Origin of the sequence: Neobacillus mesonae (assembly GCF_001636315.1) — a bacterium.
In the GTDB taxonomy this organism is placed as follows: domain Bacteria; phylum Bacillota; class Bacilli; order Bacillales; family Cytobacillaceae; genus Neobacillus; species Neobacillus mesonae.
On sequence record NZ_KV440949.1, the window covers coordinates 2,622,573 to 2,680,243 of the forward strand.

Annotated in this window: 43 protein-coding genes, 1 tRNA gene, 6 rRNA genes, 1 other RNA gene and 1 other annotated feature (2 of these 52 cut by a window edge); of the genes, 31 read left to right on the plus strand and 20 right to left on the minus strand. The window is 42.9% G+C overall.

The window, feature by feature from the left end:
• On the minus strand, positions 1-352 hold the beginning of the coding sequence (ychF, locus tag A6749_RS12355) for a redox-regulated ATPase YchF (protein ID WP_066389900.1). 749 nt of this gene lie to the left of the window's left edge; 352 of the gene's 1,101 nt are visible here — the first part of the coding sequence; its start codon is at positions 350-352; the stop codon falls past the left edge of the window.
• Positions 353-740: 388 nt separating this feature from the next.
• Between ychF and A6749_RS28930 the strand changes: the two genes are divergently transcribed.
• Positions 741-3,386 carry an SH3 domain-containing protein gene (locus A6749_RS28930; RefSeq protein ID WP_084797819.1) on the plus strand — a complete coding sequence of 882 codons (2,646 nt, stop codon included), beginning with the start codon at positions 741-743 and terminating at the stop codon, positions 3,384-3,386.
• Positions 3,387-3,519: 133 nt separating this feature from the next.
• The gene (locus tag A6749_RS12365; protein ID WP_066389901.1) at positions 3,520-5,526 is read left to right on the plus strand and encodes a molybdopterin-dependent oxidoreductase; all 2,007 of its coding nucleotides are present in this window, start codon (positions 3,520-3,522) and stop codon (positions 5,524-5,526) included.
• Positions 5,527-5,592: 66 nt separating this feature from the next.
• On the opposite strand, the gene A6749_RS12370 is transcribed toward A6749_RS12365, so the two are convergent.
• Together A6749_RS12370 and A6749_RS12375 are read right to left on the minus strand one after the other, a co-directional pair.
• Positions 5,593-5,790 (minus strand): DUF951 domain-containing protein, encoded by a 198-nt coding sequence (locus A6749_RS12370; RefSeq protein WP_066389902.1) that lies wholly within the window; start codon positions 5,788-5,790, stop codon positions 5,593-5,595.
• A gap of 15 nt (positions 5,791-5,805) precedes the next feature.
• The gene (locus A6749_RS12375; protein WP_066389903.1) at positions 5,806-6,678 is read right to left on the minus strand and encodes a mechanosensitive ion channel family protein; all 873 of its coding nucleotides are present in this window, start codon (positions 6,676-6,678) and stop codon (positions 5,806-5,808) included.
• A 168-nt stretch (positions 6,679-6,846) separates the two neighbouring features.
• Here A6749_RS12375 and yyaC point away from each other — a divergent pair, with 168 nt between their 5' ends.
• Positions 6,847-7,446 (plus strand): spore protease YyaC, encoded by a 600-nt coding sequence (gene yyaC, locus A6749_RS12380; RefSeq protein WP_066389904.1) that lies wholly within the window; start codon positions 6,847-6,849, stop codon positions 7,444-7,446.
• 42 nt (positions 7,447-7,488) lie between these two features.
• Here yyaC and A6749_RS12385 read toward each other — a convergent pair whose 3' ends face one another.
• The 11 genes from A6749_RS12385 to rpmH form a co-directional block, all read right to left on the minus strand.
• Entirely contained in the window at positions 7,489-8,196 is a 708-nt protein-coding gene (locus A6749_RS12385; protein ID WP_066389905.1) for a DUF554 domain-containing protein, read from the minus strand.
• 108 nt (positions 8,197-8,304) lie between these two features.
• Positions 8,305-9,162, minus strand: coding sequence for a ParB/RepB/Spo0J family partition protein (locus tag A6749_RS12390; protein ID WP_066400949.1), 858 nt, complete (start codon positions 9,160-9,162; stop codon positions 8,305-8,307).
• A gap of 4 nt (positions 9,163-9,166) precedes the next feature.
• The gene (locus tag A6749_RS12395; protein WP_066389906.1) at positions 9,167-9,928 is read right to left on the minus strand and encodes a ParA family protein; all 762 of its coding nucleotides are present in this window, start codon (positions 9,926-9,928) and stop codon (positions 9,167-9,169) included.
• 247 nt (positions 9,929-10,175) lie between these two features.
• Positions 10,176-11,033 carry a nucleoid occlusion protein gene (gene noc, locus A6749_RS12400; RefSeq protein ID WP_066389907.1) on the minus strand — a complete coding sequence of 286 codons (858 nt, stop codon included), beginning with the start codon at positions 11,031-11,033 and terminating at the stop codon, positions 10,176-10,178.
• Between the two features lie 157 nt (positions 11,034-11,190).
• Positions 11,191-11,907, minus strand: coding sequence for a 16S rRNA (guanine(527)-N(7))-methyltransferase RsmG (gene rsmG / locus A6749_RS12405; RefSeq protein WP_066389908.1), 717 nt, complete (start codon positions 11,905-11,907; stop codon positions 11,191-11,193).
• Positions 11,908-11,927: 20 nt separating this feature from the next.
• A complete protein-coding gene (mnmG, locus tag A6749_RS12410; RefSeq protein ID WP_066389909.1) occupies positions 11,928-13,823 on the minus strand; it encodes a tRNA uridine-5-carboxymethylaminomethyl(34) synthesis enzyme MnmG in 1,896 nt (631 codons plus the stop codon).
• A gap of 104 nt (positions 13,824-13,927) precedes the next feature.
• A complete protein-coding gene (mnmE, locus tag A6749_RS12415) occupies positions 13,928-15,313 on the minus strand; it encodes a tRNA uridine-5-carboxymethylaminomethyl(34) synthesis GTPase MnmE (protein ID WP_066389910.1) in 1,386 nt (461 codons plus the stop codon).
• A 283-nt stretch (positions 15,314-15,596) separates the two neighbouring features.
• Positions 15,597-16,220 (minus strand): RNA-binding cell elongation regulator Jag/EloR, encoded by a 624-nt coding sequence (gene jag, locus A6749_RS12420; RefSeq protein ID WP_066389911.1) that lies wholly within the window; start codon positions 16,218-16,220, stop codon positions 15,597-15,599.
• On the minus strand, positions 16,217-16,993 hold the full coding sequence (spoIIIJ, locus tag A6749_RS12425; RefSeq protein WP_066389912.1) for a YidC family membrane integrase SpoIIIJ: 777 nt from the start codon (positions 16,991-16,993) through the stop codon (positions 16,217-16,219). Before spoIIIJ ends, jag begins: the two co-directional genes overlap by 4 nt.
• Positions 16,994-17,121: 128 nt before the next feature.
• Positions 17,122-17,478: a ribonuclease P protein component gene (gene rnpA / locus A6749_RS12430; RefSeq protein WP_066389913.1), complete on the minus strand. Its 357-nt coding sequence runs from the start codon at positions 17,476-17,478 to the stop codon at positions 17,122-17,124.
• Positions 17,479-17,671: 193 nt separating this feature from the next.
• On the minus strand, positions 17,672-17,806 hold the full coding sequence (rpmH, locus tag A6749_RS27655) for a 50S ribosomal protein L34 (RefSeq protein WP_074033983.1): 135 nt from the start codon (positions 17,804-17,806) through the stop codon (positions 17,672-17,674).
• 690 nt (positions 17,807-18,496) lie between these two features.
• On the opposite strand from rpmH, the gene dnaA reads away from it, so the two are divergent.
• The 7 genes from dnaA (at position 18,497) to gyrA (ending at position 27,846) form a co-directional block, all read left to right on the plus strand.
• Complete coding sequence (gene dnaA / locus A6749_RS12435) at positions 18,497-19,843, plus strand: chromosomal replication initiator protein DnaA (protein ID WP_066389914.1); 1,347 nt, start codon at positions 18,497-18,499, stop codon at positions 19,841-19,843.
• Positions 19,844-20,097: 254 nt separating this feature from the next.
• Positions 20,098-21,234 carry a DNA polymerase III subunit beta gene (gene dnaN, locus A6749_RS12440; protein WP_066389915.1) on the plus strand — a complete coding sequence of 379 codons (1,137 nt, stop codon included), beginning with the start codon at positions 20,098-20,100 and terminating at the stop codon, positions 21,232-21,234.
• A 110-nt stretch (positions 21,235-21,344) separates the two neighbouring features.
• On the plus strand, positions 21,345-21,560 hold the full coding sequence (gene yaaA / locus A6749_RS12445) for a S4 domain-containing protein YaaA (RefSeq protein ID WP_066389916.1): 216 nt from the start codon (positions 21,345-21,347) through the stop codon (positions 21,558-21,560).
• 145 nt (positions 21,561-21,705) lie between these two features.
• The gene (gene recF / locus A6749_RS12450; RefSeq protein WP_066389917.1) at positions 21,706-22,821 is read left to right on the plus strand and encodes a DNA replication/repair protein RecF; all 1,116 of its coding nucleotides are present in this window, start codon (positions 21,706-21,708) and stop codon (positions 22,819-22,821) included.
• Positions 22,822-22,870: 49 nt separating this feature from the next.
• Positions 22,871-23,122 carry an extracellular matrix regulator RemB gene (remB, locus tag A6749_RS12455; RefSeq protein ID WP_066389918.1) on the plus strand — a complete coding sequence of 84 codons (252 nt, stop codon included), beginning with the start codon at positions 22,871-22,873 and terminating at the stop codon, positions 23,120-23,122.
• Positions 23,123-23,242: 120 nt separating this feature from the next.
• Positions 23,243-25,165, plus strand: a complete 1,923-nt coding sequence (gene gyrB, locus A6749_RS12460) for a DNA topoisomerase (ATP-hydrolyzing) subunit B (RefSeq protein WP_066389919.1) — start codon at positions 23,243-23,245, stop codon at positions 25,163-25,165.
• A 125-nt stretch (positions 25,166-25,290) separates the two neighbouring features.
• Positions 25,291-27,846 (plus strand): DNA gyrase subunit A, encoded by a 2,556-nt coding sequence (gene gyrA / locus A6749_RS12465; RefSeq protein WP_066389920.1) that lies wholly within the window; start codon positions 25,291-25,293, stop codon positions 27,844-27,846.
• A gap of 995 nt (positions 27,847-28,841) precedes the next feature.
• On the opposite strand, the gene A6749_RS12470 is transcribed toward gyrA, so the two are convergent.
• Positions 28,842-29,690 (minus strand): nuclease-related domain-containing protein, encoded by an 849-nt coding sequence (locus A6749_RS12470; RefSeq protein ID WP_236719664.1) that lies wholly within the window; start codon positions 29,688-29,690, stop codon positions 28,842-28,844.
• Between the two features lie 406 nt (positions 29,691-30,096).
• Between A6749_RS12470 and A6749_RS12475 the strand changes: the two genes are divergently transcribed.
• The 3 genes from A6749_RS12475 (at position 30,097) to rrf (A6749_RS12485) (ending at position 34,985) form a co-directional block, all read left to right on the plus strand.
• Positions 30,097-31,646, plus strand: a 16S ribosomal RNA gene (locus tag A6749_RS12475).
• Between the two features lie 206 nt (positions 31,647-31,852).
• A 23S ribosomal RNA gene (locus A6749_RS12480) occupies positions 31,853-34,788 on the plus strand.
• An 80-nt stretch (positions 34,789-34,868) separates the two neighbouring features.
• Positions 34,869-34,985 (plus strand): 5S ribosomal RNA (gene rrf, locus A6749_RS12485).
• Together the 16S, 23S and 5S rRNA genes form the textbook arrangement of a ribosomal RNA operon.
• Before the next feature lie 135 nt (positions 34,986-35,120).
• On the opposite strand, the gene A6749_RS12490 is transcribed toward rrf (A6749_RS12485), so the two are convergent.
• A complete protein-coding gene (locus tag A6749_RS12490) occupies positions 35,121-36,071 on the minus strand; it encodes a YaaC family protein (RefSeq protein WP_066389922.1) in 951 nt (316 codons plus the stop codon).
• 107 nt (positions 36,072-36,178) lie between these two features.
• On the opposite strand from A6749_RS12490, the gene guaB reads away from it, so the two are divergent.
• The 6 genes from guaB (at position 36,179) to A6749_RS12520 (ending at position 42,872) form a co-directional block, all read left to right on the plus strand.
• Positions 36,179-37,642 carry an IMP dehydrogenase gene (gene guaB / locus A6749_RS12495; RefSeq protein WP_066389923.1) on the plus strand — a complete coding sequence of 488 codons (1,464 nt, stop codon included), beginning with the start codon at positions 36,179-36,181 and terminating at the stop codon, positions 37,640-37,642.
• A gap of 177 nt (positions 37,643-37,819) precedes the next feature.
• Positions 37,820-39,178 (plus strand): serine hydrolase, encoded by a 1,359-nt coding sequence (locus A6749_RS12500; protein WP_066389924.1) that lies wholly within the window; start codon positions 37,820-37,822, stop codon positions 39,176-39,178.
• Between the two features lie 172 nt (positions 39,179-39,350).
• Positions 39,351-40,235 (plus strand): pyridoxal 5'-phosphate synthase lyase subunit PdxS, encoded by an 885-nt coding sequence (pdxS, locus tag A6749_RS12505; protein WP_066389925.1) that lies wholly within the window; start codon positions 39,351-39,353, stop codon positions 40,233-40,235.
• Positions 40,236-40,361: 126 nt separating this feature from the next.
• On the plus strand, positions 40,362-40,952 hold the full coding sequence (gene pdxT, locus A6749_RS12510) for a pyridoxal 5'-phosphate synthase glutaminase subunit PdxT (RefSeq protein ID WP_066389926.1): 591 nt from the start codon (positions 40,362-40,364) through the stop codon (positions 40,950-40,952).
• Positions 40,953-41,006: 54 nt separating this feature from the next.
• Positions 41,007-41,227, plus strand: a binding site (T-box leader).
• A gap of 172 nt (positions 41,228-41,399) precedes the next feature.
• On the plus strand, positions 41,400-42,680 hold the full coding sequence (gene serS, locus A6749_RS12515; RefSeq protein WP_066389927.1) for a serine--tRNA ligase: 1,281 nt from the start codon (positions 41,400-41,402) through the stop codon (positions 42,678-42,680).
• A gap of 99 nt (positions 42,681-42,779) precedes the next feature.
• Positions 42,780-42,872 (plus strand) — tRNA-Ser (locus A6749_RS12520).
• A gap of 118 nt (positions 42,873-42,990) precedes the next feature.
• On the opposite strand, the gene A6749_RS12525 is transcribed toward A6749_RS12520, so the two are convergent.
• The 4 genes from A6749_RS12525 to A6749_RS12540 all read right to left on the minus strand — a co-directional run bounded on the left by A6749_RS12525 (position 42,991) and on the right by A6749_RS12540 (position 46,652).
• On the minus strand, positions 42,991-43,692 hold the full coding sequence (locus A6749_RS12525; protein WP_201787876.1) for a deoxynucleoside kinase: 702 nt from the start codon (positions 43,690-43,692) through the stop codon (positions 42,991-42,993).
• On the minus strand, positions 43,683-44,348 hold the full coding sequence (locus A6749_RS12530) for a deoxynucleoside kinase (RefSeq protein WP_066389929.1): 666 nt from the start codon (positions 44,346-44,348) through the stop codon (positions 43,683-43,685). The genes A6749_RS12525 and A6749_RS12530 overlap by 10 nt, the downstream gene beginning before the upstream one ends.
• 400 nt (positions 44,349-44,748) lie before the next feature.
• Positions 44,749-46,038, minus strand: a complete 1,290-nt coding sequence (locus tag A6749_RS12535) for a LysM peptidoglycan-binding domain-containing protein (protein WP_066389930.1) — start codon at positions 46,036-46,038, stop codon at positions 44,749-44,751.
• A gap of 38 nt (positions 46,039-46,076) precedes the next feature.
• Positions 46,077-46,652, minus strand: a complete 576-nt coding sequence (locus A6749_RS12540) for a cysteine hydrolase family protein (protein ID WP_066389931.1) — start codon at positions 46,650-46,652, stop codon at positions 46,077-46,079.
• Between the two features lie 84 nt (positions 46,653-46,736).
• On the opposite strand from A6749_RS12540, the gene tadA reads away from it, so the two are divergent.
• From tadA to A6749_RS12600, 12 genes are all read left to right on the plus strand, one after another.
• Positions 46,737-47,252 (plus strand): tRNA adenosine(34) deaminase TadA, encoded by a 516-nt coding sequence (gene tadA / locus A6749_RS12545; protein WP_066389932.1) that lies wholly within the window; start codon positions 46,737-46,739, stop codon positions 47,250-47,252.
• A 78-nt stretch (positions 47,253-47,330) separates the two neighbouring features.
• Positions 47,331-47,595: signal recognition particle sRNA large type (gene ffs, locus A6749_RS12550), an RNA gene on the plus strand.
• 133 nt (positions 47,596-47,728) lie between these two features.
• Positions 47,729-49,420, plus strand: coding sequence for a DNA polymerase III subunit gamma/tau (gene dnaX, locus A6749_RS12555; protein ID WP_066389933.1), 1,692 nt, complete (start codon positions 47,729-47,731; stop codon positions 49,418-49,420).
• A gap of 66 nt (positions 49,421-49,486) precedes the next feature.
• Positions 49,487-49,807, plus strand: a complete 321-nt coding sequence (locus A6749_RS12560; RefSeq protein ID WP_174842901.1) for a YbaB/EbfC family nucleoid-associated protein — start codon at positions 49,487-49,489, stop codon at positions 49,805-49,807.
• Between the two features lie 96 nt (positions 49,808-49,903).
• The gene (gene recR / locus A6749_RS12565) at positions 49,904-50,500 is read left to right on the plus strand and encodes a recombination mediator RecR (RefSeq protein WP_066389934.1); all 597 of its coding nucleotides are present in this window, start codon (positions 49,904-49,906) and stop codon (positions 50,498-50,500) included.
• A gap of 36 nt (positions 50,501-50,536) precedes the next feature.
• Positions 50,537-50,755 (plus strand): YaaL family protein, encoded by a 219-nt coding sequence (locus A6749_RS12570; protein WP_066389935.1) that lies wholly within the window; start codon positions 50,537-50,539, stop codon positions 50,753-50,755.
• A gap of 160 nt (positions 50,756-50,915) precedes the next feature.
• Positions 50,916-51,179, plus strand: coding sequence for a pro-sigmaK processing inhibitor BofA family protein (locus A6749_RS12575; protein WP_066389936.1), 264 nt, complete (start codon positions 50,916-50,918; stop codon positions 51,177-51,179).
• A gap of 290 nt (positions 51,180-51,469) precedes the next feature.
• Positions 51,470-53,019 (plus strand): 16S ribosomal RNA (locus tag A6749_RS12580).
• Positions 53,020-53,225: 206 nt separating this feature from the next.
• Positions 53,226-56,161: ribosomal RNA gene (locus A6749_RS12585) — 23S ribosomal RNA — on the plus strand.
• Between the two features lie 82 nt (positions 56,162-56,243).
• Positions 56,244-56,360: ribosomal RNA gene (rrf, locus tag A6749_RS12590) — 5S ribosomal RNA — on the plus strand.
• A 168-nt stretch (positions 56,361-56,528) separates the two neighbouring features.
• Positions 56,529-56,747: a sigma factor G inhibitor Gin gene (locus tag A6749_RS12595; protein ID WP_084797820.1), complete on the plus strand. Its 219-nt coding sequence runs from the start codon at positions 56,529-56,531 to the stop codon at positions 56,745-56,747.
• Between the two features lie 102 nt (positions 56,748-56,849).
• Positions 56,850-57,671 carry the 5' portion of an aminotransferase class I/II-fold pyridoxal phosphate-dependent enzyme gene (locus tag A6749_RS12600; RefSeq protein ID WP_066389938.1) on the plus strand. 615 nt of this gene lie beyond the right edge of the window, so 822 of the gene's 1,437 nt are visible here — the first part of the coding sequence; the start codon lies at positions 56,850-56,852; the stop codon falls past the right edge of the window.

Sequence of the window (57,671 nt, forward strand, 5' to 3'; positions counted from 1 at the left end):
TACCGGACACATGGGTGATGTTCTCATCAGCAAAGCAGCGAACTACTTGGCAGATGGCATCTACTTCACGAATATGTGATAAGAATTTGTTTCCTAAGCCTTCACCCTTGCTGGCACCTTTTACAATCCCGGCAATATCAGTAAATTCGAATGCAGTCGGTACAGTCTTTTTAGGCTGTACAAGTTCGGTTAATTTTTGCAGACGATAGTCAGGCACCTCTACTATCCCGACATTCGGGTCAATCGTACAGAAAGGATAGTTTGCTGATTCAGCCCCAGCTTGGGTAATTGCGTTAAATAATGTGGACTTTCCAACGTTCGGCAGCCCAACAATTCCAGCGGTTAAAGCCATTCACGTTCACTCCTCAAGAAATTTCATCTATTTTTAATATCATTAATTTTATAAAGGTCGTGTGAGCAGAGCTAAACTTCACTTAATTCCCAACAAAAAACTTTCTGCCACATTTAAATAAAGGTTTCCGTTTTTTGCGGCGCTCCGCCCCTTTACAAATACCTTTCACAATTATAGGCATTTGTCAGCAAAAAAACAAGAAAGCTTACAGGAGAAAAGACTCTCATTCTACCAATTTTTCAAAAAAGTTAAAGTTAATTTCAGCAATTTTCAACAAAGTTCTCTATTTAATTAGTAAATATGGTAAAATTTATTACAAAATCCACTCTAGTATCGCCAAATACAAGGAGATTTATACATATCTATGTAAAAACTTGGAGGGGGAGTAATGAGAAAGACAAACGTACCACATACCAAACCCGAACAACCCCGAATGCCGGGAAAAGTTGTAAAAAAGGCAATGATTCCTACATTCTGCTTTGCGGTTCTATCAACCGGTGCATTTCATGAGGCAGTTTATGCTGAGCAGCCAAACTCGGTACAATCAAGTGTAAAAAGCAACGTAACAACAAAATATGTCAATATTTCCAGCGGGTCATTAAATTTGCGCAAAACCCCTTCCACCAAAGCAGCTATCGTTACCTCTCTTGCAAAAGGGACAGCGGTAACGGTTTATTCTGAAGCGAATGGCTGGGCCAAGGTGAAAGCAAATGGGAAAGACGGTTATGTCAGCACGAGCTTTTTATCTGCTGCAAATTCCGACAGCTTCACAAAGCAATCAACAACCCAAACGGTTACTAAATATGTAAATATAGCGAGCGGTTCGTTAAATCTACGCGAAAATGCTTCTACCGGTTCAAAAGTCATTGGGTCTCTAAAAAAAGGGTCCACAGTAACCGTTTATTCAGAAGCCAAAGGCTGGGCCAAAGTAAAGGCCGGGAGCAAGATTGGATATGTCAGCACAAGTTTCTTAACTTCCAAAGATTCCAACTCTAACTCTGGTTCCAGTGGTTTCACTAACCAATCCATAACGACACCGGTTACTAAATATGTCAATGTATCGAGCGGGTCATTAAACATGCGTAATAGCGCTTCCACCAGTGCATCGATCATAGTTAAGCTGGCAAAAGGAACTTCTGTCAAGGTTTACTCCATCTCTGGCGGATGGGCAAAAGTGGAGGCATATGGGAAAACAGGTTATGTCAGTTCCGCCTTTTTAGGTGATAAATCTCAAAGTACAAACAACGATTCGTCTTTGAGTACCCAAAAAATCACTACTAAATATGTCAATATAAAGGCGAGCTCGAAATTAAATGTTAGAAAAAGCACTTCAACCAGCTCTGCCATTATTACAAAACTGACAAACGGCACCGAAGTAAAGGTTATTTCAGAATCTAAGGGCTGGGCCAAAATTCAAGTTAATGGGCAGCAAGGTTTTGTTAGCTCAGAATTTCTAGTCTCAAAAATTTCAAGCCCGAAACCACCACCGCCTAAAACAGAGACGCCAAAAACAGTCACAAAATATATCAATGTCAAGCTTGGCTCGTCATTGAATATGCGGACAGCCGCCTCAACAAAAGCATCCGTATTACTAAAGCTTGCCAGGGGTGTAGAAGTCACTGTTTACTCTGAAGCAAACGGCTGGGCCAAAATTCAAGTTTACGGAAAAACGGGATACGTAAGTTCTGATTTCCTTACAGCCACTAAACCGGTGGCCGGATCTGACTCGAACACTATAAAAAATCCAGCACCTGGGTCAAACACCGGCAGCGGATCAAACACATCTCCGGGTTCTAACACCGGGTCTGGTTCCACTACCGCCCCTGGATCAAATACCGGATCAGGTTCAGGCTCTTCTGGCAATAATGGTTCAAATCAGAGCAAGCCGACAGCAGTTGAAAAATATGTCAATGTTATTTATGGATCCAGCTTAAATATGCGGGCCGCCGCATCCGCTAATGCAGATGTTATTACGAAACTGGCACGTGGTACGCTGGTCACCGTACTATCTGAAGCAAATGGCTGGTCACAAGTAACAGCAAATGGTAAAACGGGATATGTCAGCTCCCAATATTTATCAGATACTGCTCCGTTTAACCCAAATACAACGGGTCCAAGTATCGAAAAAGTGTATGAAAGCTACAACCTTAGCTTAGCGGACATGGTAAAAATAGAGATGGCTTCTAATCCGCAAACTGATAAAAAATATGATACATATATTAGGTCCGATGCCTTAACCCTAACGAGTCCTACAAATGGTATCGTAAATGGTCCGAGCTGGAACGTAAGAGGCGGCGCCGGGGCTGAATATTGGAATGTTGGGCAAGTGAAAGATAAAGATACCTTGCAAATTCTCGCAACCGTTAAAGGCAAAGATGGATTTGACTGGTACAAGGTAGCCTATAATAAAACATGGGTCAATGCCAGTCCTGATGATGTCAGTTATTATGTGAATCCGAAAAATTTCCTTGGCACCACAGCTAATTCGCTGCAATTTCTGAAACTATCTGTCACAACAGAGCTTGATGCCAAAGAAGTAAATGATAGAGTGCTATCCGGTAAAGGTATTTTACAAGGTTTGGCGGCAACCTTTATTACAGCCGGAGAAAAATATGGGATCAATGAGATGTATTTAATTGCCCATGCCCTTTTAGAAACTAGTAACGGGCGCTCTGAACTGGCCAATGGTGTGCAGGTTAACGGAAAAAAAGTATACAATATGTACGGAATCGGGGCCTATGACGCTGATGCCATTAACAGCGGGGCACAGTTTGCCTATAATTCCGGCTGGTTTACGCCTGAAGATGCCATTATTGGCGGAGCACAATTTATTGCCAACGGCTACATCAATGCCGGCCAGGATACCCTTTATAAAATGCGGTGGAATCCACGTGCTGCGGCAGCGAACGGAAGAGCAACACACCAGTACGCCACAGATATCGGATGGGCAGCAAAACAAGTCAAGCAAATGTATAATTTATATAGTTTAATAGATTCCTATAAACTTGTATTAGAAATTCCGCAGTATAAATAAATTACTCTTAAACGTCCCATAGAGAGCTGATCTGTGGGATGTTTTTTATAATAATACCAAAAGAAATATAATAGTATTTTTCAAAAAATTGTATTATCCTTATTTAAAAAGTCTGCATTTGGGGGTGAATCTATTGGCAAAGGTAGTAAAAGCAGCATGTCCGTTAAATTGCTGGGATAGCTGCGGTTTTCATGTAACAGTGGACAACGGTCGGGTGACTAAGGTCGAAGGAGACCCCGATCACCCGATTACGAAAGGGAAAATCTGCGGCCGCGGCAGGATGCTTGAAACAAGAACAAACTCACCTGATCGCTTACTGTACCCTTTAAAAAAGGTGAACGGTCAATTTCAACAAATTTCCTGGGAGCAGGCACTTGATGAAATCGCAGCTAAATTCATGGATATTAAAGAAAAGTACGGAACAACAGCTGTCCTGCACAGCCATGATTATGCAAATAATGGGATATTAAAAAACCTCGATCAACGCTTTTTTAACTGTTATGGAGGCGTCACCGAGCTATACGGTTCCCTTTGCTGGGGTGCAGGAATTGAAGCGCAGAAATGGGATTTTGGCAACGCCTTAAGCCACGAACCAAATGATATTTACAACAGCAAAAACATTATCATTTGGGGCCGAAATGCGGCGCGTACCAATATGCATTTTTACGAGAAGCTGCTGGAAGTCAAGAAGCACGGTGCCAAACTCATTGTGATTGACCCGCTGTTTAACGCAACGGCTAAAATTGCTGATGAGTATATTACAATAAAGCCTGGTATGGACGGTATTTTAGCTGCGGGGATTATCAAGGAAATGCTCCGTTTGAAACTTGAAGACAAGGCATTTATCGAAAAGTCTACCCAAGGATTTGCCGACTTAGAAAAGTTAATAAATAGTTTTTCCCTTGAAAAAATAAGTGAAATGACGGAGGTTCCCGCCAAGGTTATCACAAACTTAGCGTATGTTTATGCCGATAAGCCGACAGCGACCTTTATGGGGCTGGGCTTACAGCGTTATCAAAACGGTGGTAACACCATTCGCCTGATTGATGCCCTTGTCGCAGTCAGCGGCAACATCGGCATTCCCGGCGGCGGCGCAAATTATGCCAATATCCAGGTCGGACAAAGCTTTGCATTTGAGGAATTAACCCTTCCGAGCCGCAGAAAAAACCACCGTTTATTTTCGATCATGAAACAGGCAGAGGATGTATTAACGGCAAAGAATCCGGAAATTAAGATGATTGTTGTAACCTGTGGCAACCCGCTCACCCAGGTTCCTGATTCAACAATGGTTGAAAAGGCATTTTCTTCGGTTGAAACAGTAGTTGTTATTGAGCAATTCATGACCGACACGGCAAAGCTTGCTGATTATGTGCTGCCGACTACCACAGCATTTGAGGAAGAGGACTTTTATTATTCTTCCATGTATCATCATTACGTTAATTACGGTCCTAAACTTGTTCAAGAGACCCCTGGGAAAGTGCAATCCGATTTGTGGATATGGACAGAGTTAGCCCAGCGGCTTGGATTTGGTGAGGATTTTAACTTCACAAGAGATGAATGGCTCAACATGACATTAAAGCCATTAAAGGATAAAGGCTTATCCCTTGAAAAATTAAAAGAAAAAAGCACATTAGAGCTGCCGGTAACAAAAATTCCTTGGCAGGAAAGGAATTTTGCAACACCGTCAGGTAAATTTGAATTTACCTCCCAATTGGGGCAGCAAAAAGGGTTTCCTGGGGAATTAACTTTTGCCCTTCCAGATGAATCTAAGTGGTCTAATCCAGAGCTTGCAGCAAAATATCCATACAGTTTGCTGACTATTCACCCTTTGCGTTCCAACCACTCGCAAAACTATCATTTGTTAGGCGAGAAGGTAAAGCTTAAAGTTGAGATTGCCCCAAATATTGCCGATAATCTAGGATTGCAAAATGGCGACCAAGTCAGAGTCTGGAACGACCGCGGAGAAGTGAAAGGATTTATCTCTATTCTATCAGCAGCCCACCCTAATACGATGAATATCGATGAAGGTATCTGGCGAAGATTTGGCGGACCAGTAAACAACCTAACCTCAAGCCGCGAATCAGACAATGGCTTAGGCAGCACCGTCTACGACTGCCTTGTTAATCTTGAAAAAATATAAGCAGGTGTCAGGCACCATGTGAATTTTTCACATGGTGCCTGACACCAAAAAAAGAAGCATGAAATGTTATCCTTCATGCTTCACCAAAATCTTTTTCATTTTCCGGGAAAACTCTCTTCTGGGGATCATTACACTATGGCCGCAGCCTTCGCATTTGATCCGGATGTCCATGCCCATGCGAATGACCTTCCAGCGATTTGTCCCACATGGATGCTGTTTCTTCATTTCTACCACATCATTTAGTCCAAATTCCTTTTCCTCCATCATGCTCACCCCTTATTATTTTTGCCCATCTGGATACATTATATATTTCGGCGATGGAACCTTAATTCCATGATTGTCTAGAATAACCTTGATATCCTTTCGAATCATTCTGGCAATACCCGCATGCTGCATTGGTAAAGTTTCCGCAGTAACCCGCAAGACAACTTCTGTCGGCCCCATTGTTTGAATCCCAAGCAGTGTTGGGGTAGCAACTAACGCTTCGTATTGACTCGGCATTTTTATCAATGCATCTTCAATAATCTTTTGAGCCTTTTCGATATCTTCACCATAAGAAATGGCAATATCAATAATCGCAATACTATTGTTCAGAGAAAAATTTGTAACCTGAGTGATGCTGCCGTTCGGCAATATATGCACTTCCCCAGTCCAGCTTTTGATTCTTGTTGTTCTTAACCCAATAGCTTCAACGTTTCCTTCATATTCTGCTACCCGGATATGGTCGCCAACGGAAAATTGATCCTCAAAAATGATAAAAAACCCTGAAATGACATCCTTCACCAAGCTTTGTGCCCCAAATCCGACAGCTAAGCCAACAACCCCAGCCCCGGCAATCAGCGCCTTAACGTCTATTCCCAAAACGGATAGAACCATCATAATGGCAATAAAATACACGACATATGTGAGCGTATTATCCAAAAGCTTTGCTAATGTTTCTTCCCGCCGTTCTGATTTATTAAGCGGCGATAGATTTCTTAGTTTAAAAACGTTATGAATGGCTACTTTCCCGATTCGAATAATGATATTGGCAATGGCCATAATAATGAAAATTTTTAAAAGCCCTTCACCCAAGTTAATCCATGTATCTTCATTTTGAAATTTATCAATGATATTTTTTTTAAAACCTTTTTCAGTTGTAAGATCTTCCATTTATCCCCCTGCTTTCGAAACTTTTATACCTAATCTATTTTAACAATTTTTATGAATAGATAATAGTGAAGTGTTTTTAGCATTTTTAGCTGGACCATGTATAGATATTCTAAATTTTCCGTATAATGTTAAAGCACATGATTGAACGTGGGTAAGGGGTGGACCGTAATGAATCTAAAAGCGCACTTTTTCGATAAAAAGGTAAAAACACAAATCTTCCATGATGATGCTCATGCCGCCCAAAATCTGGCCGCCGAGCTGCTTGGCTATATTCCTGAAGTAACCAGCCGCCCCATTGTCTTTGTCTGTATTGGCACTGATCGCTCCACAGGCGACTCTTTAGGGCCGTTAATTGGCACATTATTGAATGAAAAAAAGCTGCAGTCCTTTTATGTGTACGGAACGCTTGATGAACCGATTCACGCGGTAAATCTTGAAGATAAACTAAAAGAGATTCAAATGAAACACTCAAATCCATACATTATTGGAATTGATGCCTGCCTGGGCCGCACGAAAAATGTTGGTGTGATTCAAGTTGGAAACGGTCCGGTGAAGCCTGGAGCCGGGGTAAATAAAGAGCTCCCTGCGGTCGGTGATATGCACATTACAGGAATTGTCAATGTCAGCGGCTTTATGGAATTTTTCGTGTTACAAAATACTCGCTTGAATTTAGTAATGAAAATGGCCAAAGCCATCTCTGAGGGTATTTATTTGGCAGGACTGCTATATGATAAAACAGCCGTTAAAGAAGAGGAAAAGACTAATTAAAGAAGGGACCTAAGCCTAGAGCACAGGAGGTCCCTTTCTTTTTTACGTAAAAAAGTAATATTTAATCGTTACAATAATCCCGACAACGACAATACCAGGAAGGAGGTTGGCAACCTTCACCTTCGTTAAACCAACTAAATTTAATCCAATGGCAAAAATCATAATACCGCCTGTTGCCGTCATCTCGATAATAAACTGGTCCATTAACAGCTTTGGAACAAATTGATTGATTTGTGTGGCGAACAAGGCGATTAATCCTTGATACAATAAAACTGGAATAGCGGAAAAAATAACGCCGATTCCAAGGGTGGAAGAGAGAATTAAAGCTGTAAATCCGTCAATGATTGATTTAGTGTATAATATATCGTGATCGCCGCGGATGCCGCTGTCTAAGGCACCAATTATCGCCATCGCCCCAATGACAAAAATTAATGTCGCGGTCACAAAGCCTTCCGATATGCTGCCTTTTCCATTTGACCCGACCTTACCTTCCAGCCATTTGCCCACATCGTTTAATTTATCCTCCAGTTTCATCCATTCGCCAATTACCGCACCCAGGACAAGGCTGATAATGACAATCAAGAAGTTTTCACTTTTTAAACCCATTTGCATGCCCAAGACCATAACTGCAAGGCCAATTGCATACATGACTGTCGTCTTCATTCCCTCAGGGATTCTGTTTAATAACCTCCCAAGGAGCGTGCCGATAATAATTAATAATCCATTAACAAGTGTCCCCAATAAAAACATCGTACTTCTCCTTATTTTCGCCTCTCGAAATAGTATTAAATTTAACCTATCATGTTTTCAATCTATTGAAAAGAATTTTATAAAAAAATAAACCATCCTATAGATGGCTTACAATGATTCTTGATTTTGGCCGAGAATCTCCAAAATTCTCTCTAAATCATCTTGGGAGAAAAATTCAATTTCAATTTTCCCCTTGTTTTTATTTTGCTTAATCGAAACCGACGTACCAAACCGTTCACGAAGGGAATGTTCACGCTCTAGAATAAAGACATCCTTTTTCTTCTCCGGCTTCTTTGTTTCACGTGGAACATTTTCATTTAATTGCTGAATCCACTTTTCCAATTGACGGACATTCATCGATTCGTTGATGACCTTTTCTACTACCATTGGCAGATTGGCCTTTTTTCTAAGTCCCAGCAATGCCCGGCCATGCCCCATTGAGATCTTTCCATCCAAAATAAACTCTTGGATTTTTGGCGGCAGGGATAGCAGCCGGATATGGTTAGCGACATGCGGCCGGCTCTTTCCTAACCGTTTTGCCACTTCTTCCTGTGTCAGCTTAAGCCTTTCCATTAAGGTTTGATAGGCTTGTCCCTCTTCAATCGGATTTAAATCCTCCCGCTGCAGGTTTTCAAGGACAGCCAACTCCATCATTTGTTGTTCAGTAAATTCTCTCACTACGGCAGGTACGACAGAAAGCTTAGCTTCCTTTGCTGCCCGATAGCGGCGTTCCCCGACAACAATCTCGTAGCCTTTTATACTTTTTCTGACGATTAACGGCTGAAGGATTCCATGTTCGATAATAGAAGCCTTTAACTCCTCGATTGCTTCCTGCTGGAAGAATTTCCGCGGCTGATAAGGGTTTGGTCTTAGTTCCTTAATATTAATTTCTTGAACCGTTTCTTCTTTCCCGGCCTCCATATTGGAAAAAATAGCGTCTAAACCTTTCCCTAAGCCTTTTCCCAAGCCTTTAGCCATTTGCGACCACTTCCTTTGCCAAATCTACATACACTTCTGCCCCGCGGGATTTTGCATCATACGTAATAATTGGTTCACCGTGGCTCGGTGCCTCACTTAGACGTACATTTCGTGGAATAATTGTTTTATAAACCTTATCCTGAAAATACTTTTTAACCTCTTCAATGACCTGAATCCCGAGATTAGTCCGTGCATCCAGCATCGTCAATAAGACTCCTTCAATTTTTAAATCCTTATTTAGATGCTTTTGCACGAGTCTAACAGTATTTAATAATTGACTTAATCCTTCTAGGGCATAATACTCGCACTGTACTGGAATAATAACGGAATCTGATGCGGTTAAAGCATTGAGCGTCAACAGCCCTAATGATGGCGGACAATCAATAATAATATAATCAAATTGATCCTTTACTTCCTCGAGGGCCCTTTTTAGGCGAACTTCTCTGGAAATCGTCGGTACCAATTCAATTTCCGCCCCTGCCAGCTGAATTGTGGCCGGTATCGCATACAAATTTTCTACAGCTGTTGGCAGGATGACTTCTTTTGCCTCAACATCATCTACCAAAACATCATATACACACTGTTCAACAACAGCTTTTTCAACTCCAATACCACTTGTTGCATTTCCTTGCGGATCTATGTCTACTAATAAAACTCGCTTGCCAATATATGCTAAACAGGCGCCTAGGTTGACAGAGGTAGTTGTTTTACCAACTCCACCTTTTTGATTCGCGATTGAAAGGATTTTACCCACTTTGTCACCCATCCTTTACTTCTAAAAAAATATTTTTCTCGCATTCTCGCATTTAGCAATTTTAATGCGTGAAAATTAAAATTCCATTTCTCTATTTTATCATGAATCGACCAGGTTGTTGATTTTTTTCAAAAAATATTCCAAATAGGAGGGGGTACTTTGTGGTCCGCTCCAAGCAAAATTGTAAATTTGTAAAAATAAAAGAACCAAACAAGGCAGATGTCTGGTTCTTTTATAATGAAATCTATTATTTTTTCTTTGGAATACGAATGGTAAATTGGTAAAAATCTTCAAACTCTTCTTCCTCAGAGTTGAGATTAATGCCGCTGTCTGTGACCATGGACAGCGATTGACGAATCGTATTCACAGCAATTCGCATGTCTTTGCTGAATGCCTTACGTTTTGGTTTCGGTTTGGCTGTCTTCTCTTCTAAAAGCTTGGCAACTCGGTCTTCCGTCTGCTTGACATTGAAATTCTTCTCAATGATTTCAGCAAGCAAGGCTACCTGATTTTCCGGATCTTTTAACGGAATCAATGCACGGGCATGGCGCTCTGTGATGATTTTATTTAATAACGCATCTTGAACCGGCTGTGGTAATTTGAGAAGCCGAAGCTTGTTGGCAACAGTCGACTGCCCCTTTCCTAAGCGCTGCGCCAGCGCCTCCTGGGTTAAGTTATGCAGTTCTAACAGCCGGCCATAAGCAATCGCCTCTTCAATCGGAGATAACTCTTCCCGCTGCAGATTCTCAATCAACGCAACAGAAGCTGTTTCCGTATCGGTCATATCTTTGACAATGGCCGGTGCTTCGGACCATCCTAGCTTTTTCATTGCTCTCCAGCGCCGTTCACCGGCTATAATCTCAAATTGGTCAACAGCAAATTCCCTTACGACGATTGGTTGGATAATCCCATGTATATGAATGGTTCGCGATAATTCTTCAATTTTTTCCTCATCGAAAACGGTTCGCGGCTGAAAACGGTTAGGAACTATTTGATCGATGGGTATTTTTTTGATTTCTTCATTTCTTTCAATAGTTAATTCTTCCTCAACCGTTTGTTCTCCTTTGTCACCGAGGCCAAAAAAGCGTGTAAACGAACTCTTCATCCCCAACACCACCTTTCGAAACTCCCTATTACATATTCTCTATTCTAATTTATTCTTCCTGCCTAGGATAACATTTTTACAAAAATTTTGTTAGTTCCCCTAAGCAGATTTTATCTTACAATAATTTGCAAATTATGAGCTGGTTTTTCAGTTTTAACTACTCAATTGGTGTTTTTCCCGGAGTCCCAGGCTTTCTAGGATATTTTTTTGGCGTTTGCTTTTCTTTTTTAATAATTAAGATATTCCGTTCTGATTCTTCAATTGGCAATGTAAAGGTGGACATGCTTTCAAGCCTGCCGCCAAAAGTTGTGATGGCTTTTTTGCCTGCGTTCAATTCCTCTTCCGCATTTGCCGCCTTCAAAGCTAGAAAATGTCCCCCAACTTTTACAAGCGGTAAACATAGCTCACTTAAAACTGACATTCTCGCTACAGCACGTGCGGTGACAACATCAAAACTTTCCCGGTATTTCGGATTAACGCCAAATGTTTCAGCCCGGTCATGAACAAATTGAACCTTTTCCAGCCCTAACACATTGGCCAAATGGTTTAAGAAAGAAATTCGCTTATTTAAGGAATCGACTATCGTTACCTCAATTTCCGGGAAAATTATTTTTAATGGAATACTTGGGAAACCAGCACCAGCCCCGACATCAGAGAGACGTAAGGGCTTGGTAAAATCAAAATAAAACCCAGCGGTGATGGAATCATAGAAATGTTTTAAATATACATCTTCTTTATCCGTGATCGCTGTTAAATTCATTTTTTCATTCCACTCAACAAGGGTTTCATAATACTTTTCAAACTGATCGAGCTGTTTTTCTGTCAGGGTTATTCCTTTTTCCTTCAGACTTGCGATAAATTGTTCAATATTCATCCGCTAACTTCCTCACTCACTTATTCATTGACTATTTTGGCAATCCGCCCATGTTCCAAGTAGACAAGCAGGATGGAGATGTCAGCAGGGTTTACCCCGGAAATTCTCGATGCCTGTGCCAGCGATAACGGTCTGATCTTTTTCAGCTTTTGTTTCGCTTCCGTAGCAAGCCCAGAAATGGCATCATAATCAATATTTTCCGGAATCTTTTTATCTTCCATCTTTTTTAATCGTTCAACCTGCTGCAACGATTTGTCAATATAGCCCTCATACTTAATTTGAATTTCCACTTGCTCTTTTAAATCGGCATCTAAAGGAATTTCCGACGTTGTTAAAGTTTCCAGCAATTCATATGTCATTTCCGGACGTTTTAACAGGTCAGAAGCACGAATCCCATCCTTTAATTCGCTTCCGCCGATGCTTCGGATCAGCTCTTGAACATTTTTGTCAGATGGTTTTAAAATCGTTGAACGTAATCGTTCCTTTTCCGTTTCAATCTTATCTCTTTTAACTAAAAATGCCTGATAACGTTCTTCACGGATTAAGCCAATCTTGTGTCCTATTTCCGTTAAACGTAAATCGCAGTTATCATGTCTTAACAACAGACGATACTCCGCCCGGGATGTCAGCAGTCGATATGGTTCATTCGTTCCCTTTGTAATTAAATCATCAATCAAAACACCGATATATGCATCCGAACGGCTTAATACGAGTTCTTCACGCTCTTGGACATTTAGCCCTGCGTTAATCCCGGCCATGATGCCTTGAGCGGCTGCTTCTTCATATCCTGAAGTTCCGTTAATTTGCCCGGCAGTATATAGATTCTTTATTACTTTTGTTTCTAGCGTCGGCCAAAGCTGTGTCGGTACAATTGCATCATACTCGATAGCATAACCCGGCCTCATCATTTCCGCTTGTTCCAAACCAGGCACTGTTTTGATCAGCTTGTGCTGAACATCTTCAGGAAGGCTTGTCGAAAGGCCTTGAACATACACTTCTTTCGTATTGCGGCCTTCAGGCTCAAGGAAAATCTGATGACGCGGCTTATCATTGAAGCGGACAACCTTATCCTCAATTGACGGGCAGTAACGTGGACCCGTTCCCTTAATCATTCCGGAATACATTGGTGAACGGTGCAGGTTCTGGTCGATTAATTGATGCGTGTGTTCGTTCGTATATGTCAGCCAGCAAGGAAGCTGGTCGGTAATATATTTGGTTGTCTCATATGAAAATGCCCTTGGCTCTTCATCACCGGGCTGGATCTCTGTTTTGCTGTAATCAATGGTATTTCCATTGACCCTTGGCGGTGTCCCAGTCTTAAAGCGAACGAGTTCAAAGCCAAGCGATTCTAAGTGCTCGGACAGCTTAATCGATGGCTGTTGATTATTTGGGCCGCTTGAATATTTTAATTCTCCGATAATAATTTCCCCGCGCAGGAATGTCCCGGTCGTGATAACGACAGTCTTGGAACGGTAAATCGCTCCGGTTTTTGTGATCACACCTTTACAAACGCCGTCCTCAACAATTAGTTGTTCTACCATCCCCTGGATTAAGGTAAGGTTTGGTTCCTCTTCAAGCGTCTTTTTCATTTCATGCTGGTAGGCAAATTTATCTGCCTGAGCGCGTAAGGCGCGCACTGCGGGGCCCTTGCCGGTATTGAGCATTCGCATTTGAATATACGTTTTATCAATATTTTTAGCCATTTCCCCGCCGAGGGCATCAATTTCCCGGACAACAATCCCCTTTGCCGGACCGCCGACAGACGGGTTACATGGCATAAAGGCCACCATGTCTAAGTTGATCGTTATCATTAATGTATTGACGCCCATTCTTGCCGCCGCAAGGCCCGCCTCACAGCCGGCATGCCCGGCACCGACAACGATGACGTCATAACTGCCTGCTTCAAATTGCTGCATAATGTTTGTTCCTCCTTTTCCGCAACCCGCGGAAAAAATGCCTTACATAGTAATGTCGAGCTTACGGTTTACCTTGTCACCTTAGTGTAAACCGTAAACTGTCCTTATTTTCCTAAACAGAACTGTGAGAACAGCTGGTCAATTAAACTTTCGTGGACACTGTCGCCGATAATTTCCCCTAGCAGCTCCCAGGTTCTCGTTAAATCAATTTGTACGATATCTATTGGAGTACCCATTTCAACACCGCTAATCGCCTCATCGATAGCCCCCAAACTTTGGTTCAAAAGTGCAATATGGCGGCTATTTGATACATAGGTGGCATCCTTAGCTTCAATCGAACCCGCGAAGAATAATGAGGCAATCGCTTCCTCTAATTCATCCACACCACGGTCTTCCAATAGAGACGTCGTGACAATCCGATGATCCTTCGCCAGCTCATGAACCCTATCAAGGTCAATCTGCTGCGGCAGGTCTGTTTTATTGACAATAACGATGGTATCCATTCCTTTGACTGCTTCAAACAGATTTTCATCCTCTTTTGTCAGCTTGTCCGAGTAATTCAACACAAGTAAAATTAAATCAGCTTCTTTTAAAACCTGGCGGGACCGTTCAACACCAATTCGTTCTACGATGTCCTCTGTTTCCCGGATTCCGGCTGTATCTAATAATCTTAACGGTACCCCGCGGACGTTCACATACTCTTCAATGACATCCCTTGTTGTTCCGGGAATATCAGTGACAATTGCTTTATTTTCCTGAACGAGGCTGTTCAATAATGAGGATTTCCCCACATTCGGTCTACCGACAATAACAGTCGAAAGCCCTTCGCGGAGAATTTTCCCTTGCTGCGATGTCTGCAAAAGCTTATGGATTTCTTTCCGAACATAATTCGCTTTTGGCAGCAGCATCGTATGGGTCATTTCTTCTACATCATCATACTCAGGATAGTCGATGTTGACCTCAATATGAGCAAGGATTTCTAATATTTCCTGACGCAGGCGGCGGATCAGCCGGGAAAGCCTTCCTTCCATCTGCCCAAGCGCGACATTCATTGCCCGGTCTGTTTTCGCCCGAATTAAATCAATCACCGCTTCGGCCTGTGATAAATCAATCCGTCCATTCAAAAAGGCACGCTTTGTAAATTCGCCCGGTTCCGCAAGCCTTGCCCCGTGATTTAACACAAGCTGCAGCACGCGATTAACCGAGACAAGTCCGCCGTGACAGTTAATTTCCACGACATCCTCTTTTGTAAAGGTTTTAGGTCCCTTCATCACAGACACCATGACCTCTTCCACCACTTGGCCGCTTTTTGGATCCCGTAAATGTCCATAATGAATCGTATGGCTCCCTTGTTCAGCAAGGGTTTTGCCATTTGCCCCCTTAAACAGCTTGTCTGCAATCGGAATTGCCTCTTCCCCGCTTAACCGAACAATCGCAATCGCACCTTCCCCCATTGGCGTCGATATCGCCGCAATTGTATCAAAATCCATTTTCTTCACCCCTTCACATCAACAATTTCTATATAAAAAAATAAATTTTCACCCAAAAAAATAGAATATCACAATAAGCCCTGTTTTTTAAGTAATCCATCCACAACTTAATAAAAGTCTTGTATTATTTTAACTTATCCACATGTGAATAACAATAAAACAAAATCACTGAAAGTTATGCACAAAATGTAAATTAGGAGCACAGCAACTGGCTATTTCCTAAAAATGAGCATAAAAAAACACCCTTCCGAATAGGAAGGATGTCCCTGAGTTATGATAAAAGTTATTTTTTTACCGGTGAAATTACGACAAAGCGGTGCGGCTCTGTACCATCTGAACTGGTCTTCACCCGTTTATTTTCTGCCAATGCCGTGTGAATCACCTTTCGCTCATAGGATGGCATCGGTTCTAATGAAACCTCCTGACCAGTCTTAACGGCCTTTTGTGCTAAGCGCTGTGCCAGCTGAATCAAAGTTTCACTTCTTCTATTGCGATAATCCTCGGCATCCAAAATCACCGTTAAGTATTGTTCAGAGAAGCGGTTAATCACCAGCTGCGTCAAATATTGCAGCGAATTAAGGGTTTGTCCGCGCTTTCCGATCAATAAAGCAATCTTTTCACCTGATAGCGTAAAATAAACCTGCTTGCCCTCCTGCTTTATTTCAATATCTGCAGGGGAACCCATTTGTTCACTCACTTGCTGTAAGAATTTCTTTGCTTCATCAAGCGGATTAATGGTCACAGTCACTTTCACAACAGCCGGACGAGACCCAAAGATGCCAAAAATCCCTTTTTTACCTTCATCAATAATATCAATACTTGTTTGATCCTTTGATGTGTTTAATTGTGCTAAAGCTGACTCTACTGCTTCTTCGACGGTTTGTCCTGTAGCAGTTACCTGTTTCACTTTTTAGTTCCTCCCGCTTTACCGGTAGCTTGCGCTCTTAAATCCGGTCCTTTAATAAAATAGGTTTGCACAATCATAAAGATATTTCCGACTACCCAATAAAGGGAAAGTGCCGAAGGGAAGCTGATTGCAAAAACAACAATCATAATCGGCATCATCCATACCATCATGGCCATTTGCGGATTTTGATTTTCTGTTCCTGCCATCATCATCTTTTGCTGAATAAATGTTGTGATACCAGCAAGGATTGGTAAAATATAAAACGGATCCTTTTCCCCGAGGTCAAACCACAGGAAGCTGCCCTCAGCAATTTCCCTTGTTCTCATAATGGCATGATAAAAGCCAATTAGAATAGGCATTTGAATGATTAAAGGAAAACAGCCGGCCATTGGGTTTACACCATGTTTTTGGAATAAGGCCATGGTTTCCTGCTGCAGCTTTTGCTGTGTTTTTTGATCCTTTGAGCTGTATTTCTCGCGGAGCGCTTTCATTTCTGGCTGCAATGCCTGCATAGCTTTTGAACTTTTCGTCTGCTTGATCATCAGCGGTAAAATGACCAGGCGAATTAAAATGGTAACGACAATAATCGACAGCCCATAGTTACCTCCGAGCAAATAGGCAGCTTCTTTAATCAGCCAGGACAATGGATAAACAATATATTCATTCCAAAAGCCTGTACTTTCAGAAGTGATTGGTTTATTGACCTGACTGCATCCGCCTAACAGCAGAAAGACAGCCATCACTCCAAATATAGGTAATATTCTTTTTTTCAACCAGGTTTTCCTCCTCAAAAATAGAATGAATTTATATAAAACAATTTATTATGTATAGTCCCACATGCAGTATTTAAAGGTAATTTTAACATTTTTGAATTAAAATTTCCTTATTGGAAGCAGCCGTTTTATTGATTTTTTACATTTTTGTTTAAAACTTTTCCCACTTTTAGTACGTGGGTTAAACTGCTCTTCACTGTTGAGAAATCCATATCAGCTACTGGTTTCCTGGCAATAATCACATAATCATTCCCCAGTGCCATCTGGTCCTTTAGCTCTAATATGGACTGTCTAATATATCGTTTAATTCTATTTCTAGTAACAGCATTACCAATCTTCTTACTTACAGACAAGCCAATGCGAAAATACTCTTGTTCCTCTTTTGGCAGCGCATAGACGACAAATTGTCGATTGGCAAAGGATCTGCCTTTTTGAAAAACCGTTTGAAAGTCTTTATTCCTTTTAATGCGCAATTCCTTTTTCATTCATCTACACCTTCAATCGAATGAAACCTTTAGATTACTATCCGGCATCAGCGCCTAGGGGCTCGAGGATCACAAGCGGGTTCTCAAGCAGGCTAAAAAGCAGCGTTCTCGCGGCTCGACTTGTGCTTGTCGCCCCAGGACAAGGCGCTTCAGCTTTTAATTAGAAAAAAGACCACTGAGACGTTTCAGTGGTCTAAGCTGATAATACTTTTCTTCCTTTACGACGACGACGAGCTAGAACATTACGTCCGTTGCTTGAGCTCATACGACTACGGAAACCGTGAACTTTGCTATGTTTACGCTTATTTGGTTGATAAGTTCTTTTCATATATGACACCCCCTAAAAGGAAAAGTCCTAGATTCAAATTCAGACGACAGTCTTACTTATTATAAAGATGTCCCCCTTAAATTGTCAACTGCTCACCAAACATTGTTTCAAATTTCCAATTTCACGCTTTGCATTAAAATTTCAAAAAAAAATGCACTCTAACTAAAAAGAGCAATTCCCCACAAGTGTTCTCTGAAGAACACCCTATAAAAACCTGATGATAACTGTGGATAAAAAATCGACATTTTTTTCACTATCCACACAAGATATTGACAGGTTTTTAACAAATTATCTACCTGTGGACAATTTCTATGCACAATATGTAGGTGTTGTGGATAAGTTTTGAAAAAGCATTGCGTGTCTTGCTATTATTTGATATTATATCTATGTTTTCACTCTGAATAACTTCAAACAAAATTTATTTATCCACAAATTGTGGATAACATGTGGATATGTTATCCTGAGGCTCTGTAGAAACTTGTCCACAGGAAGTGGATAGTGTCGAAACCCTGCATTTTTTCCTTATTATATATGTTTTCCACAATTACTTTTCATATAATGATAAATTTATAGTTCAACGTTTTATGAATTGTACGTTAAAAGTTACCAATATGAACAATCAGCTTCCGTTAATATTAAAGTGGAAGACAGAGAACTTTAAAATATTTAACAAAAAGGGAGGGAAATTAGTTGGAAAATATTGCGGATCTTTGGCAGGCAGCTCTTGCTAATATTGAAAAGAAAATAAGCAAGCCCAGCTTTGAGACATGGTTTAAATCAACGAAGGCCCATTCCCTTCAAGGCGATCTGCTTGTCATTCATGTTCCAAACGAGTTTGCCCGCGATTGGCTGGAAGAGCGCTACTCAAAATTAATTGCAGACATTTTATATGAAATTACCGGCGAACATTTATCGGCGAAATTTATTATTCCTCAAGATCTAAAAGAGGAAGAGCAGGAAATTGCAGCACCGCCAAAAAAGACTAAAAAGGATGACGATCAAAACGACTTTCCGACAAGTGTCTTAATTCCAAAATATACGTTTGATACATTCGTGATTGGCTCAGGCAACCGCTTTGCCCATGCTGCATCACTTGCTGTAGCGGAAGCACCAGCAAAAGCCTATAATCCGCTGTTCATCTATGGAGGCGTTGGACTCGGAAAAACCCACTTAATGCATGCTATTGGGCATTATGTATTGGAGCATAATCCATCAGCTAAAGTGGTCTATTTGTCCTCTGAAAAGTTTACCAATGAATTTATTAACTCTATTCGGGACAACCGGGCGGAAAGTTTCCGAAATAAATATCGTAATGTCGATGTTCTTCTCATTGATGATATTCAATTTTTAGCGGGAAAAGAATCGACCCAGGAAGAATTTTTCCATACGTTTAACAGCTTGCACGAGGAAAGTAAGCAAATTGTCATTTCTAGTGACCGGCCGCCCCGGGAAATACCGACATTGGAGGACCGCTTACGGTCACGGTTTGAATGGGGATTAATTACCGATATTACACCGCCGGATTTGGAAACAAGGATTGCAATTTTACGTAAGAAGGCAAAAGCAGACGGCCTTGATATTCCAAATGAAGTTATGCTTTATATTGCCAACCAAATTGATTCAAACATCCGTGAGCTAGAAGGAGCCTTGATCCGGGTTGTCGCTTATTCATCGCTGATCAACAAAGATATTAATGCAGATTTAGCTGCCGAGGCCCTAAAGGATATTATTCCGAGCTCTAAGCCGAGAGTCATAACGATTCATGAGATCCAGAGAACTGTTGGGGAGCATTACAATGTAAAACTTGAGGATTTTAAGGCGAAAAAGCGGACAAAAACCGTCGCGTTCCCAAGACAAATTGCCATGTACTTATCACGTGAATTAACCGACTATTCTTTACCGAAAATAGGGGAAGAATTTGGCGGCCGTGATCATACAACGGTGATTCATGCCCATGAAAAAATTTCGAGGCTGCTTCAGACAGATGCCCAGCTGCAAAAGCAGATAAAAGAATTAAATGATCTTTTGAAAGTCTAATACTAATTAAGAGTCTAGCCTTTTTAAAGGTAGGAACTTATAGGCTCATGTCTGCAGCTGTTAACAATGTGAATAACCTCTTATGATATATACACAGTCTGTCCACATGTGGATAGGCTGTGTTTCCATTGTCAAAACGAGTTATCCACATATTAACAGGCCCTACTAGTACTTCTTTTATTTTTTTAAAAAATATTAAAAATATTATTATATGTAATTGCTACAAAAATATACTTAAAACGGAGGATTAAAAAATGAAATTTATTATTCAGCGGGACCGTCTCGTTCAAAGTGTTCAAGATGTTATGAAGGCAGTCACCTCCAGAACAACGATTCCCATCTTAACAGGGATTAAGATGACTGCTACAGCAGAAGGAGTAACATTAACCGGAAGTGATTCTGATATTTCTATCGAATCGTTTATTCCAAAAGAAGAAGCAGGCGATGAAATTGTTGAAATTAAACAGCCTGGTGCCATTGTTCTGCAGGCTAAATTTTTCAGTGAAATCGTTAAAAAACTGCCGACTGATTTTGTTGAAATTGAAGTATTGAATCACTTACAGACTGTTATTCGTTCTGGTAAATCTGAATTTAACTTGATTGGCCTTGATGCTGAAGAATACCCTCACCTGCCGCAAATAGAGGAAGATAATAAATTTCAAATTGCCACTGATTTATTAAAAGCAATGATCCGGCAAACCCATTTTGCTGTGTCGACCTCAGAAACACGACCAATCTTGACAGGTGTAAACTGGAATATTGAAGATGGAGAACTAAACTGTATTGCAACAGACAGCCACCGCTTGGCACTGCGTAAAGCAAGAATCGAGGCAGCAAGTGATGCCAGCTATAATATTGTAATTCCAGGAAAAAGCTTAAATGAGTTAAGTAAAATTATTGATGACTCCAATGAAATGATTGATATCGTGATTACGGAAAATCAAATTTTGTTTAAAGCGAAACATTTATTATTTTTCTCAAGATTGTTAGAGGGGAATTATCCTGATACATCAAGATTAATCCCTGCTGAAAGCAAGACTGATATTACTGTGAATACAAAAGAATTTCTTCAGGCGATTGACCGTGCATCTCTACTAGCCCGTGAAGGAAGAAATAATGTGGTAAAACTGGCGACCCACGAGGGCGGCATTATTGAGGTATCCTCCAATACACCGGAAATCGGAAAAGTTGTCGAAGAAATTCAAAGTGAATCTGTTGTTGGAGAGGAAGTAAAAATTTCCTTTAGTGCAAAATATATGATGGATGCCCTAAAAGCGTTGGAGGGAACTGACGTTACTGTGAGCTTCACAGGAGCGATGCGCCCATTTGTCATCCGTCCGTTAAACGATGAAACCATCCTGCAGCTTATTTTGCCTGTAAGAACGTACTAAATGATCCAAAAGCCACCAAAACGGTGGCTTTTTTCGGGTATTCTTTGAAACTGGACAAAATTTTTAGTAAAATAAAGTATTGAGACGATTTTTAAAAAGAAGGTGAAGATTTGCCTGAAAAAATCAAGCTTGACACGGAATTTATTACATTAGGCCAATTTTTAAAGCTGGCTGAAATTATTCAGTCAGGCGGCATGGCCAAATGGTTTTTAAGTGAACATGAGGTTTTCATTAATGGTGAACAAGATCAGCGCAGGGGAAGAAAGCTGCGTGCTGGTGACAAGGTCCAAATTTCCGGCTTTGGTGAGTTTGTGATTACCGATTAACTATTGTCTAGCTTCAGCGCCTAGGGGCTCGAGGTCATAAGCCAATCCGTCAAGAAGGTCAAAGAGCAACCTTCTCGCCGGCTTGTCTTATGCTTGTCGCCCCTGAGCGAGGCGCTTACGCATTTCTAAAAAGGATGACGTTTGCATGTATATAGAGTCACTTAGCTTAAAAAATTATCGCAATTATGAAGAATTATTTATTGAATTTGAAGATAAAGTAAATGTCATCTTAGGTGAAAACGCCCAAGGGAAAACAAACGTCATGGAATCCATCTATGTTTTAGCGATGGCCAAGTCGCACAGAACTTCAAATGATAAAGAACTTATCCGCTGGGACCAAGATTATGCTAAAATAGAGGGTAGGGTTCAAAAACAGCACAGTTCATTGCCCCTTCAGTTAGTTATTTCTAAAAAAGGCAAAAAGGCAAAATGCAACCATATTGAACAACAAAGGCTCAGCCAATATGTTGGGAATATGAATGTTGTCATGTTTGCCCCCGAAGACCTTAATTTAGTCAAAGGAAGTCCTCAGGTTCGAAGAAGATTCATTGATATGGAGATAGGCCAGGTATCCCCAATTTATTTACATGATATGAGCCAGTATCAAAAAATTCTCCAGCAGCGTAATCACTTTTTAAAAATGTTGCAGATCAAGAAGCAAACAGATCAAACCATGCTTGAAATTTTAACAGAGCAATTTATTCAAATGGCTGTGAAAATTGTCACAAAGAGGTTTGAATTTTTACGACTGCTGCAAAAATGGGCAAAACCGATCCATCATGGCATCTCCAGAGGGCTTGAGACGCTTGAGATTCAATATAAACCGTCTGTTGAGGTATTAGAAGAGCAAGACTTGTCGAAAATGATAGCAAGCTATGAAGAAAAGTTTGCAAAGGTAAGAAATAGAGAAATAGAAAGGGGGACAACATTGTTTGGCCCCCATCGTGATGATTTATTGTTTTTTGTTAATGACAGGGATGTTCAAACCTTTGGCTCCCAAGGCCAGCAGCGAACAACAGCTTTATCCGTAAAGCTGGCGGAGATTGAATTAATTCACGCTGAAATTGGCGAGTATCCGATCCTGTTATTGGATGATGTGTTATCAGAGCTGGATGATTACCGTCAATCGCATTTATTAAATACGATTCAAGGAAAAGTACAGACATTTGTCACAACGACAAGCGTAGATGGCATTGACCATCAAACCTTAAAAGAGGCTTCAACCTTTGAAGTCACTTCCGGTGTTATGAGAAAGGCTTAAGCTATAGAACATGCTATTTGCGCAAGTTCGTTACGGGGTGAGGTGGAACATGTATATTCATATCGGCGAAGACCTGAATATCAGGGTAAACGATATTATTGCCGTCTTAGATAAAGAAAGTGTCCAAAATTCTGAAATGCTGGGTGAATTCCTGGACCAGCATAAAAAGAAGGTCATGAATTTATCTAAAAACCCCTTTAAGTCAGTTATTGTAACAGATCAGTATATTTATTTATCCCCTATCGCTTCCGGAACCTTAAAGAAGCGTTCAACACAATCAAATATACAGGAATTTTTATAGATTTGATTATTTCAAAAAATATAGCCTTACTTATGTTTGGAAAAGGGGCGGAGCGTCGCAACACAGCAAATTATTTTACGCCCTATAAGTTGCAGGAAAGTGCAGGTGAATCAAGTGACAATGGATCAAAAGGCAGTTCAGGAGCAGTCATATGATGCGGACCAAATACAGGTCTTGGAAGGGCTTGAGGCCGTTCGTAAAAGACCGGGGATGTATATCGGGTCTACTAGCAGTAAGGGTCTTCATCATCTTGTTTGGGAAATTGTTGATAACAGTATTGATGAGGCGCTCGCAGGCTACTGTACTGAAATCAATGTCACGATTGAAGCTGATAACAGCATTACGGTAACAGACAACGGCCGTGGTATTCCGGTCGGCATTCAGGAAAAAATGGGCCGGCCAGCAGTAGAAGTTATTATGACGGTTCTCCACGCCGGAGGTAAATTTGGCGGCGGAGGGTATAAAGTTTCAGGCGGACTTCATGGTGTAGGTGCATCGGTTGTTAATGCTCTTTCTACTTTTTTAGAAGTCTTTGTACATCGGGATGGAAAAATTCACTATCAAAAATATGAACGCGGTGTACCGGCTGCTGATTTGAAAGTAATCGGCGATACCGATGTAACTGGGACTATTACCCATTTTAAACCGGATGAGGAAATTTTCACGGAAACGCTGGAATATGATTATGACATTCTGGCGACTCGGATTCGTGAATTGGCATTTCTTAATCGCGGTCTGAAAATCACAATTGAAGACAAGCGCGAAGAAGAGAAACGAAATGAATATCACTACGAAGGCGGTATTAAATCATATGTTGAGCATTTAAACCGTACGAAAGAAGTGATTCATGAAGAACCAATTGATATTGAAGGTGAACGCGAGGGCATCAGCGTTGAGGTTGCGCTCCAGTACAATGAAGGGTATACAGATAGCATTTACTCTTTCGCTAATAATATTCATACCTATGAAGGCGGAACCCACGAGTCAGGTTTTAAAACAGCTTTAACTAGGGTCATTAATGACTATGCTAGAAAAAATGGCCTGATTAAAGAAGGTGAGACAAACCTTTCTGGTGAAGATGTCCGCGAAGGGCTGACAGCCATTGTTTCGATTAAGCACCCTGATCCACAATTTGAAGGACAGACGAAAACGAAGCTTGGCAACTCGGAAGTACGGGCCATTACTGATACGATTTTCGCCGCTCACTTTGAAAAGTTTTTATTAGAAAATCCAACAGTGGCCAGGAAAATTGTCGATAAAGGCTTGATGGCAGCTCGTGCTAGGCTTGCGGCGAAAAAGGCAAGGGAATTAACCCGCCGAAAAAGTGCGCTGGAGGTTTCCAGCTTGCCAGGTAAGCTGGCTGACTGTTCCTCTAAAGATCCTTCAGAAAGTGAATTATTTATTGTTGAGGGTGACTCTGCGGGCGGGTCAGCAAAGCAAGGCCGTGATCGGCACTTCCAAGCAATTCTGCCGCTAAAGGGGAAAATTCTAAACGTTGAGAAAGCGCGTCTCGATAAGATTCTATCCAATAATGAAGTAAGAGCAATGATTACAGCAGTTGGGACAGGAATCGGTGAAGATTTTGATATTGCCAAAGCACGTTATCATAAAATTGTGATCATGACAGATGCCGATGTCGATGGCGCCCATATTCGTACATTGCTGCTGACCTTCTTCTATCGCTACATGCGGAATATTTTGGAAGCCGGCTACGTCTATATTGCCCAGCCGCCATTATATAAAGTGCAGCAAGGCAAGCGGGTCGAGTATGCCTACAATGATAAGGAACTTGAGGAGATTTTTGCCCAGCTCCCAAGCCAGCCAAAGCCAAATATTCAGCGCTATAAAGGTTTAGGTGAAATGAATCCTGAACAATTGTGGGATACAACCATGGACCCTGCAAAAAGGAGCATGCTTCAGGTAAGTCTTGAGGATGCGATTGAGGCGGATGAGACATTTGAAATGTTAATGGGTGACAAAGTAGAACCGCGCCGAAACTTTATCGAAACAAATGCCCAGTATGTAAAGAACTTGGATGTATAGAAAAGCTGAAATGCACAGGCAATTAAGCTAGACAATATAGAAAAGGATAGAGGGTAACCGCTATCCTCCTTTTCTTTTTGAGAAATAATTTATGGTTATTTTTTACCTTTAAGGAGGTATTCAATATGGCTGAAACACCAAATCCTCAGGTTAAAGAGATTAATATTAGTCAGGAAATGAAAACATCATTTCTTGATTATGCAATGAGTGTTATTGTTTCCCGTGCTCTCCCAGATGTCCGTGACGGGCTAAAGCCGGTGCACCGCCGGATTTTATATGCGATGCATGACCTTGGCATTCATGCGGACAAACCGTATAAAAAGTCCGCTCGTATTGTTGGAGATGTCATCGGTAAATACCACCCCCATGGTGATTCTGCGGTATATGAAACAATGGTTCGGATGGCTCAAGACTTCAGTTACCGCTATATGCTCGTCGACGGTCACGGTAACTTTGGTTCTATTGACGGTGACGGCGCTGCGGCGATGCGGTATACAGAATCAAGAATGTCAAAAATCTCAATGGAATTATTAAGGGATATTAACAAAGATACGATTGATTTTCAAGATAACTACGATGGTGAAGAAAGAGAGCCAGTTGTTCTTCCGGCACGGTTCCCTAACCTATTAGTGAACGGTACTACTGGAATTGCCGTTGGAATGGCTACCAATATTCCGCCACATCAACTGGGAGAAGTTATCGATGGCGTCTTGGCAGTCAGCCGCGATCCTGGTATTACATCGCAGGAACTGATGGAAATCATCCCCGGACCAGACTTCCCTACCGGAGGACTGATTATCGGCCGGAGCGGGATCCGAAAAGCATATGAAACAGGCCGCGGCTCTATAACACTTCGAGCTAAAGTAGAGATTGAACAAAAATCAAATGGCAAAGAAGTTATTATCGTAAACGAACTGCCATATCAAGTAAACAAGGCAAAGTTAATTGAAAAAATTGCTGAGCTCGCCCGTGATAAAAAGATTGAAGGCATTACAGACCTTCGAGATGAATCCGACCGCAGAGGGATGCGGATTGTCATTGAAGTTCGCAAGGATGCCAATGCCAATGTACTGTTAAATAATTTATATAAACAAACTGCCCTGCAGACAAGCTTCGGTATTAATACCTTAGCACTTGTCCACGGACATCCAAAGGTATTGAGTCTAAAGCAATGCTTAATGCATTATTTAGACCATCAAAAAGTGGTTATTCGCCGCCGGACAGAGTTTGAACTGCGCAAGGCGGAAGCAAGGGCTCATATTTTAGAGGGCTTGCGAATTGCTCTCGATCATATTGATGCCATCATTACGCTGATCCGTAATTCCCAAACAACGGACATCGCCCGTACGGGATTAATGGAGCAGTTTAATCTTTCCGAAAAACAAGCCCAAGCCATCCTGGATATGCGCCTGCAGCGTTTAACAGGCCTGGAGCGGGAAAAAATTGAGGACGAATATCAAGAATTAGTCAAGCTGATTGCGGAATTAAAAGCAATTTTAGCAGATGAAGAAAAAGTTCTAGAAATCATTCGCACGGAATTATTAGAGCTTAAGGAACGCTACAATGATAAGCGCCGGACTGAGATTGTCGCCGGCGGAATTGAAAACATTGAGGATGAAGACTTAATTCCACGCGAAAACATCGTCATCAGCTTAACCCATAACGGTTATATCAAACGTCTGCCGGTGTCCACTTATCGGGCGCAGAAACGCGGTGGACGCGGAATCCAAGGTATGGGAACAAATGAAGATGACTTTGTTGAACACTTAATCACAACCTCGACCCATGACACGATTCTTTTCTTTACTAACAAAGGAAAGGTATACCGTTCTAAGGGGTACGAGATTCCGGAGTTCAGCCGTACGGCTAAAGGTATTCCGATTATCAACCTGCTTGAAATTGAAAAAGGTGAATGGATCAACGCCATTATTCCGGTAGAGGAATTTGTCGATGACTGGTTCTTATTCTTTACCACAAAAGAGGGAATCTCAAAACGGTCTCCATTAACATCCTTTGCGAACATCCGCAATAACGGCTTAATTGCCGTGAATCTGCGTGAAGGCGACGAACTAATTTCTGTTCGTTTAACTGATGGTAACAAGCATATTATCATCGGAACGAAAAATGGTATGCTGATTCGCTTCCCAGAAGATGATGTAAGATCAATGGGCCGTACCGCTACTGGTGTAAAAGGAATTACCCTTGATGCAGGCGATGAAGTTGTCGGCATGGAAGTTTTAGAAGAAGATAACGATATCTTGATCGTTACGAAAAAAGGCTACGGTAAACGTACACATGCTTCTGAATACCGTATTCAGGGCCGAGGCGGTAAAGGAATCAAAACCTGCCATGTCACCGAGAAAAATGGCGGCCTCGTATCAATAAAAACCGTAACCGGTGAAGAGGACCTAATGTTGATTACAACTGGCGGCGTACTGATTCGTATTGATGTTGCCGGCATTTCGACAATGGGCCGTAACACACAAGGTGTCAAACTGATCAGCCTAAGGGAAAGCGAAAATGAATTCGTGGCCACTGTGGCTAAAGTAGAAAAAGAAGATGATGAAGAAATAGAAGCCCATGATGTTGAGGGTGAAGACGGTGTGGCTGTAAGCGGGACTGAAGAAGGCGCAGCAGCTGAAGGTACTGTGGATGCTGAGGATTCTGGGTCTGAGGAATAGATAAAAACATTTGAAAAAGGAGCACTTTTTGTGTTCCTTTTTTGTTTGTACTATTTATAGCTGCTGTCTGAAAAGGAAATTTGAATGTAGAGAACAAGTAGAGAGGCTCTAGGTGCTGTCTGAGAAGGAAAATTGAGTATAGAGAGCAAGTAGAAAGGTTCTAGCCGCTGTCTGAAAAGGAAAATAGGGTTTAGAGGGCAAGTAGAAAGGTTCTAGCTGCTGTCTTGAAGGGAAAATTGAGTATAGAGAGCAAGTAGAAAGACGCTAGGTGCTGTCTGAAAAGAAAAATTGGGTTCAGAGAGCAAGTAGAAAGGCCCTAGGTGCTGTCTGAAAAGGAAAATTGAGTATAGAGAGCAAGTAGAAAGACGCTAGGTGCTGTCTGAAAAGGAAAATTGAGTATAGAGAGCAAGTAGAAAGACGCTAGGTGCTGTCTGAAAAGAAAAATTGGGTTCAGAGAGGAAATAGAAAGGCCCTAGCTGCTGTCTGAAAAGGAAAATTGAGTATAGAGAGCAAGTAGAAAGACGCTAGGTGCTGTCTGAAAAGGAAAATTGAGTATAGAGAGCAAGTAGAAAGACGCTAGGTGCTGTCTGAAAAGGAAAATTGGGTTCAGAGAGCAAGTAGAAAGGCCTTAGCTGCTGTCTGAAAAGGAAATTTGAATGTAGAGAACAAGTAGAGAGGCTCTAGGTGCTGTCTGAGAAGGAAAATTGAGTATAGAGAGCAAGTAGAAAGGCGCTAGGTGCTGTCTGAAAAGGAAAATTGAGTATAGAGAGCAAGTAGAAAGACGCTAGGTGCTGTCTGAAAAGGAAAATTGGGTTCAGAGAGCAAGTAGAAAGGCCTTAGCTGCTGTCTGAAAAGGAAATTTGAATGTAGAGAACAAGTAGAGAGGCTCTAGCTGCTGTCTGAAAGGGAAAATTAAGTTTAGAGAGGAAGTAGAAAGGATCCTACTTCCATTCTCCTATTAATAAATAAAAAAAGAGGAAAAATCCCCCTCAAAGCTATTCAAAATATGCCCATCTACCAAATCCATTAAATTTATAGTGCATTTTTAAATATTTTCTAATGGTACTTTCAGCAACATATCCACCACACCATACAAAAATATCATGTGTAGTAATCTTTCTTTCAGGAAAAAGCAATTTGTACTCCTTTACTTGCCGTAAAATGGCAGATTCAACACCTTCTTTATACTCACATTTCATACAAATAAACCCTTTTCCGTTGGCAACAGGTAACATAAAATGAAAACACCTTTGACAAGTAATCCTTTTCTTAAGCTGTTCAAATTCATATGAAGGCAATTGTGTATACGGACATTTTTCTTGATGCAATGAAATTAACCTTTCAGCAAGATGTCTATGAAACTCATTCAACCTTGATGGCTGCTTGTCCAGGTTTTTCATGAAGCGTTTAAGCTGTGATGGAAGAATAACAGGAAGATCCAGAGGTGCTTGAAAAAGAGAAAACTCGGGGTTAACAAAGGCAACTAATCCCTTAACGCTAATATTAAAACCATTTTGCTGCAACAGCCGACGCATCAAAGATTCACTACGTTCTAATTGATTAAAAGGACTTTTTACTTCCCGTTTTGAAGGCATTTTAAAAAGTTCACCGGATTCTAAAAAATAGTCCCCTTCATAATTTTTCACTTCAAAAAAGTGTAAAACAGACTGACGGATAATCGTTGTATCAATTTGGTAATAAGTATTGCCAAGCTTTAAAAGTAAATCATTTAAAACAATCAACTCCCCCTGAAGCTTGTTGGTAAGCTGATCAAACTTCAATTCACCTTCAAAGCCTTTTTCTGCATTAATATAATCGAACATCTCCTTTTCCGAAAAGTCCATTCGTGGATTTAAAATCCTTAAAATCTCTAATTCATATGGAACCGGCCGATATCTTTTCATAAAATCACACTCCTTTTTATTGGTTACAGCCTCATTGTATTAAAAATAATGCACAAATATCGTCAATGTTTTTAACAATTTGTGACAAAATTCCACCTCATTTTAGAAATAAAAAATTGGTTTCCTGCGATAATATTTAATGCTTTAAAAGAAGTATTATTTTCTATAAGAAAAAACTAAAACTATGTTGACATCTATTTATATAGATGGTATATTAATAAAGTCGCTTCGGGCGATAAGCTAAAAGTTGTTCTTTGAAAACTAAACAAACAAAAACGTCAACAAACAATAATTATTCATCTCTTTATGAGATGAAGCCAACGTAACATTTATGAGCTAATCAACTTTCTTGGAGAGTTTGATCCTGGCTCAGGACGAACGCTGGCGGCGTGCCTAATACATGCAAGTCGAGCGAACTTGCGGGAGCTTGCTCCCAAAAGTTAGCGGCGGACGGGTGAGTAACACGTGGGCAACCTGCCTGTAAGACTGGGATAACTTCGGGAAACCGGAGCTAATACCGGATAATTCTTATCAACACATGTTGGTAAGCTGAAAGTCGGTTTCGGCTGGCACTTACAGATGGGCCCGCGGCGCATTAGCTAGTTGGTGAGGTAACGGCTCACCAAGGCAACGATGCGTAGCCGACCTGAGAGGGTGATCGGCCACACTGGGACTGAGACACGGCCCAGACTCCTACGGGAGGCAGCAGTAGGGAATCTTCCACAATGGACGAAAGTCTGATGGAGCAACGCCGCGTGAGCGATGAAGGCCTTCGGGTCGTAAAGCTCTGTTGTTAGGGAAGAACAAGTATCGGAGTAACTGCCGGTACCTTGACGGTACCTAACCAGAAAGCCACGGCTAACTACGTGCCAGCAGCCGCGGTAATACGTAGGTGGCAAGCGTTGTCCGGAATTATTGGGCGTAAAGCGCGCGCAGGCGGTCCTTTAAGTCTGATGTGAAAGCCCACGGCTCAACCGTGGAGGGTCATTGGAAACTGGGGGACTTGAGTGCAGAAGAGGAAAGCGGAATTCCACGTGTAGCGGTGAAATGCGTAGAGATGTGGAGGAACACCAGTGGCGAAGGCGGCTTTCTGGTCTGTAACTGACGCTGAGGCGCGAAAGCGTGGGGAGCAAACAGGATTAGATACCCTGGTAGTCCACGCCGTAAACGATGAGTGCTAAGTGTTAGAGGGTTTCCGCCCTTTAGTGCTGCAGCTAACGCATTAAGCACTCCGCCTGGGGAGTACGGCCGCAAGGCTGAAACTCAAAGGAATTGACGGGGGCCCGCACAAGCGGTGGAGCATGTGGTTTAATTCGAAGCAACGCGAAGAACCTTACCAGGTCTTGACATCCTCTGACACTCCTAGAGATAGGACTTTCCCCTTCGGGGGACAGAGTGACAGGTGGTGCATGGTTGTCGTCAGCTCGTGTCGTGAGATGTTGGGTTAAGTCCCGCAACGAGCGCAACCCTTGATCTTAGTTGCCAGCATTCAGTTGGGCACTCTAAGGTGACTGCCGGTGACAAACCGGAGGAAGGTGGGGATGACGTCAAATCATCATGCCCCTTATGACCTGGGCTACACACGTGCTACAATGGATGGTACAAAGGGCTGCAAAACCGCAAGGTCTAGCCAATCCCATAAAACCATTCTCAGTTCGGATTGCAGGCTGCAACTCGCCTGCATGAAGCCGGAATCGCTAGTAATCGCGGATCAGCATGCCGCGGTGAATACGTTCCCGGGCCTTGTACACACCGCCCGTCACACCACGAGAGTTTGTAACACCCGAAGTCGGTGGGGTAACCGTAAGGAGCCAGCCGCCTAAGGTGGGACAGATGATTGGGGTGAAGTCGTAACAAGGTAGCCGTATCGGAAGGTGCGGCTGGATCACCTCCTTTCTAAGGATATAAGCTGGACATATGAGCCAGACAATAAAAGTTTGTTTGATTGTTTCTTGTTTGTTTAGTTTTGAGGGAGCAATTTTCTCTCAAAGCTTTTTTATTCGTTCTTTGAAAACTAGATAATCGTATAGAAGAAGAAACCAAGTAAGAACCGAGTATCGCCATTTTAGTTTTTCTCTCTAAATTTAGAGTAAAACCTTTTAGGTTAAGTTAGAAAGGGCGCACGGTGGATGCCTTGGCACTAGGAGCCGATGAAGGACGGGACTAACACCGATATGCTTCGGGGAGCTGTAAGTAAGCTTTGATCCGGAGATTTCCGAATGGGGGAACCCACTGCTCGTAATGGAGCAGTATCTTTACCTGAATACATAGGGTATTGAAGGCAGACCCGGGGAACTGAAACATCTAAGTACCCGGAGGAAGAGAAAGCAAACGCGATTCCCTAAGTAGCGGCGAGCGAAACGGGAACAGCCCAAACCGAAAGGCTTGCCTTTCGGGGTTGTAGGACACTCAACATGGAGTTACAAAGGAACGGGGTAGATGAAGCGACCTGGAAAGGTCCGCAATAGAAGGTAAAAGCCCTGTAGTCGAAACTTCGTTCCCTCCTGAGTGGATCCTGAGTACGGCCGGACACGTGAAATCCGGTCGGAAGCAGGGAGGACCATCTCCCAAGGCTAAATACTCCCTAGTGACCGATAGTGAACCAGTACCGTGAGGGAAAGGTGAAAAGCACCCCGGAAGGGGAGTGAAAGAGATCCTGAAACCGTGTGCCTACAAGTAGTCAAAGCCCGTTTATGGGTAATGGCGTGCCTTTTGTAGAATGAACCGGCGAGTTACGATTGCATGCAAGGTTAAGTTGAAGAGACGGAGCCGCAGCGAAAGCGAGTCTGAATAGGGCGAATATAGTATGTAGTCGTAGACCCGAAACCAGGTGATCTACCCATGTCCAGGGTGAAGTCCAGGTAACACTGGATGGAGGCCCGAACCCACGCACGTTGAAAAGTGCGGGGATGAGGTGTGGGTAGCGGAGAAATTCCAATCGAACTTGGAGATAGCTGGTTCTCTCCGAAATAGCTTTAGGGCTAGCCTCACGTTGTTAGAGTCTTGGAGGTAGAGCACTGTTTGGACTAGGGGCCCTCATCGGGTTACCGAATTCAGACAAACTCCGAATGCCAAAGACTTATCCGTGGGAGTCAGACTGCGAGTGATAAGATCCGTAGTCAAAAGGGAAACAGCCCAGACCACCAGCTAAGGTCCCAAAGTATACGTTAAGTGGAAAAGGATGTGGAGTTGCTTAGACAACCAGGATGTTGGCTTAGAAGCAGCCACCATTTAAAGAGTGCGTAATAGCTCACTGGTCGAGTGACTCTGCGCCGAAAATGTACCGGGGCTAAACGTATCACCGAAGCTGTGGATTGACATCTACGATGTCAGTGGTAGGAGAGCGTTCTAAGGGCGTTGAAGCTGGACCGTAAGGACCGGTGGAGCGCTTAGAAGTGAGAATGCCGGTATGAGTAGCGAAAGATGAGTGAGAATCTCATCCACCGAATGCCTAAGGTTTCCTGAGGAAGGCTCGTCCGCTCAGGGTTAGTCGGGACCTAAGCCGAGGCCGAAAGGCGTAGGCGATGGACAACAGGTTGATATTCCTGTACCACCTCTTTATCGTTTGAGTGATGGGGGGACGCAGGAGGATAGGGTAAGCGCGCTGCTGGTTATGCGCGTCTAAGCAGTTAGGCTGATGAATAGGAAAATCCGTTCATCGTAAAGGCTGAGCTGTGATAGCGAGGGAATTATAGTACCGAAGTTCCTGATTCCACACTGCCAAGAAAAGCCTCTAGCGAGATAAAAGGTGCCCGTACCGCAAACCGACACAGGTAGGCGAGGAGAGAATCCTAAGGTGAGCGAGAGAACTCTCGTTAAGGAACTCGGCAAAATGACCCCGTAACTTCGGGAGAAGGGGTGCTTATTGAGGTGCATAGCCTCGATGAGCCGCAGTGAATAGGCCCAGGCGACTGTTTAGCAAAAACACAGGTCTCTGCGAAGCCGCAAGGCGAAGTATAGGGGCTGACGCCTGCCCGGTGCTGGAAGGTTAAGAGGAGGGGTTAGCTCACGCGAAGCTCTGAATCGAAGCCCCAGTAAACGGCGGCCGTAACTATAACGGTCCTAAGGTAGCGAAATTCCTTGTCGGGTAAGTTCCGACCCGCACGAAAGGCGTAACGATCTGGGCACTGTCTCAACGAGAGACTCGGTGAAATTATAGTACCTGTGAAGATGCAGGTTACCCGCGACAGGACGGAAAGACCCCATGGAGCTTTACTGTAGCCTGATATTGAATTTTGGTACAGCTTGTACAGGATAGGTAGGAGCCTGAGAAGCCGGAGCGCCAGCTTCGGTGGAGGCGTCGGTGGGATACTACCCTGGCTGTATTGAAATTCTAACCCTCACCCCTGATCGGGGTGGGAGACAGTGTCAGGTGGGCAGTTTGACTGGGGCGGTCGCCTCCTAAAATGTAACGGAGGCGCCCAAAGGTTCCCTCAGAATGGTTGGAAATCATTCGCAGAGTGTAAAGGCACAAGGGAGCTTGACTGCGAGACCTACAAGTCGAGCAGGGACGAAAGTCGGGCTTAGTGATCCGGTGGTTCCGCATGGAAGGGCCATCGCTCAACGGATAAAAGCTACCCTGGGGATAACAGGCTTATCTCCCCCAAGAGTCCACATCGACGGGGAGGTTTGGCACCTCGATGTCGGCTCATCGCATCCTGGGGCTGTAGTCGGTCCCAAGGGTTGGGCTGTTCGCCCATTAAAGCGGTACGCGAGCTGGGTTCAGAACGTCGTGAGACAGTTCGGTCCCTATCCGTCGTGGGCGCAGGAAATTTGAGAGGAGCTGTCCTTAGTACGAGAGGACCGGGATGGACGCACCGCTGGTGTACCAGTTGTCTTGCCCAAAGGCATCCTGGGTAGCTATGTGCGGACGGGATAAGTGCTGAAAGCATCTAAGCATGAAGCCCCCCTCAAGATGAGATTTCCCATAGCGTCAAGCTAGTAAGATCCCTGAAAGATGATCAGGTTGATAGGTCAGAGGTGGAAGCATGGTGACATGTGGAGCTGACTGATACTAATCGATCGAGGACTTAACCAAGTCAAATAGTAGCGAACTCATTCTTACGAATCTTCTTCTGTATTATCTAGTTTTGAGGGAACGAACCTCAAATATTATAGTCCGGCGGTGATGGCGAGAAGGTCACACCCGTTCCCATACCGAACACGGAAGTTAAGCTTCTCAGCGCCGATGGTAGTTGGGGCAAGCGCCCCTGTGAGAGTAGGACGCTGCCGGGCAAACAAAAAAGACAACCTGAAATGGGTTGTCTTTTTATTTTTTCATTCATGTTAAGGCTTGCAGCGTAAATCAACCATCAATTTAATAATTATTTGAGTATATAAAAGGTCCGGTTAATTCTAAAACTGGGCCTTTTATATTTTTGAACGGGTTAAGTATTGATGAACCAGGAACGGACCTTTTTTCAAGGTGATTTGTAGAAATGAATCAATAAAAGGGTAGTCACGGTTTGGCATCATTTTCGTTAATTCACTCCACCATTCCGTTTCATAACGGGCTATCATACTTAAATTATAAAGCAATAAGTAATGAATGAGCAGCTCAGGAAAGTCGAAAAACTTGTTCTTGTGTAATGGAAAAGTCCAGAATTCCCCATTAAGATGAAATTTTAGCGGTATAGCATTTGATACCCCAATGTTCCCCTGAACCATAAAAGAAATTCCTTCGTTTGAAAAATCCACATTATTATTCATTTTGGAAGATAGAAATTCCTTGAAGCGATTTTCCGTCATATGGTACGAATCTAATATGGCTTCAGAAAGAACAAATTGTTTTCCTTCCGTATGTAATGGTTCAAAGGTTTTTTTATTCTCGTGTAAAAGGAATAACTCATTCAACTCTGGGATGAGCTGTAACAAATCCTCCATGAGAACTTTTTCGCCTTCTAATTGTTTCACGTGAAACATTTTTTCGGACATATACGGGAATAGCCCATTTTTTTGAATCTTTACTTCATCTTGAAAGAAAAGGTAGTTTTGCTTTTTTCGCTTTCGTGTTGATACTCCATGTGCCAGTACGGCTGTTGATTCAGGATAAGACGGATCAACTGTTAAAATGCAGGCTTTGATTAAGTGCACAAGGCCATAAAAAAGTAAAATTGGTTTTAAAATCAGCGGTGATTTTTCTGCCTGCTGATAATATATTTGACCATGTTCCAAATAATAAAGAAAGGAATAACAGTTTTCATAACTTTTTGCTTCAGGATTATCGATATTGCCCTTTTGGTAACAATTTTTTAAGTACTTTTGACAGTATTCTGCCGAAAAAAAACAAGTGAAATTTCCCGAGTTAAAAAGATTGTTCAAATCGTACCACCTTTTTCAGAATAATCTAACTTAGTGCATGTCCCTTGACAGTATTTTGTCCAATTGATAACCTACAAATAATATTTTTTGTCCTGGAGGCCGTAAAAATGTGGGAAAATAAGTTTGCAAAAGAAGGTTTAACGTTTGATGATGTATTATTGATTCCTGGTAAGTCTGAAGTTCTTCCAAGAGATGTTAATTTACAGGTTGAATTATCACCTAATGTGAAACTTAATATCCCAATTATCAGTGCAGGGATGGATACGGTAACGGAATCCGAAATGGCTATTGCGATGGCGCGTCAGGGTGGTTTGGGCATTATTCATAAAAACATGTCCATTGAGCAGCAGGCAGAGCTGGTTGAAAAGGTAAAGCGTTCAGAAAGCGGCGTTATTACTGATCCATTTTTCCTGACACCTGACCGGCAAGTTTATGATGCTGAGCATTTAATGGGTAAATATCGCATTTCTGGGGTCCCAATTGTTAACAATGTTGAAGAGCAGAAACTAATCGGCATTATTACAAACAGAGATCTTCGCTTTATTGAAGATTACTCCTTTAAAATTTCTGATGTGATGACAAAGGAAAATCTGATTACCGCACCGGTTGGCACAACTTTAGCGGAAGCTGAGAAAATTTTACAAAAGCATAAGATTGAAAAACTGCCGCTTGTAGATGAGCAAGGTGTTTTAAAAGGATTAATTACGATTAAGGATATTGAAAAAGTCATTGAATTTCCAAACTCTGCGAAGGATCAGCAAGGCCGACTGCTGGCAGGCGCTGCTGTTGGGGTTACAAATGATACAATGAGACGGGTTGAAGCACTTGTTAAGGCAAATGTTGATGCCATTGTGGTAGATACAGCACATGGACATTCAAAAGGTGTTCTTGATACTGTTCACGAAATTAGAGACGCATATCCCGAATTGACCATCATCGCCGGAAATGTGGCCACTGGAGAAGCTACAAAGGCTCTATATGAAGCAGGGGCCGATGTAGTCAAGGTTGGAATCGGACCTGGTTCCATTTGTACAACACGTGTTGTTGCCGGTGTTGGTGTACCGCAAATTACGGCGGTTTATGATTGTGCAACTGAAGCAATGAAGCAAGGAAAGACGATTATTGCTGATGGCGGTATTAAATACTCTGGTGATGTTGTGAAAGCATTGGCTGCAGGCGGACATGCCGTTATGCTGGGAAGTCTATTAGCGGGCACTACGGAAAGCCCTGGAGAGACTGAAATTTTCCAAGGCCGCCGCTTTAAAGTATACCGCGGTATGGGCTCTGTTGCAGCCATGGAAAAAGGTTCTAAAGACCGTTATTTCCAAGAAGATAATAAGAAATTTGTCCCTGAGGGTATTGAAGGGCGTTTACCTTACAAAGGACCTTTAGCTGATACCATTTACCAGCTGATCGGCGGGTTACGTTCCGGTATGGGCTATTGCGGTACAAAAGACCTTGAAGAACTTAGAACAAAAGCACAATTTATTCGCATGACGGGTGCCGGCTTAAGAGAAAGCCATCCACATGATGTCCAAATTACAAAAGAAGCACCAAACTATTCTATGTAAAAAAGAGAAGCTCAGCCTTCTCTTTTTTTTTCGCTATCAAAAGGGTCCGCTCCTTCTCTTCTAATCGAAAAGTCCTATTTTAAATTGGAAATAAGTTAGACGGTTGCTCTGTCTATGATTTACTTTGGAGTTGTGTTAAAATAACCAAGGTGTACTAAATCGTTGGAGGGCATAATAGTGAAAAAACAGGTTTTTCGAAAATTTGCTGCCGGTGCGCTTGCCCTGACACTTTCTTTCAGCCTATTTGGCGGAGCAAAGCAGGCAAATGCACAAGCGGCTTTAAATGTAAATGCTGATGGTGCTATATTAGTAGATGCTGAAACAGGTAAGATTTTATATGAGAAAAATGGCGAAAGTCCACTGGGCGTAGCCAGCATGACGAAAATGATGACAGAGTATCTGCTGCTTGATGCGGTGAAGCGTGGGAAAGTAAAGTGGGATCAAGAGTATTCTGTCAGTGACCTCGTTTATAAAATGTCACAGCCAAGAGATTTGTCGAATGTGCCGTTACGCAAGGACGGAAAATATACAGTCAAAGAATTATATGAAGCAATGGCTATTTATTCAGCTAATGGCGCCACCATTGCGTTAGCAGAAATTATCGGCGGTTCGGAATCAAACTTTGTAAAGATGATGAATGAAAAGGCAAAAAAGTTAGGTCTTAAACATACTAAATTCGTTAACTCATGTGGTTTAAATAACAGGGATTATCATGGTGAACAGCCTGAAGGTTCTGGCCCGGAAGATGAAAACGTTATGTCACCGGAAGATGTGGCAACATTGGCTTTTCATCTTATCAATGAATATCCTGATGTATTAAAAACAGCAAGCACTCCGATGAAGGTATTTCGTGAGGGTACTGATGACCGCATTGTAATGAAAAACTGGAACTGGATGCTTCCTTCTTTAGTTTATGGCTATCAAGGAATGGACGGCTTGAAAACTGGAACAACTGATTTTGCCGGCTATTGTTTTACTGGTACAGCAAGCCGTGACGGCAAACGATTCATTACTGTTGTACAAAATGCCGTGGGTGCCAACGGTAATGGTGATTATAAGTCGCGTTTTGATGAAACTAGAAAAATGCTAGATTATGCTTTTTCGACTACAACAAAAGAAGAAATCGTTCCAAAACACTATCAAGTGAAGGGACATAAAACAATCCCGGTTATTAAAGGGAAAGAAGATCAAGTTAAGATTTACACAAAATCAGCCATTGACATGGTGATTGAAAACGGTGAGAAAAATAATTATAAACCGGTATTAGTACTGGATAAAAATAAGATCTACAAAAATGGCGAATTAACAGCGCCAATTAAAAAAGGTGAAAAAATTGGTTATTTAACCGTTGAACCGAAAAATGGCGATAAAATTAAGTATTTAACAGCAGAGGGTCAAAAGAAGGTCCAGGTAGATGTAGTGGCTGCTCAAGATGTTGAAAAAGCAAATTGGTTTGTCCTAATGATGAGAGGAATTGGAAATTTCTTTGGTGACGTCTGGGATGGAATTGCTTCTACTGTTAAAGGCTGGTTTTAACGCTTTCTGAGAAACTATCAGAATTTGGATAGGATTCCTGCCTTGACAGGAATCCTTTTTTGTTGCTTTAATGAGTTTATGGAATAAATTATTTTAGTATTTCAAATTAGTAGTTTCTAAAACTATGAAGAGATTTTTCTTAATATTAGAAATAGAAGGGAGATTTTTAACAATGGTATCAACAGGTACGGATCGTGTAAAACGTGGTATGGCAGAAATGCAAAAGGGCGGCGTCATCATGGATGTCGTAAATGCTGAGCAGGCAAAGATTGCAGAAGAAGCCGGAGCAGTAGCGGTAATGGCTCTTGAAAGGGTTCCTTCAGATATTCGTGCTGCCGGCGGTGTTGCGAGAATGGCAGATCCTAGAATCATGGAAGAAGTAATGGGCGCTGTTTCTATTCCGGTAATGGCAAAGGCAAGAATCGGCCATATTGTGGAGGCACGTGTTCTTGAAGCGATGGGTGTTGACTATATTGACGAGAGCGAAGTATTGACACCTGCTGATGAAGAATTCCATTTAAATAAAAATTCCTTTACGGTTCCTTTTGTTTGCGGCTGCCGTGATTTAGGGGAAGCTGCCCGCAGAATTGGCGAAGGTGCTTCCATGCTTCGTACAAAAGGTGAGCCTGGTACTGGTAATATTGTTGAAGCGGTTCGCCATATGCGTAAAGTAAACGCACAAGTTCGCAAAGTGGTTTCCATGAATGAAGACGAACTGATGACTGAAGCAAAGCTGTTAGGCGCACCGTATGAAATCCTTCTTGAAATCAAACGTCTTGGCCGTCTCCCAGTTGTTAACTTTGCTGCCGGCGGTGTAGCAACTCCTGCTGATGCAGCGTTAATGATGGAATTAGGTGCTGACGGGGTATTCGTAGGTTCTGGTATTTTCAAATCTGAAAATCCTGCTTTATTTGCTAAAGCAATAGTAGAAGCTACGACACATTACCAAGATTATAAATTAATCGCTGAACTATCTAAGAATCTAGGAACACCGATGAAGGGGATTGAAATTTCATCATTGGCACCAGCAGACCGTATGCAAGACCGCGGCTGGTAATTAGACCGTCAAAGCTTAATAATTTACTTAGTTTTCCTGACGTTTTGGCGTCATGAGGCGCAGTTAAATCGAAGAGACAGAACTTTTGTAAAAAAGTTCTGTTTTGCAAACAAAGGGGTATTTTTTATGATAAAAATAGGCGTTCTCGCATTGCAAGGGGCTGTCCGTGAGCATATGCAATCAGTGGAAGCATGTGGCGCAGAGGCCATTGCCGTTAAGCATAAGGAAGAGTTGAAAGAGATAGATGGCCTGATTCTTCCTGGCGGAGAGAGCACTACAATGCGCCGTTTAATTGATAAGTATGACTTCATGGATGCATTGAAGGAATTTGCTGCCGAAGGTAAACCAATGTTCGGAACCTGTGCTGGATTGATCCTTCTAGCGAAGAATCTTGTCGGCTACAGCGAACCGCATATCGGTGTAATGGACGTTACGGTTGAACGCAACTCGTTTGGCCGCCAAGTAGACAGCTTTGAGGCTGACCTCGCAATTAGGGATGTCGCTTCTGAGTTTCCTGCTGTATTTATTCGTGCACCGCACATTGTTGAGGCCGGGGAGAATGTTGAAATTCTTGCAAAGCACAATGACCGCATTGTCGCCGCACGTGAAGGGCAATTCCTTGGATGCTCGTTCCATCCGGAGTTAACAGAGGACCATCGCTTTACCGGTTACTTTGTAGAGATGGTTAAAGAGGCAAAACAAAAGCAATTAGTATAATATGGTTGCAATTGGACCATAAATATAGTAGAGTATGAATACAAAATCATATCGAACAAAGCTATGAGAGGAACTAGTAACAAGGGATTTATTCTTAAGAGAGCCGGTGGCTGGTGTGAACCGGTGAATGATACTTGTGAATCCATCCTCGAGCAAGGTACGGAACGCTCCAATAAGGGGCCAGTAAGTATCTTCGGACAGAAACCGTTAATTTATTGAGGTGGACAGTTTTGCTGTCAACCAGGGTGGTATCGCGAGCAGCTCTCGTCCCTGTATTTGGGGACGGGAGTTTTTTGTTTTTTTATAGTGAAAGCAGGAGAACTCGCAGATATAAGGTACTAAGTCGCAGATATACTGTCGAAACTCGCAGATATATTGACACAAGTCGCAGATATATCCCCTAAACTCGCAGATATCCCCATATTAAACAAAAAGGAGTGTCTAAGTATGCTGGATTTAAAAGTATTACGAGCTAATTTTGCCGAAGTAAAAGAAAAGCTGCAGCATCGCGGCGAAGATTTAACAGACCTAGGCCGTTTTGAGGAACTGGACCACAAAAGAAGGGAGCTAATCGTTGAATCTGAACAGCTGAAATCAAAGCGAAATGAAGTTTCTCAACAGGTTGCGGCCTTAAAGCGTGAGAAAAAGGATGCCGATCAACTAATTCAGGAAATGCGCGAGGTTGGTGACCGGATCAAAACATTAGATGATGAGTTAAGAGGGGTAGAAGAAACATTAGAGCTGCTGTTATTAAGCATCCCAAATATTCCTCATGAAAGTGTGCCAGTTGGTGAATCAGAAGATGATAACGTGGAAATTCGTAAATGGGGTCAAATCCGTGAGTTTCATTTTGAACCAAAACCGCACTGGGAAATTGCCGATCATTTAGGAATCTTAGACTTTGAACGTGCCGGCAAGGTGACTGGCAGCCGCTTTGTTTTTTACAAAGGGCTTGGAGCACGCCTTGAACGCGCGTTAATGAGCTTCATGCTTGATCTGCATGTTGATGAGCATGGCTACACAGAGGTGCTGCCGCCATACATGGTTAACCGTACAAGCATGACGGGAACAGGGCAGCTTCCGAAGTTCGAAGAGGATGCCTTCTTAATTGAAAGTGAAGACTATTTCTTAATCCCGACGGCTGAAGTGCCGGTGACCAATTTACACCGTGATGAAATTATCAGCGGTGACGAATTGCCGATTAAGTATGCTGCATACAGCGCATGCTTCCGTTCAGAGGCAGGATCAGCAGGGCGTGATACGAGAGGCCTGATTCGCCAGCACCAATTTAACAAAGTCGAGCTGGTTAAGTTTGTTAAGCCTGAGGATTCTTATAGTGAGCTTGAAAAGCTGACAAATAATGCGGAGCGCGTCCTCCAGCTGTTAGAGCTGCCATACCATGTATTAAGCATGTGTACCGCTGACCTCGGCTTTACCGCAGCGAAAAAGTATGATATTGAAGTATGGCTGCCAAGCTACGAAACATACCGCGAGATTTCTTCTTGCAGTAACTTTGAGGCGTTCCAGGCGAGAAGAGCAAATATTCGCTTCCGCCGCGATCCGAAGGCGAAGCCGGAACATGTTCATACACTAAATGGCTCAGGCCTCGCGATTGGCCGTACGGTTGCCGCTATCTTAGAAAACTACCAGCAGGAAGACGGCAGTGTCGTGATACCAACGGTGCTTCGTCCATATATGGGTGGACGAGAGGTAATCAAACCGGTTTAATTTACTTTCTTTCGGGCGGCTCGCACCCGCCCGAATTTTTTTTATTATTTAGTTGACATCAGTATTAGAAATATGATAAATTATCTACTGTTGTTGCACGGAGGAATACCCAAGTCCGGCTGAAGGGATCGGTCTTGAAAACCGACAGGCGGGTTAAACCGCGCGGGGGTTCGAATCCCTCTTCCTCCGCCATATATCTATAATCGCGCATAAAAACTGGAGATAAAAATTCGTTACAAGTAATTGTAGCGAATTTTTTTTTTGCGAAATCACTCATTATCCTTTTATACACAAAAAAAGCACATACTGGTTACCCAATATGTGCCTTTGCAGTATATAATATCTCAGTTAATTTCGTCTCAACCTCCAGGCAGACTCTCTTGGCATCCGCCTCACTGTTGACAACGTCGGTATTATCCATATTAATAACTAACACTTCACTGGCATCGTACCGTTCCATGACCCATTCGTCATAGCCCTTCCACACCTCAAAATAATATTCCTTCAACTCAGGATTGATTTCAAAGCTGCGGCCTCGGGCCATAATCCGGTCAAGTACAGTTTCAAAGGAGCCTTTCAAGTAAACCATTAAATCCGGCGCCTTTTTTGGAAGCTGTGCTAATTCTTCCATCATGTTATCCACGAGCTCTTCATAAATTTTAAATTCAAGTTCAGAAATTCTGCCTAAATTTTTATTTACATAAGCAAAATACCAATCTTCATAGATGGAACGATCCTGGATGGTGTAGATAGGATTTCTCCAGTTGATGGAGTCCTTCACAGTTTTAAAGCGTTTGTTTAAGAAAAATAATTGCAGTAAGAAGGGAATTCTTTTTGCATCCAATTCTTCCTGAGTTAATTCATAATAAAGCGGAAGGATTGGATTATCATCGACAGCTTCATAAAATACCTTGCTGTCAATCCCTTTATGTTGAAAGTGTGCCTTTAACATGTCGGCAACACTTGTTTTCCCAAGACCGATCATACCACCAATAACGATGCTCACGAACATCCCCCTGTTCTTAAAGTGTTTGTCCAACTGGCTGATTTTAATGCAGATGATAATTTTCCAATAATAAACTCCAGATCGTGTTCGTTTTTAACGAAATCCAAATCATCGCCGTTAAAGCGAAGAACGGGTATTTCTGGATGTTCCTTTTCGAACAGCGCTATGGTTTGTTCATAATCCAGCGAAAGCTGTTTTAAGTAAAGCGGGCTGATATTTTTTTCAACTTCACGGCCTCTGAGCTTTATCCGGTTTAACAGCGTATCGAGGCTGGCATTTAAATAAATGATGACGTTGGGCTTTGGCATATCTTCTGTTAAGATTTGATAAATCTTGTAATATTTATTATACTCTTCGCTATTTAAAGTCCTTTGAGCAAAAATCAAATTTTTAAATATATGATAATCAGCAACCACTGCTTTATTTTTGCTTAAGTAATGGGTGTTGATATCCCCTAATTGTTTAAAGCGATTGCAGAGAAAAAACATTTCCGTTTGGAAACTCCATTCCTCGATATTTTCATAAAACTTTCCTAAAAACGGATTTTCGTCAACAATCTCTTTTAATAGCGCGAATTGAAATTGTTCTGAAATGGCTTTGGCTAGAGATGTTTTTCCTACACCAATCGGCCCTTCAACCGTAATAAAGGGTATCTCCCCCATTTGAATCCTCCTTCTCCAGCTGCTGAGATATTCTATATGTTATGACGAACGATGTCTGACAATCGATGTCAAAAGCGACATTATTTTTACATGTCTAGCTCCAGCGCCCTAGCGGCTAGTGTCCTTCGCTCTCCGCCCTACGATAAGTCAACATCGAATCGCCTTCGGCTCTTCGTGTTTCCTTTATCTTGGTTGGAGCGCTCCAGGCCATACGCCGCTGACCAGGGCGCTTACGCTTTTCGACAGTGCAAAGAATATTTTATCATAATCTACTACAGGAAGGGATATGGAATTTTTTAATATTTCTTAAGAAAAGTGTTGATTTGCGCTCAAATTATCAAAGATACAAACCAATTCCGTTTTTTGTTGCCTATAAAAAAAACTGCCGAGAGGTCGGCAGTTAGGTTCCACGTTTGGTGACGTTGAAGTTATCGACAATCAGCAGCCAGTTCTGCGGGAAGGCCAGGCCCAGCTTCCAGTAGCTCATCCCTCTTAAATTTAATTCTTTAATTAAGTCAAATTTAGCTTGAATCGAGCGGGCATCTTCAAACCAAACCTCATGCTGTTTACCGGAGGCATCGTTATATTTGAAAAACGGCGCTTGTGCCTTTGTGTCGTATTGAATAGGAACATGGTGGCTGGCGGCAAGCTGAATCGCCTGCTGCGGACTGACGGCTTTGGCAATCGTTCCTTGAACAAATGGAAGGGTCCAATCATAGCCATATAAATTTTGCCCCATTAAAATTTTGGTGGAGGGCATTTCGGAAATTGCATATTCCAAAACCTTTCTTACTTGATCAATAGGGGAAACGGCCATTGCCGGGCCGCCGCTGTAGCCCCACTCATAGGTCATGATGACAACAAAGTCAGAGATTTCTCCATGTGCCTTATAATCATGGGCTTCATACCATAACCCCTTTTGTCCGCGGCTCGTTTTCGGAGCAAGTGCTGTTGACATCAGCCAGCCTTCTCTCTGGAAGCGCTGCTTAGCCTTTCGCAGAAAACGGTTATAGGCCTCACGGTCGGCCGGGCGTAAAAACTCAAAATCAAAGTGAATATCACGGAATCCATATTTTTTTGCTGTCGTGACAATATTGTTTAAGAATTTGTCCTGTATCGCGATGTCATTAAGCAGAATTCTCCCTAACTCATCACTAAACTGATCATTTTCTTGGTTATTAATGACCATCATTAAGACGTTGCGGTTGGCTTTGGCGATAGCGGGAAACTGGTTCAGCAAAGGTTCTTTCAAAGTACCATCACGGCGTGCTTGAAAGCTAAAAGGGGCTAAATAAGTAAGATAAGGTGCTGCTTCGCGTGCGCTGTTTTCTAGAACAGGTGCAACGGTGGTGCCACGTGGTTCAACATAGGCATTGAACTCCGCATTTCGCTTTTTCCCTTGGGGAATGTAAAGTCTGAGGCCGACATATAATGGCTGGTTGACGGGAATCCGATTAATAGAAGCTAACTGCTGATATGGGACACCAAACTTCTGGCCGATTGAGTATAAGGTATCACCCTGCTGAACGAAATAAAAGCGGCCGATAATCGGAATAACAATGGCTTGCCCGATGACAAGATTATTCGGGTTTGGCAGGTCATTTGCCTCGGTAATCTCGTTTACAGTTGTATGATAAGTTTGTGCAATCGTCGTTAGTGTTTCGTTTTGCTTTACAATGTGAATTTGCATATACATCCCTCCTAAAACACAAATACGCTACAACCATTCTATGAGGACGGAGGAGGATTCATGATATAATGATGATAAATTTCATGACTGCTCGGTTCAATCCTAGCTTTTAACACATTTTTCATCATAGTTAAGGCATATTGATTGTCATCCTCAGAGACAGAAGCAAGACAATCGGAGGGCACCAGCAGTTCAAATTCCCTCATATAGGCATCGTTAGCGGTAAATAAAACACAAATATTTCCGGCGATTCCGGTTAAAACAAGGGTGTCCACTTTTAATTGATGAAGTAAAGTATTAAGAGCCGTTCCGTAAAAGGCCGAATGCTTCGGCTTAATTAAAAAGTAATCATCTTCCCCGGGCAGCAATTGGTTCATAATTGGGTCGCTATATCTATTACTGCAATATTGAATGATTTTTTGGTAGTCGGCCTGCCATAAATTATAATGGTCATTGATAAAAATGACCGGCAGCTTCACTTGGTTAAATTGATCCTTAAGTCTGTTGATAGACTGAGAAATTAGCCTTGCTTTTTGTGCTAAAACAGAACCTCCGGGGAAATCAAAATTGTTAATCATGTCAATAATGATAAGGGCAGTTTTCGGTTTCTTCATACCTGTCTCTCCTTTTTCCTATGTGGGGAAGGTGTCATTTTATTATCCTAAATTATTTACCCATCTAAAGGCGGTTTATGCTAAATGAACGTACAAGATGAACTTTTTATGAAAGAAGCGATAAAAGAAGCCGAAAAAGCTCAAGACTTAAATGAGGTGCCAATCGGGGCAGTGCTTGTTCATGAAGAAAAGATTATTTCCCGGGCACATAATTTACGGGAAAGTGAGCAAAACGCCATCGCCCATGCAGAACTGTTAGCGATTGATAAGGCCTGCAGGGAAATGGGTTCTTGGCGGCTGGAGGACACAACCCTGTATGTCACGCTGGAGCCGTGTCCGATGTGTTCCGGTGCAATTATTTTATCCAGAGTTAAAAGGGTGGTTTATGGTGCCAGCGATCCGAAAGGCGGCTGTGCCGGCACGCTGATGAACCTATTAGAAGACGAGCGCTTTAACCATCAAAGTGAGGTTGAAAAAGGGGTGCTTGAAAAAGAATGCGGCGAGCTGCTGTCAAACTTCTTCAAAAAAATCCGCGAGCGAAAAAAGCTCGATAAGAAGAAGCGGCAATTTGATAGTATTACAAAAATTGACAGTGAATAACGATTGCTTTTTTCCCAGATTGTTTGTATACTAAAAAGGCGTCAGATAAGACGCATTGAAAATTTGGTATCAACTTTGCCGTGCTAGGTGGGGAGGTAGCGGTGCCCTGTACCCGCAATCCGCTCTAGCGGGACTGAATCCCTTCCTGAGGCTGATATCCTGTAGGGCCAGCCTTAAGTAAGTGGTGTTGACGCCTGGGTCCTGCGCAATGGGAATCCATGAACCATGTCAGGTCCGGAAGGAAGCAGCATTAAGTGGACGCTCTCATGTGCCGCAGGGGTGCCTGGGCCGAGCTAACTGCTTAAGTAACGCCTATGGGTGTCAGTCGAAGGAAGGTGCACGGCAGTTATTACATATTGCCTAAATTAAACTCATCTCAGAATATTGAGATGAGTTTTTTTGTGAACTCTTTGGAAAATAGTACATAGATAAGTTATAATAGATAAGATGAAAAAATTTGAAGGAGGCGGTGTCTAGTGGCTTATCAAGCTTTATATCGTGTTTGGCGTCCGCAGACATTTTTTGATGTGGTGGGACAAGAACATGTCACGAAGACATTGCAAAATGCCTTACTTCAGCAAAAAATTTCTCATGCTTACCTCTTCTCTGGACCAAGAGGAACAGGGAAGACAAGTGCGGCGAAAATATTAGCAAAGGCGATTAACTGTGAGCAAGCACCGGTTTCTGAGCCGTGCAATCAGTGTCCATCCTGCCTTGGCATTACAAATGGAACGATTCCGGATGTCCTGGAATTTGACGCTGCCTCTAACTCAAGAGTAGAAGAGATGCGGGATGTTCTCGATAAGGTGAGATTTGCTCCAACTGCGGTCAAATATAAGGTGTACATTATTGACGAGGTGCATATGCTGTCAATCAGCGCCTTTAATGCTTTGCTAAAAACATTGGAAGAACCGCCGAAGCATGTCATCTTTATCTTAGCAACAACTGAACCGCATAAAATACCGTTGACGATTATCTCCAGATGCCAGCGCTTTGATTTTAGAAGAATTACCGCAGACTCAATTGTTGGCCGGATGAAACTAATTGCCGATGAATCCGGGATAGATTGTGACGAGCGGGCATTGCAAATGATTGCGAGAGCTGCTGAAGGCGGAATGCGGGATGCCCTCAGTTTATTGGACCAAGCTATTTCTTACAGCCAGGAACGGGTGACGCTTGAAGATGCACTGACCGTAACGGGAGCTGTATCGCAAGGCTTTTTAAATAAAATGGCTAGAGCAATCAAAGAAAAAGATGTTGTCAGCGGCTTAGAATCATTAGATGAGCTTCTGTTTCATGGGAAAGACCCGGCACGTTTTATTGAGGACCTTATCTTATTTTACCGCGATATGCTTCTTTATAAAGCGGCGCCGAAGCTTGAGGAATCTCTCGAAAGAGTCATGCTTGATGATGATTTCCGGCAAATGGCCGAAGAGGTTCCGATTGAGGAAATCTATCAGCTGATAGACCTGCTGAATAAAACACAGCAGGATATGCGCTGGACGAACCACCCAAGGATATTCCTTGAGGTAGCGATTGTTAAACTGTGTCAATTAGAAGCAAGACAGCCGGTTCAGCTTCAATCAGGGGCAATGGAACCGTTACTTGCAAAGATTGAGCAGCTTGAACATGAACTGCAGCAATTAAAAACATCAGGTGTTTCTCAAGCTGCCCATGAGCCGGCACCACAGCCGCAGAAATCTGCCCATCGGTCATCAAGAAATACCTTTCAGCCGCAGGTTGGAAAAATTAATGAAGTGTTAAAGCAAGCTACAAAAAGTGATTTAAGCGTGGTAAAAGCAAATTGGGGCGAAATGCGAGGGGGCCTATTAAAGTCTCACGCTGCCTTATTAAATGAAGCAGAACCGGTTGCCGCTTCGGCTGCAGCCATTATAATAAAATTTAAGCATGAAATGATTTGCCAGATGGCGATGAACCGAAATGATTTTCTTGAAGCGGTCACAGCTTCATTATTGAAATTAACATCAAAGCATTTCTTATTATTGGGTGTGCCGGAAGAGCAATGGCTTTCAATACGGGAAGAGTTCCTGCATAATAACCAGCAAAGTGAAGACGGCACCCCGAGTGAGTCAGCCCGAGAGGAAGAACCACATATTGCAGAAGCAAAGAAATTATTTGGTGCTGAATTTGTTGAAATTATTGATTAGGCAAAGGTAATTAAAAGCTTTAGCTTGATCGTTATTAAAATTAATAAAACGACGGAGGTAAAATGAATGATGCGTGGCGGAATGGGAAATATGCAAAATATGATGAAACAAATGCAGAAAATGCAAAAGAAAATGGCAGAGGCACAGGAACAATTAGGAGAAGAGAAAATTGTAGGAACAGCTGGCGGCGGTATTGTAACTGTCACCGTAACTGGCCATAAAGAAGTAGTCGATGTTCTAATCAAGCCAGAAGCGGTAGATCCTGATGATGTCGAAATGCTTCAAGATCTTGTATTGGCCGCTGTTAATGATGCCCTAAAAAAGGCTGATGAATTGACAAATAATACAATGGGACAATTTACAAAGGGATTAAACCTGCCATTTTAATAAGAAAAGCGGAAACCACAATTAAAATAAAGCAAAAGTGCCTGCAAATTCCATTTTGTACATTGGCACTTTTGCTTTTTTGAGGAGAAATTAATAATGCATTATCCAGAACCAATCTCAAAGTTAATTGATAGTTTTATGAAGCTGCCGGGGATTGGCCCGAAAACAGCTGCCCGGCTGGCTTTTTATGTTTTAAGCATGAAGGAAGATACGGTGCTCGATTTTGCAAAGGCACTCGTAAATGCCAAGCGCAATTTAACGTATTGCTCTGTCTGCGGCCATATTACCGACCAAGACCCATGCTACATTTGTGAAGACCAGCGCCGGGATAAGAGTATCATATGTGTCGTACAGGATCCAAAAGATGTGATTGCGATGGAAAAAATGAAGGAATATAACGGTTTATATCATGTATTGCATGGGGCGATCTCCCCTATGGACGGCATTGGTCCTGAGGATATTAATATCCCAGATCTCTTGAAACGCCTGCAGGATGAAACCGTCCAAGAAGTAGTGTTAGCAACGAATCCCAATATTGAAGGCGAAGCGACAGCTATGTATATCTCCCGTTTAATCAAACCATCAGGAATTAAAACAACAAGAATTGCTCATGGACTGCCGGTCGGCGGGGACCTTGAATATGCGGATGAGGTAACACTATCAAAAGCGCTAGAGGGCCGTCGGGAATTATAGCGAAAAATATGAATAGATTTTTCGGAGGTAGCAGGTATGTTTTTTCGGCGCAAAGAGCGGCTTCGAAAAGAATTTGATGAAAAATTGTTATTTCAGTTGAATAAATGTAAGGAATATTGGCAGCAGGAAAAAGCATTGTTAGAAAAAAGCTTTGACCCGTCAGAGGAAGTCATTTGCCAAACAAAAATAGCAGAAGCGAAATACATTTTTCTATTAAGAGAAGCGAAACAAAGAAAAATTTCATTAATCCGATAAGGAAAACGTGTTTTTGAAGTGGGGATTTCATCTTTACTGCTGGTGGAAGAGACTTTCGATAAAGCCTGAGCATCTTGCTCGGGTTTTTTTAATTAGGTCTATTTAGGATAACTTGTACATATCTTGAAAGTAAAGTGACTTTGGAGGGGGGATCGCTCTCTTGGAACCAATCATTGTAATATCTGTTCTCGGCGGACTTGTTGTTTTAATGTTACTTTTCGGAGCTCCATTTAAACCGGCTCGTTTTGTCGGCCAAGCAGCCATAAAAATGATCATTGGGGCATTATTTTTATTTTTCTTAAATGTGGGCGGTAATCAATATGGAATACATGTCCCGATCAATTTTGCAACATCTGCCGTTTCTGGCTTTCTTGGAATACCCGGTTTATTTGCACTAGTTGCCATTCAACAATGGGTTATCTAATGATCAAACCGCAGTTAACTGCGGTTTTTCTTTTGTGTATGGAATAAAAAAAGTGGTTACAATATTTTTTTGAGAAAAGGTATTGACCACCTCGTGTAAATCATGTAATATATTAAAAGTCGTCACCACGACAAACAACTGACATTTGAAAAGTGTTGACATAAACAACTTCAAATGTTATATTAATAAAGTCGTTCTTTGAAAACTAAACAAACAAAAACGTCAACAAACAATAATTATTCATCTCTTTATGAGATGAAGCCAACGTAACATTTATGAGCTAATCAACTTTCTTGGAGAGTTTGATCCTGGCTCAGGACGAACGCTGGCGGCGTGCCTAATACATGCAAGTCGAGCGAACTTGCGGGAGCTTGCTCCCAAAAGTTAGCGGCGGACGGGTGAGTAACACGTGGGCAACCTGCCTGTAAGACTGGGATAACTTCGGGAAACCGGAGCTAATACCGGATAATTCTTATCAACACATGTTGATAAGCTGAAAGTCGGTTTCGGCTGACACTTACAGATGGGCCCGCGGCGCATTAGCTAGTTGGTGAGGTAACGGCTCACCAAGGCAACGATGCGTAGCCGACCTGAGAGGGTGATCGGCCACACTGGGACTGAGACACGGCCCAGACTCCTACGGGAGGCAGCAGTAGGGAATCTTCCACAATGGACGAAAGTCTGATGGAGCAACGCCGCGTGAGCGATGAAGGCCTTCGGGTCGTAAAGCTCTGTTGTTAGGGAAGAACAAGTATCGGAGTAACTGCCGGTACCTTGACGGTACCTAACCAGAAAGCCACGGCTAACTACGTGCCAGCAGCCGCGGTAATACGTAGGTGGCAAGCGTTGTCCGGAATTATTGGGCGTAAAGCGCGCGCAGGCGGTCCTTTAAGTCTGATGTGAAAGCCCACGGCTCAACCGTGGAGGGTCATTGGAAACTGGGGGACTTGAGTGCAGAAGAGGAAAGCGGAATTCCACGTGTAGCGGTGAAATGCGTAGAGATGTGGAGGAACACCAGTGGCGAAGGCGGCTTTCTGGTCTGTAACTGACGCTGAGGCGCGAAAGCGTGGGGAGCAAACAGGATTAGATACCCTGGTAGTCCACGCCGTAAACGATGAGTGCTAAGTGTTAGAGGGTTTCCGCCCTTTAGTGCTGCAGCTAACGCATTAAGCACTCCGCCTGGGGAGTACGGCCGCAAGGCTGAAACTCAAAGGAATTGACGGGGGCCCGCACAAGCGGTGGAGCATGTGGTTTAATTCGAAGCAACGCGAAGAACCTTACCAGGTCTTGACATCCTCTGACACTCCTAGAGATAGGACTTTCCCCTTCGGGGGACAGAGTGACAGGTGGTGCATGGTTGTCGTCAGCTCGTGTCGTGAGATGTTGGGTTAAGTCCCGCAACGAGCGCAACCCTTGATCTTAGTTGCCAGCATTCAGTTGGGCACTCTAAGGTGACTGCCGGTGACAAACCGGAGGAAGGTGGGGATGACGTCAAATCATCATGCCCCTTATGACCTGGGCTACACACGTGCTACAATGGATGGTACAAAGGGCTGCAAAACCGCAAGGTCTAGCCAATCCCATAAAACCATTCTCAGTTCGGATTGCAGGCTGCAACTCGCCTGCATGAAGCCGGAATCGCTAGTAATCGCGGATCAGCATGCCGCGGTGAATACGTTCCCGGGCCTTGTACACACCGCCCGTCACACCACGAGAGTTTGTAACACCCGAAGTCGGTGGGGTAACCGTAAGGAGCCAGCCGCCTAAGGTGGGACAGATGATTGGGGTGAAGTCGTAACAAGGTAGCCGTATCGGAAGGTGCGGCTGGATCACCTCCTTTCTAAGGATATAAGCTGGACATATGAGCCAGACAATAAAAGTTTGTTTGATTGTTTCTTGTTTGTTTAGTTTTGAGGGAGCAATTTTCTCTCAAAGCTTTTTTATTCGTTCTTTGAAAACTAGATAATCGTATAGAAGAAGAAACCAAGTAAGAACCGAGTATCGCCATTTTAGTTTTTCTCTCTAAATTTAGAGTAAAACCTTTTAGGTTAAGTTAGAAAGGGCGCACGGTGGATGCCTTGGCACTAGGAGCCGATGAAGGACGGGACTAACACCGATATGCTTCGGGGAGCTGTAAGTAAGCTTTGATCCGGAGATTTCCGAATGGGGGAACCCACTGCTCGTAATGGAGCAGTATCTTTACCTGAATACATAGGGTATTGAAGGCAGACCCGGGGAACTGAAACATCTAAGTACCCGGAGGAAGAGAAAGCAAACGCGATTCCCTAAGTAGCGGCGAGCGAAACGGGAACAGCCCAAACCGAAAGGCTTGCCTTTCGGGGTTGTAGGACACTCAACATGGAGTTACAAAGGAACGGGGTAGATGAAGCGACCTGGAAAGGTCCGCAATAGAAGGTAAAAGCCCTGTAGTCGAAACTTCGTTCCCTCCTGAGTGGATCCTGAGTACGGCCGGACACGTGAAATCCGGTCGGAAGCAGGGAGGACCATCTCCCAAGGCTAAATACTCCCTAGTGACCGATAGTGAACCAGTACCGTGAGGGAAAGGTGAAAAGCACCCCGGAAGGGGAGTGAAAGAGATCCTGAAACCGTGTGCCTACAAGTAGTCAAAGCCCGTTTATGGGTAATGGCGTGCCTTTTGTAGAATGAACCGGCGAGTTACGATTGCATGCAAGGTTAAGTTGAAGAGACGGAGCCGCAGCGAAAGCGAGTCTGAATAGGGCGAATATAGTATGTAGTCGTAGACCCGAAACCAGGTGATCTACCCATGTCCAGGGTGAAGTCCAGGTAACACTGGATGGAGGCCCGAACCCACGCACGTTGAAAAGTGCGGGGATGAGGTGTGGGTAGCGGAGAAATTCCAATCGAACTTGGAGATAGCTGGTTCTCTCCGAAATAGCTTTAGGGCTAGCCTCACGTTGTTAGAGTCTTGGAGGTAGAGCACTGTTTGGACTAGGGGCCCTCATCGGGTTACCGAATTCAGACAAACTCCGAATGCCAAAGACTTATCCGTGGGAGTCAGACTGCGAGTGATAAGATCCGTAGTCAAAAGGGAAACAGCCCAGACCACCAGCTAAGGTCCCAAAGTATACGTTAAGTGGAAAAGGATGTGGAGTTGCTTAGACAACCAGGATGTTGGCTTAGAAGCAGCCACCATTTAAAGAGTGCGTAATAGCTCACTGGTCGAGTGACTCTGCGCCGAAAATGTACCGGGGCTAAACGTATCACCGAAGCTGTGGATTGACATCTACGATGTCAGTGGTAGGAGAGCGTTCTAAGGGCGTTGAAGCTGGACCGTAAGGACCGGTGGAGCGCTTAGAAGTGAGAATGCCGGTATGAGTAGCGAAAGATGAGTGAGAATCTCATCCACCGAATGCCTAAGGTTTCCTGAGGAAGGCTCGTCCGCTCAGGGTTAGTCGGGACCTAAGCCGAGGCCGAAAGGCGTAGGCGATGGACAACAGGTTGATATTCCTGTACCACCTCTTTATCGTTTGAGTGATGGGGGGACGCAGGAGGATAGGGTAAGCGCGCTGCTGGTTATGCGCGTCTAAGCAGTTAGGCTGATGAATAGGAAAATCCGTTCATCGTAAAGGCTGAGCTGTGATAGCGAGGGAATTATAGTACCGAAGTTCCTGATTCCACACTGCCAAGAAAAGCCTCTAGCGAGATAAAAGGTGCCCGTACCGCAAACCGACACAGGTAGGCGAGGAGAGAATCCTAAGGTGAGCGAGAGAACTCTCGTTAAGGAACTCGGCAAAATGACCCCGTAACTTCGGGAGAAGGGGTGCTTATTGAGGTGCATAGCCTCGATGAGCCGCAGTGAATAGGCCCAGGCGACTGTTTAGCAAAAACACAGGTCTCTGCGAAGCCGCAAGGCGAAGTATAGGGGCTGACGCCTGCCCGGTGCTGGAAGGTTAAGAGGAGGGGTTAGCTCACGCGAAGCTCTGAATCGAAGCCCCAGTAAACGGCGGCCGTAACTATAACGGTCCTAAGGTAGCGAAATTCCTTGTCGGGTAAGTTCCGACCCGCACGAAAGGCGTAACGATCTGGGCACTGTCTCAACGAGAGACTCGGTGAAATTATAGTACCTGTGAAGATGCAGGTTACCCGCGACAGGACGGAAAGACCCCATGGAGCTTTACTGTAGCCTGATATTGAATTTTGGTACAGCTTGTACAGGATAGGTAGGAGCCTGAGAAGCCGGAGCGCCAGCTTCGGTGGAGGCGTCGGTGGGATACTACCCTGGCTGTATTGAAATTCTAACCCTCACCCCTGATCGGGGTGGGAGACAGTGTCAGGTGGGCAGTTTGACTGGGGCGGTCGCCTCCTAAAATGTAACGGAGGCGCCCAAAGGTTCCCTCAGAATGGTTGGAAATCATTCGCAGAGTGTAAAGGCACAAGGGAGCTTGACTGCGAGACCTACAAGTCGAGCAGGGACGAAAGTCGGGCTTAGTGATCCGGTGGTTCCGCATGGAAGGGCCATCGCTCAACGGATAAAAGCTACCCTGGGGATAACAGGCTTATCTCCCCCAAGAGTCCACATCGACGGGGAGGTTTGGCACCTCGATGTCGGCTCATCGCATCCTGGGGCTGTAGTCGGTCCCAAGGGTTGGGCTGTTCGCCCATTAAAGCGGTACGCGAGCTGGGTTCAGAACGTCGTGAGACAGTTCGGTCCCTATCCGTCGTGGGCGCAGGAAATTTGAGAGGAGCTGTCCTTAGTACGAGAGGACCGGGATGGACGCACCGCTGGTGTACCAGTTGTCTTGCCAAAGGCATCGCTGGGTAGCTATGTGCGGACGGGATAAGTGCTGAAAGCATCTAAGCATGAAGCCCCCCTCAAGATGAGATTTCCCATAGCGTCAAGCTAGTAAGATCCCTGAAAGATGATCAGGTTGATAGGTCAGAGGTGGAAGCATGGTGACATGTGGAGCTGACTGATACTAATCGATCGAGGACTTAACCAAGTCAATAATAGTAGCGAACTCATTCTTACGAATCTTCTTCTGTATTATCTAGTTTTGAGGGAATGAACCTCAAATATTATAGTCCGGCGGTGATGGCGAGAAGGTCACACCCGTTCCCATACCGAACACGGAAGTTAAGCTTCTCAGCGCCGATGGTAGTTGGGGCAAGCGCCCCTGTGAGAGTAGGACGCTGCCGGGCAGACAAAAAGACAATCTAAGACAGGTTGTCTTTTTTTATTTATAAAAATAAATCCTGTATAGACATACACCTAAACGGGGAATGCGACATAAAATAATCAGTGAGATCAATAGAAATGAACGTTCTGAAAATTGTATACAAATAAGAATAAACGGGAAGAATGGGTGTATGGAGGTGGAGAACTTGAGTTCAAATTTAGCACATAACCACTTTGAAGAAACATGTGTTATTTGTGAAAATCAAAAAGTAAAAGGAATACATCTATACACTTCTTTTATTTGTTCTGACTGTGAGCATGAGTTAATACAAACAGATACGAGTGACCCAAAATATAAATATTTCCTTAAACGTTTAAGGAAGGTGACAACGCCGGAAATCTTTTCGTAACAAAGTCCTTTAAAGGGCTTTATTTTTTTGCCATCTGAAATGAAAGCAGGCAAACCATTTTTTTGTTAAAATAGATAAGACTCTAAAAAGGAAGTAAAGAATATGGACAGGCAGTTAAAATTACCTTTAGTCAGTGCTTTAATAGAACATATAAATAAAAAACCGATTTCCTTTCATGTTCCTGGACATAAATATGGAACGACTTTTCCAAATTTAAGTGAACCCCTCCAATCCATTCTACAGCTTGATGTAACAGAGCTGTCGGGTTTAGATGATTTACATGAACCGGAAGGGGCTATATTAGAAGCAGAGAATCTTTTAGCGGAATTATTTCGGGTGGAAAAAAGCTATTTCCTTGTCAATGGCTCAACGTCAGGGAATTTGGCGATGATAATGGCGGCTTGTTCGGAGGATGATATTGTTCTTGTACAAAGAAATTGCCATAAATCAATTTTAAATGCCTTACAGCTGGTGAAGGCACAGCCAATATTTATTGAACCTGAGTACGACCCGGAAAAGAAAATGGCGGCAGGAATTAATGTCGATACCGTTAGAAAGGCGATCCATTTGTATCCACAAGCAAAGGCTGTTATTGTAACCTATCCTAATTATTATGGAATGATCTATGATTTACGGGGGATTATTAAAGAGGCACATCGTCATCATATCCCTGTTTTAGTGGATGAAGCTCATGGAGCGCATTTTATCATTGGCAGTCCGTTTCCGGATTCTGCTGTAACCATGGGGGCTGATATTGTCGTACAATCAGCACATAAGACATTACCGGCAATGACAATGGGGTCGTTTCTACACTTTAACAGTCAGTTTGTGGCTAATGAAAGGGTTAAGAAATATTTAGGAATATTTCAGTCCAGCAGCCCATCTTATCCGATTATGGCTTCACTCGATATTGCCAGACATTAC

What these genes read in the sequence shown, in the direction of transcription:
- A6749_RS28930 (WP_084797819.1), top strand. Translation starts at nt 741, where the DNA reads ATGAGAAAGACAAACGTACCACATACCAAACCCGAACAACCCCGAATG.
- A6749_RS12370 (WP_066389902.1), bottom strand. Translation starts at nt 5,790, where the DNA reads ATGGAGGAAAAGGAATTTGGACTAAATGATGTGGTAGAAATGAAGAAA.
- A6749_RS12375 (WP_066389903.1), bottom strand. Translation starts at nt 6,678, where the DNA reads ATGGAAGATCTTACAACTGAAAAAGGTTTTAAAAAAAATATCATTGAT.
- yyaC (WP_066389904.1), top strand. Translation starts at nt 6,847, where the DNA reads ATGAATCTAAAAGCGCACTTTTTCGATAAAAAGGTAAAAACACAAATC.
- A6749_RS12385 (WP_066389905.1), bottom strand. Translation starts at nt 8,196, where the DNA reads ATGTTTTTATTGGGGACACTTGTTAATGGATTATTAATTATTATCGGC.
- noc (WP_066389907.1), bottom strand. Translation starts at nt 11,033, where the DNA reads ATGAAGAGTTCGTTTACACGCTTTTTTGGCCTCGGTGACAAAGGAGAA.
- rsmG (WP_066389908.1), bottom strand. Translation starts at nt 11,907, where the DNA reads ATGAATATTGAACAATTTATCGCAAGTCTGAAGGAAAAAGGAATAACC.
- mnmG (WP_066389909.1), bottom strand. Translation starts at nt 13,823, where the DNA reads ATGCAGCAATTTGAAGCAGGCAGTTATGACGTCATCGTTGTCGGTGCC.
- mnmE (WP_066389910.1), bottom strand. Translation starts at nt 15,313, where the DNA reads ATGGATTTTGATACAATTGCGGCGATATCGACGCCAATGGGGGAAGGT.
- rnpA (WP_066389913.1), bottom strand. Translation starts at nt 17,478, where the DNA reads ATGAAAAAGGAATTGCGCATTAAAAGGAATAAAGACTTTCAAACGGTT.
- rpmH (WP_074033983.1), bottom strand. Translation starts at nt 17,806, where the DNA reads ATGAAAAGAACTTATCAACCAAATAAGCGTAAACATAGCAAAGTTCAC.
- dnaN (WP_066389915.1), top strand. Translation starts at nt 20,098, where the DNA reads ATGAAATTTATTATTCAGCGGGACCGTCTCGTTCAAAGTGTTCAAGAT.
- recF (WP_066389917.1), top strand. Translation starts at nt 21,706, where the DNA reads ATGTATATAGAGTCACTTAGCTTAAAAAATTATCGCAATTATGAAGAA.
- remB (WP_066389918.1), top strand. Translation starts at nt 22,871, where the DNA reads ATGTATATTCATATCGGCGAAGACCTGAATATCAGGGTAAACGATATT.
- gyrB (WP_066389919.1), top strand. Translation starts at nt 23,243, where the DNA reads ATGGATCAAAAGGCAGTTCAGGAGCAGTCATATGATGCGGACCAAATA.
- gyrA (WP_066389920.1), top strand. Translation starts at nt 25,291, where the DNA reads ATGGCTGAAACACCAAATCCTCAGGTTAAAGAGATTAATATTAGTCAG.
- A6749_RS12470 (WP_236719664.1), bottom strand. Translation starts at nt 29,690, where the DNA reads ATGGACTTTTCGGAAAAGGAGATGTTCGATTATATTAATGCAGAAAAA.
- guaB (WP_066389923.1), top strand. Translation starts at nt 36,179, where the DNA reads ATGTGGGAAAATAAGTTTGCAAAAGAAGGTTTAACGTTTGATGATGTA.
- pdxS (WP_066389925.1), top strand. Translation starts at nt 39,351, where the DNA reads ATGGTATCAACAGGTACGGATCGTGTAAAACGTGGTATGGCAGAAATG.
- pdxT (WP_066389926.1), top strand. Translation starts at nt 40,362, where the DNA reads ATGATAAAAATAGGCGTTCTCGCATTGCAAGGGGCTGTCCGTGAGCAT.
- serS (WP_066389927.1), top strand. Translation starts at nt 41,400, where the DNA reads ATGCTGGATTTAAAAGTATTACGAGCTAATTTTGCCGAAGTAAAAGAA.
- A6749_RS12525 (WP_201787876.1), bottom strand. Translation starts at nt 43,692, where the DNA reads ATGTTCGTGAGCATCGTTATTGGTGGTATGATCGGTCTTGGGAAAACA.
- A6749_RS12530 (WP_066389929.1), bottom strand. Translation starts at nt 44,348, where the DNA reads ATGGGGGAGATACCCTTTATTACGGTTGAAGGGCCGATTGGTGTAGGA.
- A6749_RS12535 (WP_066389930.1), bottom strand. Translation starts at nt 46,038, where the DNA reads ATGCAAATTCACATTGTAAAGCAAAACGAAACACTAACGACGATTGCA.
- A6749_RS12540 (WP_066389931.1), bottom strand. Translation starts at nt 46,652, where the DNA reads ATGAAGAAACCGAAAACTGCCCTTATCATTATTGACATGATTAACAAT.
- tadA (WP_066389932.1), top strand. Translation starts at nt 46,737, where the DNA reads ATGAACGTACAAGATGAACTTTTTATGAAAGAAGCGATAAAAGAAGCC.
- A6749_RS12560 (WP_174842901.1), top strand. Translation starts at nt 49,487, where the DNA reads ATGATGCGTGGCGGAATGGGAAATATGCAAAATATGATGAAACAAATG.
- recR (WP_066389934.1), top strand. Translation starts at nt 49,904, where the DNA reads ATGCATTATCCAGAACCAATCTCAAAGTTAATTGATAGTTTTATGAAG.
- A6749_RS12570 (WP_066389935.1), top strand. Translation starts at nt 50,537, where the DNA reads ATGTTTTTTCGGCGCAAAGAGCGGCTTCGAAAAGAATTTGATGAAAAA.
- A6749_RS12595 (WP_084797820.1), top strand. Translation starts at nt 56,529, where the DNA reads ATGGAGGTGGAGAACTTGAGTTCAAATTTAGCACATAACCACTTTGAA.